Source organism: Candidatus Planktophila lacus (genome assembly GCF_002288385.1).
Classification (GTDB): domain Bacteria; phylum Actinomycetota; class Actinomycetes; order Nanopelagicales; family Nanopelagicaceae; genus Planktophila; species Planktophila lacus_D.
Genome location: NZ_CP016783.1, coordinates 913,045 through 970,715 on the forward strand (window position 1 = coordinate 913,045; position 57,671 = coordinate 970,715).

The window sequence follows — 57,671 nt, forward strand, 5'->3', positions numbered from 1 at the left end:
TATTGGCCGGTATCTCCCCCGCTTAAGGGCGTCTGGGTAGATGTCTGTGCCAAATTCGCGATCGGCAGGATGAAGAAGGTAAAGAGGAATGCAAAACCTGGCAAAAGAAGAAGGTAAGGCGTTCTGATCTTTTGCATCGAAGTTGCGACTTACTCTTCGTCTAGATCTTCGGGATTTACTTCAGAGCCAGCAGTTACATCTTCATCGCCGCGAAGTGCGAATGTGAAGACTGGCGCCCAAGAAATGTTTACTGCATCACCCTTATTAAATGGCGCGACTCCATCATCGTTTTGCTCAAAGACCATTAGCTCTTGTCCCCAAGGCATTTCGACTTGGTACTGAGTTGAAACACCGATGTAAGAAACATCTTCGATGCGTCCACCAGTTAGAACGTTTCCTGAAACAGGTGTATCTAGCAATGAAATACGGAATTTTTCAGGGCGGATACCTGCATACATTGAGTTATCGACTGCATGAGAACGGTTCTTTGGAAGTGAAATCTTCTGTCCATAAAGATCGGCGATGATTGAATCGCCATCGTTTCCGGTGATTGTTCCCTTAATTAGATTTGATTGTCCAAGGAAGTTAGCAACAAATGCGGTCTCTGGATTGTCGTAGAGATCTGCAGGAGATCCCATCTGCTCAATCTTTCCTTCATTCATAACGGCGATTGTGTCGGCCATAGTCATGGCTTCTTCTTGATCGTGAGTTACGTGAACGAAGGTAAGACCAACTTCTTTCTGAATCCATTTAAGTTCGATCTGCATTTGGCGACGCAATTTAAGGTCGAGCGCGCCAAGTGGTTCATCGAGAAGCAGAAGCGCTGGACGGTTAACGATCGCGCGAGCAAGTGCGATGCGTTGTTGTTGTCCGCCAGATAGCTGGGTTGGTTTACGACCTGCTAGATGCGGAAGTTCAACGAGGTTAAGTACCTTATTAACTTCGGCATCTACATCTTTAATACCGCGACGGCGCAGGCCGAAAGCGATATTTTCAAAGATAGTTAAATGTGGAAAGAGCGCGTAGTTCTGAAAAACGGTATTGATTGGACGCTGATAAGGCTTTGTTGTCGTGATATCTGTTTCACCTAAGTGAATGCTGCCAATCGTTGGTTCTTCAAGTCCTGCGATCATGCGCAAGGTTGTTGTCTTACCGCAACCAGAAGGTCCAAGTAGTGCAAAGAATGAACCTTTAGGGATGGTAAGTGAAAGATCATCTACCGCCTTGAAATCACCATACTCCTTAGTGATTCGAGTAAGTATTAAATCCCCTCGCGCCGAACTAGCGTCAAAAGACACTTAGTTGCCGGCGGCCTTCTGGAACGCTTCGGTCCAAGCAGTCTCTTCTGTTGGAGTTAGCGAACGGAAGACGCTGAGATTCTTCATCGTTGCTTCAGTTGGGAATATGTATTCGCTCTTAGCTAGATCTGGATCGATCTTTTCCATCTCAGCTTGAGCGCCCTTAACTGGAGTTACATAGTTAACGTAGGCAGCAACTTCTGCTGCGATCGCTGGGTCGTAGTACCAGTTGATCAACTTTTCAGCGCTTGCCTTAGCTTCTGGAGTTGCAGTTGATGGGATCAAGAGATTATCGCCTGAAATAGTTCCGCCTGACTCAGGAATTGCGAAGTCAAACTTTCCTTCATTCTCTGAAGCCAAGATAAACATATCTCCAGACCAACCGATAACAGCAGTTGCATCGCCTGAGGTGAGATCTTCTGCGTATTCGTTGCCCTTAACGCCGCGAATCCAGCCATCTGAAATCTTTCCAGCCATGAAATCAACTGCGTTCATGAACTGATCTTCAGTAACAGTTGCAGGATCTGCACCTTGCGCTAGCAAGATGATTCCAATTGTGTCGCGAAGTTCAGAGAGCACAACGATCTTGCCCTTATTTGCTGGAGCAAAGAGATCATCGAGTGTGCGAACACCCTTTGGGTTCTTTTCAGTGTTCCAACCGAAACCACCCATGATGCCTTGCCAGGTAAGAGTTGATTCGCGCTTTGGATCGTATGAAGGTGATGCAAGAGTGTCGAGAATATTTGTCTTATTTGGAATATTTGCAGCATCAAACTTCTGCGCATAACCGAGGCGAATCCAACGCGCTGCCATCCAGTCGGTTGGGCTGACAAGGTCGTAACCAATATCTTCGTTTAGCTTTAGTTGCGCTTGAACTTTTCCGTAGAACTCATCGTTATCGTTGTAATCTTCAAAGTATTTAGTTTCAATACCAGTTGCTTCAGTGAACTTATCAAGTGTTGGATAAGTCTTATTCGCTTCATCGAAATCTAAGTAAAGAGGCCAGTTGCCCCAACGAACTAATTCACCTGATGCAGCAGAGTCTCCGCCTGATCCGCATGCGGCGAGCGCACCAGCAGCGCCAACGCCACCGATACCTGCGAGAACTGCGCGACGTGAAACACGTGCGTTAATAATTGAACGTGCTTCTGGTGATAGAGGTGACTTCTTAGCCATGTTGATGGGCTCCTTTTTGATTTTCCGGAACAAGGGACGGTTGTGCAGGGCTCATTATGTAACCGATTTGCCCTGCACGCCAAACAATTTCGCTGTGATTTAGCGAAAATTTATCTGATTTTTTACCCGTTTAGGTTGGTCATGACGTGCTTGATGCGGGTGTAATCCTCAAAGCCGTAGGCCGATAGATCTTTGCCATAGCCAGAGCGCTTGAAGCCGCCGTGCGGCATCTCGGCAACGATTGGGATATGGGTATTGATCCAGACGCAGCCGAAGTCAAAGGCCTTGGCCATGCGCATCGCGGTGCCGTGATCCTTGGTCCAGACGGATGATGCCAGCCCGTACTCGACGCCATTTGAAAGGGCGATCGCTTCAGCCTCATCCTTAAATTTCTGGATAGTAATGACCGGTCCGAAGATTTCAGATTGGATGTGCTCATCCTGCTGACGCAAGTCTGCGATTACTGTTGGAGCGATGAAATAACCTGCGCGATCTAGGGCAGACCCACCTGCGACCACGCGCGCATGTGATGGCACGCGATTTAGGAAACCTTTAACGCGTTCGAATTGAGCAGCGTTATTTACCGGACCAACGATTACATCTTCATTTGGCATACCAACTGCGATCTCGTTAGTTGCTTGGTGGGCGAGAAGTTTGACCATCTCTTCATAGACGCCTTCTTGCACCAAGACGCGAGTTGCAGCGGTGCAATCTTGACCTGAGTTGAAGAAGCCTGCGATAGCGATACCTGCTGCAGCTGCTTCTAGATCTGCATCGTTAAAGACTACAACTGGAGCCTTGCCACCGAGTTCGAGGTGAACGCGCTTTAACTGCTTTGCGGCACTTCCCGCAACTTCCATACCTGCGCGCACTGAGCCAGTAATTGAAACCATCGCTGGCGTTGCATGCTCAACAACAGCTTTTCCAGTTTCGCGTTCTCCGCAAATCACATTGATCACGCCATCTGGCAAAAATTCGCCCATGATCTCGGCCATAAATACTGTTGATGCTGGAGTTGTATCACTTGGCTTTAGTACCACTGCGTTACCTGCTGCAATTGCCGGTGCCCATTTCCAAACCGCCATCATCATTGGGTAGTTCCATGGAGTTACTTGCCCGCAGACACCTACTGGCTCGCGACGAATAAATGAGGTCATTCCCTTCATATATTCACCTGCCGATTTACCTTCTAGGTTGCGAGCAGCGCCAGCGAAGAAGCGGATCTGATCAATCATTGGAGGAACTTCTTCTGAAGTTGTTAGTCCAATTGGCTTTCCGCAGTTTTCGGATTCGATGGCGATGATCTCAGCTGCGCGAGATTCAATCGCATCGGCAATTTTAAGGAGCGCGCGTTGGCGCTCTGAAGGAGTTGAATCACGCCATTCGGTGAAGGCGTTAGCAGCGGCAGACATGGCCTTATCGACATCGGCAGCGTTTGAATTCGGTGCAGTTGCGAATGCTTCTCCTGTTGCTGGGTTAATCAGCGTCGTTGTCTCCCCAGAAGATGAGTCAACTAACTTTCCATTAACAAAGTTCTGCAACTTTTTCATTTTACTTCTGCCCCTTTACCGCGCGAATTAGTTGATCACCGTGATCAACTGGATGTTTGGAATAACCTTCTAACCATTTAGCAATTGTGTAGTGACCGGATTCTGAGTGAACCCCAGACTTTTCCAGATCTGACTCTTGCAGACGCTTAACAATGTCGAGTGAACCAGCTCGTACTGCCACAAAGACAGCAATTGAGTTTTCCACTGGTGCACTTTCATAACCAAGTTGCGGCGCAGTTGCCCAAAGATTTTCATCGTAACCTTGGATTATCGATCCTTCAGGTTCTGCGACTAAACGACGCAAGCGCGCATATGACTGCGCTTCTGAATCTGCTAAGTGATGAATTATCTGACGAGCAGACCAACCTTCAGGATCTTTGATATCTAACTGATCAGCTGTTACTCCACGCGCCAAATTTAAAAAGTATTGGGTAGAAGATTCGTAAACTGCTGCCTGCTCGTTGATGCTCATGCCCTGTGTACTCATGACTTGGAGTCTATTTACTCTTTTCGGCTGCTGCCAACTGTCCGCAGGCGCCATCGATCTCACGCCCGCGGGTATCGCGCACGGTCACGGGAACGCCATAGTTCTCCAGGATACGGACAAACTCTTCCTCGTCTTCGCGGCGGGAAGCGGTCCATTTCGAACCAGGCGTTGGGTTGAGTGGGATTAAATTAACGTGGGCGTTGCGGCTTTTGAGTAAACGCCCCAATAAATCTGCGCGCCAGGATTGATCATTGATGTCGCGGATTAGCGCGTACTCGATTGAATAACGGCGACCAGTCTTCTTCTCATATGCATCGGCTGCAGCCAGAACTTCGCGAACGTTAAACCGCGAGTTAATTGGTACAAGTGAGTCGCGAAGTTCGTCATCTGGCGTATGCAGAGAAACCGCCAAGGTGCAGTTGATGCCCTCATCCATCAGCTTTTCAATTCCATTTACCAAACCAACTGTGGAAACTGTTACTGAACGAGCGGAAATTCCTAAACCATCTGGGTTTGGATCTGTGATGTTGCGAAGCGTGCGAACAACTGCGTTGTAATTTGCTAGTGGCTCACCCATTCCCATAAATACGATATTGGAAAGACGCGCTTCTCCCCCAGGGAGTTCGCCATTTGCACAAGCTCGCGCTGCAGCCACGATCTGTTCGGTGATTTCACCAGCAGTTAGATTACGAGTGAGACCAGCCTGGCCGGTCGCACAGAACGGACAGTTCATTCCGCAGCCTGCTTGAGATGAGATACAAACGGTGACGCGGTCGGTGTAACGCATTAATACGGATTCAACTAAAACACCATCGTGCAATTTCCAAAGATCTTTACGGGTCATTCCGTTATCTGTGGTGCGCGAGGTAACCAGATGAATTAACTTTGGTGTTAGCGCATCAGCGATTGATTGACGTTCAGCCGCTGGGATATCAGTCCACTCTTCTGGGTCATTAGATAGGTGAGAGAAATAGTGAGTTGCAACTTGCGAAGCACTTACTCTTTTCGGCTGCTGCCAACTGTCCGCAGGCGCCATCGATCTCACGCCCGCGGGTATCGCGCACGGTCACGGGAACGCCATAGTTCTCCAGGATACGGACAAACTCTTCCTCGTCTTCGCGGCGGGAAGCGGTCCATTTCGAACCAGGCGTTGGGTTGAGTGGGATTAAATTAACGTGGGCGTTGCGGCTTTTGAGTAAACGCCCCAATAAATCTGCGCGCCAGGATTGATCATTGATGTCGCGGATTAGCGCGTACTCGATTGAATAACGGCGACCAGTCTTCTTCTCATATGCATCGGCTGCAGCCAGAACTTCGCGAACGTTAAACCGCGAGTTAATTGGTACAAGTGAGTCGCGAAGTTCGTCATCTGGCGTATGCAGAGAAACCGCCAAGGTGCAGTTGATGCCCTCATCCATCAGCTTTTCAATTCCATTTACCAAACCAACTGTGGAAACTGTTACTGAACGAGCGGAAATTCCTAAACCATCTGGGTTTGGATCTGTGATGTTGCGAAGCGTGCGAACAACTGCGTTGTAATTTGCTAGTGGCTCACCCATTCCCATAAATACGATATTGGAAAGACGCGCTTCTCCCCCAGGGAGTTCGCCATTTGCACAAGCTCGCGCTGCAGCCACGATCTGTTCGGTGATTTCACCAGCAGTTAGATTACGAGTGAGACCAGCCTGGCCGGTCGCACAGAACGGACAGTTCATTCCGCAGCCTGCTTGAGATGAGATACAAACGGTGACGCGGTCGGTGTAACGCATTAATACGGATTCAACTAAAACACCATCGTGCAATTTCCAAAGATCTTTACGGGTCATTCCGTTATCTGTGGTGCGCGAGGTAACCAGATGAATTAACTTTGGTGTTAGCGCATCAGCGATTGATTGACGTTCAGCCGCTGGGATATCAGTCCACTCTTCTGGGTCATTAGATAGGTGAGAGAAATAGTGAGTTGCAACTTGCGAAGCACGGAAAGGTTGCAGGCCAAGTTCTTTCGCCCAGATCTTTCGATCAGCAGGTGATAGATCTGCTAAATGTTTCGGCGCCTTCTTGCGTTGCGGTGGTTCATCGAAAACTAATTTGAGTTCAGGATTTGCATCAGGTCTGGTGCTCATAAAATCCCTGAGTCTTGTGCGCGACGCACAATTTCAAGGGCAAGCCATAGCGCAGGAGCGGCAAACAAAACCGAATCCAGGCGATCCATAACTCCGCCATGGCCGGGCAAGAGATTTCCCATATCTTTTATCGCCATATCGCGCTTTAGCGCAGATTCAATTAGATCTCCTGATGTTGCGGTGAAAACAGTTAATAGTCCAGCGAGTGCACCTAACCACCACTCGGCGCCCATAATGTAATTAAATGCGATAGCGCCACCAGCGATAGTAAATACAAGTGAGCCAAGTAAGCCTTCTATGGTTTTCTTGGGGCTGATCTTGGGCGCAAGTGGGCGCTTGCCGAAAAGTACGCCAGTTAAATACGCGAAGGTGTCATTACATCCAACCAAAACCACAAAAGTCATGACGCGCTCTAGCCCATTGCTGGGGCGAGCCAACAAGATCAAGAAGCCTGCTAGAAATGGTAGATAGACAAGTGCAAGTGCGGATGCGGATGCGGTTTTAACAAAGTCAACCGTTCCTCGTGGAAGTAGTAGAACCAAGAGGCAAGGGAAGGCAATTGCAGTAGCTACGGCTAGACCAGAGATTCCGCCGAACCAGGTAGCGGCACATAGGCCAACTGCAGCCGTAGTAAGTGACCAAAGTGGAATATGAATATCAACTGCTGTAAATGCTTTATTTAGCTCGCGAATTCCGAGTACTACTGCAATCGTAACCACGAGGGCAAAAATTGCCCGCTGATAAGCAAGTGCAAACCAAACAAGTGCGATTAGCGAGAGCGATACTGCGATCGAAGGAAGAAGTTTTCTTCCAGCGCGCTTATTAATCGCCTCGTTAATCGAATGTAGATCAGACACTTTGTGGTGTTAAGAACTTCTAAACTTCTAGAAGTTCAGCCTCCTTATGCTTTAAGAGTTCATCAATCTTGGTGACGTGCTCTGAAGTAACCTTTTCAAGTTCTTTCTCGCCACGTGCTAAATCATCTTTGCCGATATCGCCATCTTTTTCGAGCTTCTCCATAAGTTCTTTGGCGGCACGGCGAATATTGCGGATTGAAACTTTTGAATCTTCCGCCTTTCCTTTGGCAACCTTGATGTAATCCTTACGGCGTTCCTCGGAAAGCTGAGGCAGGGCAACGCGAATAACCACGCCATCATTGCCAGGATTTACACCTAGATCTGATTCGCGGATCGCCTTTTCAATACTTGCCATCGCACCTTTATCGAAAGGGGAAACGATCGCCATGCGCGCCTCGGGTACTTGAATAGAAGCGAGTTGAGATAGAGGAGTGTAAGTACCGTAGTAATCGACCATGATCTTATTGAAGAGCGCAGGGTGAGCACGGCCGGTGCGGATCGTTGCAAAGTCATCCTTGGCAACTTCTACAGCCTTATCCATCTTGCTCTGCGCATCGGCTAGAGCACTTGCTACATCTGCCATTTTCTAACTCCTCTAATTTGGTAAAGCTTTGGTAAATCTCTGGGAAAACTTTTTTAAAATTAAGAAACTAAGGTTCCAATCTTTTCGCCGCGAACTGCACGTGCGATATTGCCGTTGGCCATCAAATCGAAAACAATTATCGGCAGCTTATTCTCGCGGCAGAGGCTGAAGGCGGCAGCATCTGCAACAGCCAACGATTTCGAGAGAACTTCGTTGTACGAGATCACATCAAATTTTGTGGCAGATGAATCCTTCTTTGGATCTGCGCTGTAAACGCCATCAACGCCGCTCTTAGCCAGAAGAAGCGCTTCAGATCCGATTTCGAGTGCGCGCTGTGCGGCAACTGTGTCAGTTGTAAAGAATGGCATTCCGGCACCTGCACCGAAAATTACTACGCGACCTTTTTCAAGGTGGCGAATTGCACGGCGTGGAATGTAAGGCTCAGCAACTTGACCCATAGTGATCGCAGTTTGTACGCGAGTATCGACGCCTTCTTTTTCCAGAAAATCTTGGAGCGCAAGACAGTTCATAACTGTTCCGAGCATTCCCATATAGTCAGCGCGTGCACGGTCCATACCTACTTGCTGTAGTTCTGCACCGCGGAAGTAATTACCGCCACCGACAACAACAGCCATCTGGACGCCAGTTTTTACAACATCTTTAATCTGCTTTGCGACATCGCGCATAACATCGATGTCAACGCCAATTCCCTTTTCTCCCCCGAAAACTTCTCCGGAAAGTTTAAGGAGCACCCGCCGATACGTTCCTCTTGTACCGGGCATGGGTGCTCCTTTTCTAAAACGTTGTTCTGGCTAGTTTACTGACCTACGCGGAAACGGTGGAATGCCTTGACGGCGGTTCCTGCCTCATCGAGGATCTGCTTGACGGTCTTCTTCGCATCTTTAGCGAAAGCCTGCTCAATCAAGGAGACTTCCTTGACGAAGCCGGTTACGCGACCTTCGATGATCTTAGAAAGTGAAGCCTCTGGCTTACCTTCTTCGCGAGCTGTTTCCTCAGCGATGCGTCGCTCATTTTCAATGAGATCTGCAGGAACATCTTCGCGATTTACAAACTTAGGTGCAAACGCTGCGATGTGCTGTGCAACATCCTTACCAATTTCAGCTGCTTCTTTAGCAAGTGAAACTAGAACTCCAACTTGTGGTGGAAGATCTGGTGAAGTCTTGTGTAGGTAGAGTCCAACTGGACCTTCTACTACTGCAACGTTGCGAATTTCAATCTTTTCGCCGAGGGTTGCATTGCCTTCATCGATAACTGATTGAACGCTCTTGCCGTTAGACATATTTGAGGCAAGGAACGCCTCAACAGTTGCAGTCTTTGAAGCAAGTAGGTGATCAACTAGCTCATCGCCAAGTGCGATAAAACGCTCGCCCTTTGCAACGAAGTCAGTTTCGCAGTTGAGCTCGAGCATTACGCCGAGATCGCCTGAAACCTTTGCAACAACGAGACCATTTGAAGTCAAGCGACCTTCGCGCTTGGTAACTCCCTTAAGTCCCTTTACTCGAATAATGTCGAGGGCTTTGTCGTAATCGCCATCTGCTTCATCAAGTGCCTTCTTGCAATCGAGCATTCCTGCTGCAGTTGCTTCGCGAAGACGTTTTACATCATCTGCTGAATAGTTAGCCAATTTACTTATGCCTCCGGAGTTGTTGATTCAAGAACAGCTTCTGTAGTCGCCGCTTCAGCTGGAACCGCGGACAACATTTCATCAGCTAGTTGTTCGGACACTGTTGCAGCAGGTGTTGGTGCAGCTGCTGTACGAGCCTTCATGCCCTCAACAATTGCATCAGTGATTACGCGAGTAAGTAGTCCGATTGAGCGGATCGCATCGTCGTTACCTGGAATCTTGTAATCAACTTCATCTGGATCACAGTTTGTATCAAGGATCGCAATAACTGGGATTCCAAGCTTCTTTGCCTCAGCAACTGCGAGGTGCTCTTTCTTGGTATCAACAACCCAGATTGCTGAAGGCAACTTGGTCATATGACGGATACCGTCAAGGTTCTTAAATAGCTTTTCGCGCTCACGACGAAGAACAAGGAGTTCTTTCTTTGTAAGCAAAAGGTCATTTGCATTCTCAAGAGCTTCAAGCTCCTTGAGGCGCTGAATGCGCTTGTAAACAGTTGGGAAGTTAGTGAGCATTCCACCTAACCAGCGCTCGGTGACGGTTGGCATTCCAACGCGCGCAGCCTGCTGCATGATCGGTTCGTGTGCTTGCTTCTTTGTTCCAACGAATAGAACGTGTCCGCCCTTTGCGACGGTGTCCTTTACGAATTCATATGCTTGATCGATAAGTGCAAGTGATTGCTGGATATCGATGATGTAGATGCCGTTGCGCTCTGTGAAAATAAAGCGCTTCATCTTTGGGTTCCAGCGACGTGTCTGATGTCCGAAGTGGACTCCACTGTCGAGGAGTTCTCGCATTGTTACAACTGCCATGGCAGCGTTCTCCTTTTTAGGTTTTTGCGCACAGCGCAATAAACCTGCTCGGTTTATGGCTTAACAATTTGTTAGGCCCGTCGCACCTACAACGCCGACCACAAAAATTTGTGGACCGAAGTGGCTTGTATTCCCTGCGGAGCAGTTCATACATAAGTGCTGAGATGTCACCAAAGGTTCTTTTAAAGAATGGCTCTAGTGCAGGGGAAATCTTACCTGCCGCCGAGGGGTGCTAAATCCACACCCTGATCTCTACTTATGCGCGGGGGTGGGCTTGTTTAAAGGCTTTTTGAAGTCTTTCGGTTGAGACGTGGGTATAGATCTGAGTTGTAGCAAGAGATGCATGGCCCAAGATTTCTTGTACCGTGCGAAGGTCTGCTCCACCTTCGAGTAAATGTGTTGCCGCCGAATGGCGCAGCGCGTGTGGTCCTAACTTAACTGCACCTTCTAAAGCTTCTAACGCTTGATAAACAACGGTGCGAACAGTGCGCTGATCAATTCTTTTTCCACGTGCGCCAAGAAATACAGCGCGCTCTGATTTTTCCCCAGCCAATGATGGTCGTCCCTCTTTCAACCAAGCATCGAGTGCGCGCATCGCTGGATTTCCCAATGGAATCGTGCGCTCTTTATTTCCTTTACCGATTACGCGAATAGTGTTTCGCTCGTAATCAATATCTTGTAGATCAAGACCGCAGAGTTCGGATACACGTGCCCCGCTTGCGTACAAGACTTCCACCATCGCACAATCGCGTTTGGATAGCGGACCATCTTCTTCCGCGACCCTGGTAGCAAGTGCATCCATAGCAAGGCCGGCATCAGCAACGTTTAACACATCTGGCAATGTGCGCGCACCTTTAGGTGTGGCCAACGTTGCCCCCACATCTTTTGCCAGGTATCCCTTCTTAGTTGCCCACTTAGTAAATAAGCGAATAGAAACCGCGCGACGCGAAAGTGTTGTGCGCGCTCCCCCTTTAACCTGTTGATTGGCTAGCCAGGAGCGGATGTGCGATAACTCAAGTTTAGAAAAGTCAGTTACATCTAACTTCTCAAGGTGTTCGAAGAAAGAATCCAGATCGCCTAAGTAGGCACGGATTGTGTGGGCGGAAAGGTTGCGCTCGGATTCGAGGTATTTCAGAAATGCGTCGCGAATTTCGCTAAGTGCAACGCTTCCCATGCTTTAAAGGTTACTCGGGTTTGCGACCCTGGCGCAGTAAGCCGAAGGTGACTGCATCTTCAAGTGCCATTGCAGATGCGGCGATAACGTTTTCGTGAACACCAACGGTGTTCCATTCGCCTTTGCCATCTGAAGTTTCTACAAGAACGCGGGTGATCGCACCGGTGCCGAGGCGACCTTCGAGGATACGTACTTTGTAATCAGTAAGTTCGAGAACTTCGAGTTCGGGATACAACTGCTTAAGTCCTGAGCGAAGTGCGTTATCGAATGCGTTGACTGGGCCGTTTCCAGAACCTGAGCAAGAGATCTCTTTACCTTGCGCGGTAACCGTTACTTCAGCCTTAGTGACAATGCTCTGATCTTCAGCGCGTTCTACAGTCGTTAACCAATGTTCAATAGTGAAGAATGAAGGACGCTTTCCAGATACTTCTTCAAGCATGAGAAGTTCGAATGAAGCATCTGCTGCCTCGAAGGTAAAGCCGCGAGATTCCATCTCTTTTACGCGATCAACAATGCGACCAACTAGCTCGCGATCGCCACCGAGATCTACGCCAAGTTCTTGTGATTTAAGTTCGATAGAAGCGCGACCAGCCATATCTGAAACCAGCATGCGCATATCGTTTCCGACAGATGCCGGATCTTCATGTTGATACAAGAATGGATCAACCTTGATTGCAGATGCATGCAGGCCAGCTTTATGTGCAAATGCGGAGACGCCAACGTATGGCTGGCGACCTGATGGAGAAATATTCGTTACTTCTGCAATGGCGTGTGAGATTCGGAATGATTCGCGAAGCGCGTTTGGAGGCAAGACCAGCTGCTTCTTCTTTAGTTCTAAGTTAGCGATAATTGTTACGAGATCTGCGTTACCAGTACGTTCGCCGTAACCGTTGAGAGTTCCTTGTACGTGCGTGGCACCTGCAGCAACTGCTGCCATGGAGTTTGCAACAGCGCAGCCAGTGTCGTTGTGGCAATGGATGCCGATGCGGGCAGAAGTTGCAGTTAAAACATCATGAACAACATTGGCGATTTCATCAGGCAGCATGCCGCCATTGGTATCGCAGAGCGCAGCAACGTCGGCGCCTGCTTCCATTGCAACGCGGATTACTTCAAGTGCGTAATCGCGATTAGCGCGGTAGCCATCAAAGAAATGCTCAGCATCTAGAAATACGCGCTGTCCTTCTTGGCGAAGGTGGGTTACTGAATCGCGGATCATCGCGAGGTTTTCTTCTAACGTTGTTTTAAGCGCAAGATCAACGTGGCGATCAAATGCCTTTGCAACCAAGGTAACTGCTGGTGCACCACTATCGCGTAATGCGCCAAGTAATACATCGTCTGCGGCTTTAACGTTTGGGCGACGAGTAGCGCCAAATGCCACAAAGGTGGCGTTCTTAAGCTTTAACTCTTTCTTAGCAAGGGCAAAGAATTCGGTGTCCTTTGGGTTAGCCCCTGGCCAACCGCCTTCAATAAATCCAACTCCGAGATCATCAAGGTGGCGAGCAATAGTTAACTTGTCGTGAACTGAAAGATTTAAACCCTCTTGCTGTGCGCCATCACGCAGAGTGGTGTCATAGATATGGAAAGCATCAGAGATAGTCATTAGATAACTCTTTTAACCCAGCCATGCTTATCTGCAGTTGTGCCGTGCTGAATTGCGAGTAAGTGATTGCGAATCTGCATGGTGATTGCGCCAGGTTGTCCGTCACCGGTAACCCAAGTACCCATCGCGCTCTTGGCTTGGCCAACTGGTGAAACAACTGCGGCAGTACCGCAAGCAAAGATTTCGGTGATCTCACCGGATGAAACACCTTCGCGCCAGTCATCGATAGAGAGCATGACCTCATCGGTCTTGTAACCAAGATCCTTTGCAGCAGAAAGAATTGAATCGCGAGTAATACCTGGCAATAAAGTTCCAGTTAACTTTGGCGTAATAACGGTTGCTTCGGCGCCTTTACCCTTTACGAAGTAAAGGTTCATGCCGCCCATTTCTTCAATCCACTTGCGCTCTTTGGCATCGATCCAAACAACTTGATCGCAACCTTCTTTTGCAGCTGCCTTCTGTGCGACAAGAGAAGCTGCGTAGTTTCCACCGCACTTTGCTTCGCCAGTTCCGCCTTGTGCTGCGCGGACATATTCAGTTGAGATCCAAACAGATACTGCCTTAGATGGATCAAAGTAAGCACCCGCTGGCGTTGCAATAAGAATATAAGTTGCTTTATTTGAAGGACGAACACCAAGTCCAACTTCGGTAGCGATCATAAATGGGCGGATATATAAAGATTCGCCCACTTTATTTGGAACCCATCCTGCATCTTGATTTACAAGAGTTTCAACTGTTTCGAGGAAAAGTGTTTCGGGCATTTCAGGAAGTGCAAGACGCGCTGCAGATTTTGCAAAGCGACGTGCATTTGCTTCAGGGCGAAAGAGTGCGATTCCGCCATCTGGTTGGCGATATGCCTTCATGCCTTCGAAGATTTCTTGACCGTAATGGAACACCGCAGTTGCAGGATCAAGTGAGAGTGGACCATAAGGAATTAACTCTGGTTCAGCCCAGCCGCCATCTTGCGTCCATTCGCAGATAACCATGTGGTCTGTGTAGTACTTACCAAATCCGCCTTCGGCAACCAAGGCATCGCGAGTAGCGGCATCTTTAGCGTTGGGATTTAGTGTGATCTTCATTTTAAAGTTGCGCGAGTAGCGCATCTCCGATTTCTGTAGTGCTTCGCTTCTTATCTGCGCGGGCAAGTAGATCTGCATTTACTGCAGCTTCGATCTCGCGAGCAGCATCGGCATAACCCAAGTGATCCATCATCATCGCAACTGACATAACAGTTGCTGTTGGGTCAGCTAAATTCTTACCAGCGATATCCGGCGCTGAACCATGTACTGGCTCAAACATGGATGGAAATGCACCTGTTGGATTGATATTGCCAGAGGCTGCAAGACCAATGCCACCGCAGATAGCAGCTGCGATATCAGTCAAGATATCTCCGAATAAGTTATCGGTTACGACAACATCAAAGCGTTCTGGGTTGGTAACGAAGAACATTGATGCGGCATCAACGTGTAGGTAATCAGTTGTTACACCTGGGAACTCTTTGGCAACTTCGTTGAAGGTACGAGTCCAGAGGCTTCCTGCGCGAGTTAATACATTGTTCTTGTGAACAAGCGTTAACTTCTTGCGATCGCGCTTTGCGGCGCGCGCAAAGGCATCACGAATTACTCGCTCAGCACCGCGGCGGGTATTTAAAGATTCTTCAGTGGCGATTTCGGCATCGGTTCCTTCAGCAAGAACTCCACCGGCGCCAACGTATGGGCCTTCGGTTCCTTCACGGACAACGATGAAATCGATTGGCGCCTTTGTAGCAAGCGGACCAGTTACACCAGCGCGCAAAATTGCAGGACGTAAGTTGATGTAGTGATCAAATGCAAAGCGAAGTTTTAGAAGTAATCCGCGTTCTAGAACTCCGCTAGGAACAGTTGGATCTCCTACTGCTCCGAGCAAGATGACATCTGCCTTAGCGATTTCAGCAAGAACTGAATCTGGAAGAACTTCTCCAGTGCGATGCCAATAACCTGCGCCAAGATCGTATTCAGTCTTTGCAAAAGTCACGTCGTACTTTGCGGCGACCTTATCTAGAACGCGAAGACCTTGGGCAACCACTTCTGGACCAATGCCATCGCCAGCGATAACAGCAAGATTTATCTTTTTCATATCGCGCCTATTAGTTCACTAAGGTAACTGAACGGACGAGATCGGCACCAGTTTCTTTAGCAACTGCCGAAACAATTGCATCAGAGACTGGTGAATCGACAGTGATCGACATGAGTGCATCTCCCCCAGCGCTAGCGCGGGCAACTTGCATTCCTGCAATATTGATTCCGGCTTTGCCAAGAGCATTTCCGACTGCGCCAACAACGCCTGGGCGATCGGCATAGCGCAAGAAGAGCAAGTTATCGGTTGGTGGAAGATCAAGATCGAAACCATCGATTGCGATGATCTTTTCAACTTTGCGGATACCCATCAAAGTTCCATCAACGGTGATCGACTTTCCATTGGCAAGTGCGCAATGTAAAGAAATCATGCTGCGGTATTCCGGGCTAACTGCATCAGTATCTGAAGTTGATGTCAGATTGCGAGCAGCTGCAAGTCCTGGAGCATTTACATAAGTAACGTCTTCAGCGCCAGTTGCAAGCAGTGCGCCCTTCAGCGCGCTGATTGCCAGAATTGAAGAGTCGTGCTCAGAGATATCTCCGCGCACATGCACATCAAGATTGGTTGGAAGTTCACCAGCAATTGCAGTTGCGATCTGTGCCATCTTTTCAACGAGTGGAAGTGACGGACGAATTTCCTCGTGAATTGCTCCGCCCTTTACGTTAACCGCATCAGGAACTAGCTCGCCAGCAAGTGCTTTACGAACTGATACTGCAACTGCGATTCCGGCGCGCTCTTGAGCCTCATCAGTTGATGCGCCCAAGTGCGGAGTTGCAACTACTTGATCAAGCTGGAACAAAGGTGAATCAGTACAAGGTTCGGTGACATAAACATCAAGCCCTGCACCAGCAACGCGACCTTCAACGATCGCATCGTGCAGAGCGGCCTCATCGAGAACGCCACCACGAGCTGCGTTGATGATGCGAACTGAAGGCTTAACTTTCTTAAGCGCTTCTACGCCGATCAAATTTGCAGTCTCTTTAGTCTTTGGTAAGTGAATTGTGATGAAGTCACTTCGGGTAAGAAGTGTGTCTAGATCTACTAGTTCAACGCCAAGTTGTGCAGCGCGTGCTGGCTGTAGGTATGGATCGTAGGCAACGACGTTCATACCAAATGCCTGCATGCGATGAGCAACTAACTGGCCAATGCGGCCGAAGCCAACAATGCCGAGAGTTTTTTCGAATAGTTCAGCGCCGGTGTACTTAGAGCGCGCCCACTTGCCGTTGCGAAGTGCCGCATGTGCAGGTGAGATAAAACGTGCTGAAGCAAGTAGCAATGAGATAGCAAGTTCTGCCGCAGAGACGATATTTGAAGTTGGTGCGTTAACGACCATTACACCTGCAGTTGTTGCTGCAGGAATATCAACGTTATCTAGACCAACGCCAGCGCGTGCAATAACTTTCAAACCCTTTGCCGCAGCAATTGCTTCTGCATCCATCTTGGTTGCAGAACGGATCAAGACCGCATCGACTCCTTTGCCGAGTTCGGCAAGGAGTTCGGTGCGGTTTGCGCCATCACAATTGCGTACTTCAAAATCCGGACCTAAAGCTTCTAGGGTTGCCGGACTTAACTCTTCAGCGATTAATACAACAGGTTTAGCCACGCGCAGCGCTTCCTTCTCGGTAATCATCTTTATTTGAAGTCTTGATCCAGCTAAACATCTTGCGAAGTTCGCGGCCAACACCTTCAATTGGGTGAGCTTCTCCCTTTGCGCGAAGCGCCTTGAATTCAGGTGCTCCTGCCTCTTGATCATCGATAAAGCGCTTAGCAAATGCGCCAGATTGAATGTCAGCAAGTACTGCCTTCATATTCTCTTTAACGCTTGGATCGATAACGCGTGGACCAGAGACATAATCTCCGTATTCAGCAGTATCTGATACTGACCAACGCTGCTTGGCGATTCCGCCTTCGAACATCAAGTCAACAATCAACTTAAGTTCGTGAAGGCACTCGAAGTAAGCAACCTCTGGCTGGTAACCAGCTTCAGTAAGTGTTTCGAAGCCGTACATAACTAGTTGTGATGCGCCACCGCAAAGTACTGACTGCTCACCGAATAGATCTGTTTCAGTCTCTTCAGTAAATGTTGTGAGGATTCCACCGGCGCGAAGTCCGCCGATTGCCTTGGCGTAAGAAAGTGTTAGTGGCCATGCGCTGCCTGTTGCATCTTGTTCAACAGCAACGATTACAGGAACTCCGCGACCGCCTGCATATTCGCGGCGAACTAAGTGTCCTGGACCCTTTGGCGCAACCATACAAACATCAACGTTTGTAGATGGCTTGATGTAGCCAAAGCGGATATTGAAACCGTGACCGAAGAAGAGAGCATCGCCATCTTTAAGGTTAGGCAAGATTGAATCTGTGTAGATGTGGCGCTGTACGTGATCGGGCGCCAAGATCATGATGACGGTTGCTTCCTTAACAGCTTCTGCAACTGTTACAACGCGAAGGCCTTCTGCTTCTGCCTTAGCGCGTGAAGGTGAACCTTCTTTAAGTCCAACGCGAACATCAACGCCTGAGTCACGCAGGTTTAGTGCGTGCGCATGGCCTTGTGAGCCGTAACCGATGATCGCGACCTTGCGACCCTGGATGATTGATAGATCTGCATCCTCTTCGTGATACATCGTTGCCACGGTGTTTCTCCTTTTTCTTTTTCGAGTTAGTTTCTTGCTTAGTTTTGGTAATCAGGTTGGGTGTCGTGAACTTCTTTACCTTTGCCTGTCACATCTTTGATCGATATGACGCTGACAAGTTTGTCGAGCTGAGCAATTACTTGCTCGAGAGAGTGGCCTTCTACGGCTACTCCAATAACCATCTTTGAGATTGAGGAATCTTGAGTTGGTCCAACGTTGAGAGTTTCGATGTTGAATGCACGGCGCGAAAAAAGGCCAGCTACGCGGGCTAGAACGCCTGGTTCGTTTTCAACGAGAACTTCAAGAGTGTGTTGACGGCGGCTAGTAGTCATTAGAGCTCCTGTGAATCCCAGTCGGGCGCGGTGGCGCGAGCGATCATGATTTCATCATTTGAAGTTCCGGCAGCAACCATCGGCCAAACCATCGCATCGCGATGTACGCGGAAATCGACAACAACTGGTTGGTCATTGATCGACATCGCTTTCTCGATCGTCTTATCCAAATCTTCAGGGCGTTCGCAAGAAAGACCGACGCAACCCATGCTTTCTGCGAGCATTGGGAAGTTAGGCACGCGCTTTGATTCGAGGTTGGTATTTGAATAACGACCTTCGTAGAACAAGGTCTGCCATTGGCGAACCATGCCGAGTGATTCGTTATTGATAATCGCAACCTTGATTGGAATATTGTTTAGTGCGCAGGTAACGAGTTCCTGATTTGTCATCTGGAAACATCCATCGCCATCGATCGCCCAAACAGTTGCATCTGGTGCGCCAACTTTTGCGCCCATTGCAGCAGGTACGCCGTAACCCATGGTGCCTGCACCGCCGGAGTTAAGCCAGGTGCGTGGGTGTTCGTATGAAATAAATTGTGATGCCCACATCTGGTGTTGGCCAACGCCTGCGGTAAAGATGGTGTCGGTTCCAGATATCTGCCCAAGTCGTTGGATTACATGTTGTGGTGACAATGAACCATCATCAGGTTGGTCATAACCCAATGGATATGTGGACTTCAGCGAATTCATCTGGCGCATCCATGTTGAAAGATCTGGTTGGTTCTTTGCAAGAGCGGCTTTAAGTGCAGGAATCAGTGCAGAGATGGTTTCTCTTACATCGCCAACAACTGCAACATCGGCATGACGGTTCTTTCCGATTTCAGCAGGATCAATATCTGCATGAAGAATCTTTGCATTTGGTGCAAATGTTGAAAGCTTTCCGGTAACGCGATCATCGAAACGAGCGCCTAAAGCGATTAGTAGGTCGGCCTTTTGTAGCGCTGTAACAGCGGCGACAGTTCCGTGCATTCCTGGCATACCCATATGCAGCGGATGTGAATCTGGGAAAGCACCGCGCGCCATAAGAGTTGTAACAACTGGTGCTCCTAGAAGTTCCACAAGTTGACGAAGTTCTTTATGAGCATTGGCCTTGATTACGCCGCCACCAACATAGAAGACTGGCTTTGATGATTGCGCGATAAGCGCTGCGGCATCGGTGATCGCCTGTGCATCTGGTGTGGTCTTTGGGTTGTAACCGGCAAGCTTGATTGAAGTTGGCCAATTAAATGTAGTCATCTTCTGCAAAGCATCTTTTGCAATATCTACTAGTACAGGACCTGGGCGACCAGTTGTTGCGATATGGAAAGCCTCTGCAATAACGCCAGGGATTTCATCAGGGTTGGTTACCAAGTAATTGTGTTTTGTAAATGGCATAGTGATCCCGCGAATATCGGCTTCCTGGAATGCATCGGTACCAATTGCCGCAGATGGAACTTGACCAGTGATGGCAATCAGCGGAACTGAATCCATCGCCGCATCCATCAAAGGAGTAACAAGGTTTGTCGCACCTGGACCAGATGTTGCGATACAGACACCAGCGCGGCCAGTAACTTGCGCATAACCCGTTGCTGCGTGACCTGCGCCTTGTTCGTGGCGAACCAAGATATGGCGAATAGATGAATCAAAGATCGGATCGTAAGCAGGAAGAATTGCGCCACCTGGCAGTCCGAACATCACTTCTACATCTGCTGCTTCTAGGCTTTTCACCAATGAAGTAGCTCCTGTCATTGCTGTGCCGTTGGCCGTTGGTATGTGCGCCATCTTCTTACTCCTTTCCGTACTCTCTAGGTTTTACTTTTTATTTCTACAACTTATTTCTTAAATGAAAAAACCCTCAGAGGATCTGAGGGCGCGTGCGTTAAAAAGGCACGCGCTATCGAATGACCACCACAATTACTGATGACGAGATGAGCGCGTACTTCTTTGACATGTGAGTATTCTCCATCGCAGATGGCAGTTGAGTCAAGGTTTGAGATGTAAGTCTCAAATTGTGAAACTAGCCGCAGACAGCGCCCTTGGAGGCCGAGCCAACGGTCTTGGAATACTTCGCCAAGACGCCACGGGTGAATTTATGAGGCAGTGGCTGCCAGCCAACTTTGCGAGCTTCGAGTTCTGCCGGGTCAACCAAGAGATCTAAGGTGCGCGCCTTGATATCAATGCGCACAAGATCTCCATCTTTTATAAATGCAATCGGTCCACCATCTACTGCTTCAGGTGCAACGTGCCCAACGCATAGACCAGTTGATCCACCAGAGAAGCGACCATCAGTTAAGAGCAGAGTTGATTTACCAAGACCTGCGCCTTTTATCGCACCAGTAATCATCAACATCTCGCGCATTCCTGGTCCACCCTTTGGGCCTTCGTAGCGAATAACAACTACATCGCCGGCTTGGATGGTTCCGTTTTCTAACGCTGCCATTGCTGCTTGTTCGCGTTCAAAGACGCGCGCTGGCCCTTCGAAAGATTCGATACCGATACCTGCGGTCTTGCAAACTGCGCCATCTGTTGCAAGTGATCCACCAAGAATTGTGATTCCGACATCGGTAGAAAGTGGCGTAGCAACGGCATGCAAGATATCGCCATCAACATCTGGTGGATTAATTCCAGCAAGGTTTTCGGCCATAGTTTTTCCGGTAACCGTCATGACATCACCATGCAATAGACCGGCGTCAAGAAGGGCTTTAAGAATTACAGGGACTCCCCCAACGCGGTCCATGTCAGTCATTACATAGCGACCAAATGGTTTTAAATCTCCGAGCAGTGGAACACGTGAACCTATGCGATGGAAATCATCGAGTGATAAATCAACTTCTGCTTCGTGTGCGATGGCTAATAAGTGGAGCACGGCATTGGTTGATCCGCCCACTGCCATAACCGCCGTTATAGCGTTTTCAAATGCGCGCTTAGTTAAAATATCGCGAGTCGTTAGACCCATCTTGATCATATTTACAACGGCAGCTCCAGATTGAACTGCGAATGCATCGCGACGACGGTCAACTGCAGGAGGTGCAGCAGATCCTGGAAGCGAGAGACCAATTGCTTCACCAACTGTTGCCATGGTGTTTGCCGTATACATGCCACCGCAAGCGCCTTCACCTGGACAGATAGCGCGCTCAATTTGATCAACGCGTTCCTTAGTGATCAACCCGCGAGCGCATGCACCAACTGCTTCAAAGGCATCAATGATGGTTACATCGTTTCCATCTACTTGGCCAGGAAGAGTTGATCCGGCATAGACAAATACAGATGCCACATCGATACGCGCTGCCGCCATCATCATTCCAGGCAGTGACTTATCGCACCCTGCAAAAGTGACCATGCCATCAAAGCGTTCTGCCTGCATAACAGTTTCAACTGAATCCGCGATTACTTCACGAGATACAAGTGAAAAGTGCATACCTTCATGGCCCATTGAGATTCCATCGGAAACTGAGATGGTGCCAAATTGCATTGGGAATCCACCGGCATCGATAACGCCTTGCTTAGAAGCTTTAGCTAAGCGATCTAATGAGAGATTACATGGGGTGATTTCATTCCAGGACGATGCAATTCCAATTTGTGGCTTGACCCAATCTTCATCACCCATTCCGACTGCGCGAAGCATTCCGCGGGCAGGTGCGCGCTCTAAACCATCTGTGACCAAACCCGAACGTGGCTTCATCTGCGACATGGCGGTGAGTCTAATAGACTCCACTCATTGACTTCAATATTTAACCAATTTGCTTAACGTTTCCGAGGAGATTTCTGTGTCAAAAAAGCCTGTCCAATTAGATAAAGATGGATTAGATCCAAATCGCTGGCGTACGCTCTTTGTAGTTGCCATCGCTCAATTAATGGTCGTTCTTGACTCATCTATTGTAAATATTGCGATCCCAAGCGCTAAAGCAGATCTCGGGATTACCGATGCTAATCAGCAATGGGTTATAACCGCATACACCCTTGCCTTTGGATCTTTACTTCTTATTGGTGGTCGCATTGGTGACTTTATGGGTCGCAAGCGAATATTCATTATCGGTCTCGCAGGATTTGCAGCAGCATCTGCCCTTGGTGGAGTAGCCGCAAATCAGGAATTACTCTTCGCTTCACGCGCACTTCAAGGTGTTTTCGGTGCGCTACTTGCACCTGCAGCTTTAGCAATTATTTCTGTAACTTTCACCGTTCCTGCAGAGCGCGCTAAAGCTTTCGGAGTTGTTGGAGCGATCTCAGGTGGTGGCGCAGCAATTGGCCTAATTCTTGGCGGAACACTCACCGAGTACTTCTCATGGCGCTGGTGCTTGGGCGTCAACGTTCCGATCGCAATCTTTGCTGGCTTAATGGCCTTTTTCTATGTCAGAGAATCTAAAGCTGGTGGCGAACACAGCTATGACATTCCAGGCGTTATCACCGCAACTGCCGGTCTCTTCTCGTTGACTTACGGCTTTAACGAAGCAGCGACAAAGGGTTGGTCATCACAGAGCACAATTACATTCTTAGTTGTCGCTGTACTTCTCTTGGTTTCGTTTGTTGTAATCGAAGCCAAGGTTTCAAACCCAATGATGCCGCTTCGCGTTGTAACAGAGCGCAATCGTGGTGGTTCTTACCTTGGTTCGCTCATCGTCGGAGCTGGTCTCTTCTCGATGTTCTTATTCCTAGGTCTTTACCTACAAGTCGTACTTGGTTACTCACCACTTAAATCAGGCTTTGCATTCTTGCCATTTACTGCAGGAATTATTGTCTTCGCAGGTATCGCATCTCAGTTGCTGCCGAAATTTGGTCCAAAGCCGCTGATGGTTCCTGGTCTGGTTTTCGCAGGTATTGGTCTGCTTGCGTTGACCTTGATTACCCCCGAAACTTCCTATGTAACGCATGTACTTCCATCTCTGTTGATTATGAGCTCGGGAATGGCGTTGGTCTTTATTCCACTTACTTCAACATCGCTACATGGAGTAAGTAATCAAGACACGGGCGTTGCCAGTGCGATGCTCAACACCAGCCAGCAGGTTGGTGGATCACTCGGTACCGCACTACTTAATACAGTTGCGGCAACCGCTGCTACAAATTACATCGCAGCCAATCAAAATCTTGGAGATAAGGTGCAAGCCTTTGGCATCACACATGGTTTCACGGTTGCATTTACCGTATCTGCTGGCTTGTTATTTGCTGGTGCGATCGTGCTCTTCTTCTTTATCAACGTTGGGAAAGATTCTCTCGTTGAAACAGAAGGCGTTTCAGTTCACTAATTAGTTAGAAATTTCAATGGCCGCAGGCTATGTGAAATTGAAGATCTAGTGACCTAAGTGGCCAAGTAGAAGCTCTCGTACGCGAGCAGCATCTGCTTGGCCCTTTGTCTCTTTCATAACCGCGCCAATTAGCGCGCCTGCTGCAGGAACATGTCCATTACGAACTTTATCTGCAGTCTCTGCTTGCTCAGCACAAACCTTCTCAATGGCAGCCATTAGCGCGCCATCATCGTTAACAACTTTAATACCGCGCTTTGCCACAACTTCAGAAGGCTTTCCTTCACCAGCGATTACGCCTTCTACAACTTGGCGGGCCAACTTATCGGTGAGCTCGCCTGCAGCAACTAGCGCAACGATTTCAGCAACATCGGCTGGGGTAATTGAAAGATCGGCAATCGCAGAATCTTTTTCGTTTGCGATACGTGAGATTTCACCGAGCCACCAGGTACGCGCCTTAGTTGGTTCTGCACCAAGCAGAACGGTAGCTTCCACGATATCCAAAACGTCAGCGTTGATCATCGCAGCCATCTCTTTATCTGGAACAGACCATTCCTCTTTCAAGCGCTTACGACGTAGCGATGGGCGCTCCGGTAATTGCTTGCGAAGAGTTTCGATCCAGCCTGCATCAGGTGCAACTGGAACTAGATCCGGCTCAGGGAAGTAACGGTAATCCTCAGCTTGTTCTTTTGAGCGACCAGAGCGAGTTAGCCCCGACTCTTCTTGGAAGTGACGAGTCTCTTGCTTAACTTTCTTGCCATCATTTAGAAGTTCAGCATGGCGGATCATTTCACCGCGGATAGCGCGCTCGACAGAGCGAAGTGAGTTTACGTTCTTGGTTTCAGAGCGCGTTCCAAGAACTTCAGAACCAATTATGCGAAGGGAAATGTTGGCATCACAACGAAGCGAGCCTTGCTCCATCTTTACATCAGAGACCTTGAGACCGCGCAAGATATCGCGGAGTTCGGCAACGTAAGCCTTGGCAACTTCTGGTGCGTACTTTCCAGTGCCAGGAACAATCTTGGTAACGATTTCAACAAGTGGAATTCCAGCGCGGTTGTAATCAAGGAGCGAGTATTCAGCGCCATGGATACGACCAGTTGCACCGCCAACGTGCAGCGACTTTCCGGTGTCTTCTTCCATATGTACGCGTTCGATTTCGATGCGGAACTGCTTTGGACCTTCTTCAGTTTCGATTTCTACATCTACATAACCATCGAAGCAGATTGGTTCGTCGTACTGCGAAATCTGGAAGTTCTTTGGCATATCAGGATAGAAATAGTTTTTGCGGGCAAAGCGACTGTAAGGAGCGATCTGACAGTTAAGCGCCAGACCAATCTTGATCGTGGATTCGATCGCTGTTGCATTTACAACTGGCAGTGCGCCAGGGAGTGCCAAACAGACTGGGCAAGTTTGGGTATTTGGTTCTGCGCCAAATGTGGTGCTGCAAGAGCAGAACATCTTGGATTCGGTATTTAGTTCAACGTGAACTTCTAGGCCAAGTACTGGTTCGTACTTTGAAATTACATCGTCATAGGTAAGCGCCATTATTTGGCACCTCCTAGCGCTGGAACCTGATCAATTAAATATCCGCCCCATTTGCTGACCAGCGCTGCTTCAAGTGCTCCACCGACTTCGTAAAGTCGTTGATCTTGCATCGCTGGCGCCATGATCTGGAAACCAACCGGCAGACCATCTTCATCGGCTAATCCTGCTGGCAGGCTCATTCCGCAAATACCAGCAAGGTTTACCGGAATTGTTGCTACATCTGCCAAATACATCGCGATTGGATCTTCAGATTTTTCACCGATCTTAAAGGCGGTGATTGGTGATGTTGGTGAAACCAATACATCTGCCTGAGTAAATGCCTTCTTATAATCATCAATAATCAAGGTACGGATCTTCTGCGCGCTGCCGTAGTACGCATCGTAATAACCAGATGAGAGTGCATATGTACCGAGGATGATGCGGCGCTTAACCTCGCGGCCAAATCCTGCTTCACGGGTTGCGTTCATGACTGTTTCAGCAGATGCGCCATCGACATCGCCTGTCCGTAGTCCATAACGCATAGCGTCAAAGCGGGCTAAGTTGGAAGAGCATTCAGATGGTGCGATCAAGTAGTAAGCAGCAAGTGCATATTCGAAACTTGGGCAATCAACTTCAACGATTTCAGCGCCAAGAGATGCAAGTAGCTCAAGTGATTCGTTAAAGCGGGCAAGGACTCCGTTCTGATAGCCATCGCCTTGCAACTGCTTTATTACGCCGATCTTCTTTCCTTTTAAATCGGCGCTACGTGCTGCCGCAACAACGTTTGGAACTGCCGCCTTAATGCTCGTTGCATCCTTCGGATCATGTCCAGCCATTACTTCATGCAACAACGCAGTATCTAAAACGGTGCGACCAAACGGTCCTGCTTGATCAAGACTTGAGGAGTAAGCGATAAGACCGTAACGAGAAACTGCTCCGTAAGTTGGACGAACGCCAACGATTCCAGTTAGCGCCGCAGGTTGGCGAATCGAACCGCCAGTATCAGAACCAACGGCGATCGGTGCTTCAAATGCGCTAACCGCTGCAGCTGATCCACCACTTGAACCACCTGGAGTGCGAGTTAAATCCCATGGATTAAAAGTTGGGCCATAGCCTGAGTTTTCAGTAGAAGAACCCATTGCGAATTCATCCATATTGGTTTTACCAAGAATTACAACGCCGGCCTGCTTTAACTTTGAAACGACAGTTGAGTCATACGGCGGTTTCCAACCCTGCAAGATCTTTGATCCCGCTGTTGTCGGTACGCCTTCTTGGGCTAAGACATCTTTAAGTGCAAGTGGAACACCTGCAAGTGGGTGCAACTTCTTTCCAGCAGCGCGTTCGGCATCAACTTTGGCGGCTTGAGCAAGTGCATTCTCGCCATCGACATGTAGAAATGCTTTTACCTTTGAATCGACTTCACTGATGCGATCTAAATGGCTTTGGGTAAGCGCAACCGAAGTCGTCTCCCCCGATGTCAGGGATGCTGACATTTGTGCAGCAGTTTTTTTAATCATTCTGCTTCACCAAGAATTTGTGGAACGCGAAAGCGTTGATCTTCTTGTGCAGGGGCCCCAGATAACGCTTGCTCTGGAGTAAGGCTTGGTTGCACTTGATCTTCACGGAAAATGTTTTCAATTGGCTGCGGATGAGATGTTGCCTTGACGCCTTCTAAATCCAGCTCTTGAACTCGCGCTACTGCGTCGAGGATGCTGCCAAATTGTGATGCCAGATTTACGAGTTCATCCTCGGTCATCTCAATGCGGGCAAGCGATGCCAACTTTGCGACATCATCACGGGAAAGGCTGCTCATAGTGTGTGAAGTTTAATGAGAAAGCGGGTTACGAGCGAATTTGCCCATCACCAGTGACGATCCAAGTGGTTGTGGTCATCGCTTCTAAGCCCATCGGGCCGCGGGCATGAAGTTTCTGATTTGAGATGCCGATTTCAGCGCCAAATCCCATTTGTTCGCCATCAGTAAAGCGCGTAGAAGTATTGACCATCACGGCTGCGCAATCAGCAAGTGCGATGAAACGGTCTGCGTTCTCTTTCTTCTCAGTCACGATCGCTTCTGTGTGATTAGTGCCGTACTTTGCGATGTGATCTGCTGCAGCATCAACTGAATCAACAACACCAACGTTCATTTCAAGGATTCCATATTCAGTGCACCAGTTTTGATCAGTGGCAGGAGTTGAAGCAATTCCAAACTTTTCAGCCACCTTCTGTGCAGTTGCATCAGCGTGCAAGATAACGCCAGCATCAGATAGCGCCTTGAGCGCCATCGGCAAAAATGTCGGTGCAATGGCTCGGTGAACCAAAAGAGTTTCGGCGGCGTTGCAAACACTTGGGCGATGGGTCTTGGAGTTAATCAAGATTGGAAGAGCTTTTTCAATATCTGCAAATTCGTCGACATAAACATGGCAAACACCAGCACCGGTTTCGATAGTTGGAACTGTAGATTCATCGACCACCATGCGGATTAGCGCGGCGCTGCCACGTGGAATAACTAGATCAACTTTGCCACGTGCGTTTAGCAGTGCTTTAACGGTTGCACGATCTTCGGATGGAACCAACTGAATTACCTCTGGTGAAATTTTTGTTGTGGCTAGCGCATCTCGGATAACGGTTACGAGAACCTGGTTGCTCGCCGCCGCTGTAGAAGAGCCACGCAACAACGCTGCGTTGCCGGACATTAGCAAGATAACTGCAGCATCTACCGTGACATTTGGACGGGCTTCGTAAACCATTCCGATGACGCCAAATGGAACAGATACTTGTTTAAGATCTAAACCATTTGGCAGAGTTGATTGGCGCAACACTTGTCCAAGTGGATCTGGAAGATCAGCGACCAAGCGCGCGCCATTAGCCATTCCGGCAACTCGAGATTCGGTAAGAAGTAACCGGTCTTGCATCTGAGGATGCATATCTTCAGCTTTTGCTCGCGCAATATCTTCGGCATTAGCCTTTAAAATCTCGGCGCTACGAGATTCGATTGCGGCAGCAATTGCATACAAGGCGGCCTTACGTTCGGCACCCGTTGCTGTCGAAAGAGTGCGTGCAGCGGTACGCGCTTTAAGCGCTAACCCTGAAACTATCTCGACAGCATCCATTGGAAAAGTTTATCGGTTTCTATTTATCCGAGGAGTACTAAATCATCGCGGTGAACTAACTCGCGCTCATATTCTGCGCCCAAAGTTGCCGCAAGCTCTTTAGTGGAGCGACCGAGCATCTGTGGGATTTCATGCGAATCAAATGCCACAAGTCCACGTGCAATAACTTTCTTATCTGCGCTCATTAGTTCGACGGTATCCCCGGCGATGAATTCACCTTCAACGGCAGTAACGCCGGCAGGTAGAAGTGAAACTCCTCTTTCGAGAATCGCTGTTACTGCTCCAGCATCGAGAATTAAGCGACCGCGTGGAGTTGAGGCATGTGCCAACCAGAGCAGACGCGATGTAGAACGTGTTCCGTGAGATGCAAAGAAGGTTCCGACTTCAGCGCCGGCTAGTGCATTTGCTGCATTAGTAAGCGATGTAAGCAACATTGGAGTTCCCGCGCCCGTTGAGATGCGCGCAGCTTCAATTTTGGTAACCATTCCCCCGCTACCAACGCCGGCAGAACCTGCGCCACCAATATCAAAATTCTCAATATCTGCGATGTGATCGACAAATGAGATTGCTTTTGCGCCCGCATGTGAAGGTGGGGCGTCATAGAGCGCATCAACATCTGAAACCAGCACAAGTAAATCAGCGCCGATTAGTAGCGACACAAGCGCGGCTAAGCGATCGTTATCGCCGAAGCGGATCTCTTGCGTACCGACTGAATCGTTTTCGTTGATGATTGGCACAACACCAAGTGAGAGCAACTTATTCAAAGTCTGTTGTGCGTTCTGATAGTGCGAACGACGAACCACATCTTCGGTTGTTAAAAGCACCTGAGATGAGACCAAGTTATGGCGTGAAAAGTTCTCGTTGTACTTTGCAATAAGCAAGCCTTGGCCAACTGATGCTGCCGCTTGTTGCGTCGCTAAATCCTTTGGACGGGTTGTTAAACCGAGTGGAGCAAGGCCGGCTGCGATTGCACCCGAAGAAACCAGAACAACTTCAGCACCACGTGAACGTAGTTGGGCAACTGCATCAACGATTTGTGAAACCGCTTGGCTATCGAGGGCAGAACCTGCAGAACCGGTTAGCGAAGATGAACCAATTTTAATGACAACGCGTTTCGCACTTGTAACTGCGCTGCGGCTCATTTACTTATCCTCTGCTGGTGTTGGATCCGTTAAGCGTGGAGTATGTGGGTCCTCCACGTTGTACTCCCATTGTTGCGCAATTTCATCATCACTTAGTTGATCGACAACACGTTCTTCTACAACCCATGAGCCTTCTAGGCGTGAGTCTTCGCCGCGACGATGCAAGTGACCGGCTAATTGTTCGGCGCCAGCTTCAATAGTTGGCTCCCATTCGAAGACAACTTCATTATCGCCAGATCCGATACGTACTTCACTTCCGGCAACCGCTCCCTGCTTGAACAACTCTTTTTCTACTCCGAGTTGTGCCAAGCGATCTGCCAAGTAACCGATTGCTTCAGCGTTCTTAAAGTTTGTCTGGCGAACCCAACGAACAACTTTCTGTCCGCGCACGCTAAATGAACCATCGGCATTGGCGCGAACAGTGAATCCTGAATCATCTACAGCTGTTGGACGCAAGATGATGCGAGTGCGTTCTTCGGTTGCAGCTTCGGCACGTGCTTTCTGCACTAGGCGTGCCATTGCGTAGAGAAGTTCAGTTAAACCGGCACGGCTTGCGGCAGAGACTGGGTAAACCTCATAGCCCTTATCGCGCAAAGTTTGCGCAACCATATCGGCCATTGCTTGGCCGTCAGGAAGATCAATTTTATTTAGCGCAATAATGCGCACGCGATCTTCGAGGCCGCCGTACTGTGCAAGTTCAGATTCAATGATTTCAAGATCTGTAATTGGGTTGCGATCTGTTTCTAACGTTCCGCAATCGAGTACATGTACAAGTGCCACACAACGTTCGACGTGGCGCAAGAACTCAAGACCCAAACCTTTACCTTGTGAGGCTCCTGGAATGAGACCTGGAACATCGGCAACGGTAAAGCGGGTATCGCCTGCTTGAACAACACCTAAATTTGGAACCAAAGTTGTAAATGGATAGTCAGCGATCTTTGGGCGCGCAGCGGAAATTGCGGCAATTAACGAAGATTTTCCAGCGCTTGGATATCCAACAAGTGCAATGTCGGCAACTGATTTAAGTTCTAAGTAGAGAGTGCGTTCTTCACCTGGTTCGCCAAGGAGTGCAAAACCTGGCGCGCGACGCTTTGAAGATGAGAGAGCCAAGTTGCCGAGGCCACCATGTCCACCTTGTGCCGCAAGAAATGTTGTGCCGACGCCGATTAAATCTGCGAGTTGATTTCCTTTATCGTCGAAAACCACTGTGCCATTTGGAACAGGAAGAATTAAATCTTCACCGTAAGTGCCATCTTTTCGATCGCCATAGCCTTGTGAACCAGATGTTGCTTTGCGATGAGGTGAATGGTGAAAATCAAGGAGCGTCGTAACACTGGAATCGACGATCAAGATTATGTCGCCACCGCGTCCACCGTTACCGCCATCAGGACCACCAAGTGGTTTAAATTTTTCGCGCTTAACAGAGACGCAACCATCTCCGCCTTTTCCGGCAGCGGCGTAGAGCGTTACGCGATCTACGAATGTAGCCATCTCTTAACGCTCCCTTCTGGTTTACTGCCTCTAGTTTAAATCTCTAAAAATTTTGTGAAATAAAAAGAGCGAGCCACGAACGCGGCTCGCTCTCTTTGAGAAACCTAAATTAAGCGACCGGTGCAACCACGTTCACTACACGGCGACCGCGAGCGCGACCGAATTCAACTGCGCCTGCAGCTAGTGCAAAGAGAGTGTCATCCTTACCGCGACCAACATTCTTTCCTGGGTGGAAATATGTTCCGCGTTGACGAACCAAAATTTCACCAGCGTTTACTTCTTGTCCGCCAAAGCGCTTGATACCGAGGTATTGCGGATTGGAATCGCGACCGTTACGTGTCGAGGAGACACCCTTCTTACTTGCCATTGTTCAGCCCCTTATTTCACGCCGCTGATTGCGGTGATCTTGACTCGAGTTTGCTGTGCACGGAAACCTTGACGACGACGATAACCGGTCTTGTTCATGTAACGAAGGATGTCGATCTTTGGACCCTTTACTTCGTCAATAACTTCGCCGGTAACTTTTACACCGCTAAGAACTTTTGCATCTGTTGTAACGCTGGCACCGTCTACTACAAGTAGCGCAGGAAAAGTTACGGTTGCACCAGCAGCCTGGTCGATACGATCGACAGTGATGGTTTCACCAACGGTGACTTTCTCCTGGCGTCCGCCAGCTTTAACGATTGCGTACACGATTCTTGCTCCAGTTCAGTTCACGCTCATGAGGCCCAGGTGGGCTTCTTTCGAGCAGAGGCTAAGGGTACGGATTTCGTACCCCTAGGGTCAAATTGAGGCTTTTCTAGGCGGTGATGATCCCGCTGGAAGCAGCCCTGCGACGACGTCGCCCGGCTGGCTTGGCTTCTACTTCTACATCCTCATCTACCTCGGTTTTTGAAGACATTTCGGTATCTGTTACTTCAGTATTTAGAGTTTCAGTATTTAGAGTCTCGTGGAATTCATGTTCGGTTGCTTCAGATTCATCGGCATCGTCATGTGATGCTGATTGTGAATTTACTTGTGGCATCGGCGCCTTCATCTTTACCGGTTCCATATGGATATGAATTCCGCGGCCCGCACATGAATCGCAAGTTGTTGAGAAAGCTTCGATCAAACCTTGGCCAACGCGCTTACGTGTCATTTGTACCAAGCCAAGTGAAGTCACTTCTGCAACCTGATGCTTAGTGCGATCGCGACCAAGACATTCAACTAGGCGACGAAGAACTGCATCACGGTTTGATTCAAGAACCATATCGATAAAGTCGATAACGATAATTCCGCCAAGGTCGCGCAAGCGAAGCTGGCGAGCAATTTCTTCGGCTGCTTCCAAGTTGTTCTTGGTAACAGTCTCTTCAAGGTTTCCACCCTTACCGATGAATTTACCGGTGTTAACGTCAATAACGATCATCGCTTCAGTGCGATCGATAACTAGCGAACCACCTGAAGGTAAGTAAACCTTGCGGTCAAATGCCTTAGCCAGTTGTTCTTCAACGCGGAAGTCTGCGAATAGATCGCCTTTTCCGGTGTACTTCTCAAGTTTAGTTACGAGTTCAGGAGCAATAGATCCGAGGTAAGAGCTGATCTCTTCCCAAGCCTCATTGCCTTGAATTGTAAGTTTACGGAAATCTTCATTGAAGATATCGCGGATTACGCGAACAGCAAGATCTGGCTCTGAGAGCAGAAGTGCCGGTGCGTGGAAATTTGGATTTTCAGATTTCTGATAGATATCTTCCCATTGTGCTTTTAGACGTGCGACATCGTTGGTGAGTTCTTCTTCGCTAACGCCTTCAGCAGCGGTGCGGACAATTACGCCAGCTTCTTCAGGGATTAAGTTCTTTAAGATCGCCTTGAGTCGGGTGCGCTCTGATTCAGGAAGGCGCTTTGAAATACCGCTCATTCCGCCGCCAGGAACATAGACAACATAACGGCCAGGAAGTGAGATCTGGCTAGTTAAGCGCGCACCCTTTTGACCGATTGGATCTTTGGTAACTTGTACAAGAACAGGTTGACCGGTCTTTAAAACCATTTCAATTTTACGTGGTTGAGTTTCAGAGATACCTGCAGCATCCCAGTTAACTTCACCGGCATAGAGAACTGCGTTGCGACCTTTGCCGATATCAACGAACGCCGCTTCCATAGATGGAAGAACGTTCTGTACGCGACCGAGATAAACGTTTCCGACATAAGAAACGTTGGCGTTACGGTTTACGTAGTGCTCAACCATGACTTTATCTTCGATAACTGCGATCTGAATGCGATCACCAATCTGGCGAACCACCATCTCGCGATCGACGTTTTCACGACGAGCTAAGAACTCTCCGTCAGTAATGATTGTTCCGCGGCGACGATATGGCTCGCGATAATCTCCACGACTATCACCACGATTGTCATTGCGTCCGCCACGATCGCGATCGCGACCACGGCTACGTGTTCCACGTTCGTTGCGCTCTGCGCGCGCAGGACGTTCGGTACGTTCGCGAACTTCGCGGACCTTAACAACTGTGATTACGCCATCTTCATCAACGGTCTCGCCAGGAGTTACACCCTCTCCAGTTGCACGGCGGCGACGACGGCGACGATGAGTTGTGCCTTCTGCAGAATCTTCGCTGGAATCCTCTGAACTATCTGTTCCTTCATCTGAAGCGTTAGCGTCGGCGCCATCTGCACCTGGCTTACGGCGACCGCGTCCACCACGACGGCGGCGACGATTGCGTCCACCACGGCCATCGGAATCTTCAGAGTCGTCAGAATCAGGCGCTGCTGCAGAAGTACTTACCTTCTCATCAGATCCGCTTTCGACTTCAACTTTCTTTGCGCTCTTCTTTGCTGCAGCCTTCGGTGCTTTCTCTTCTGGAGCAGCCTGAAAAATTGGGACAGGGATCGAAGGCGCTTTCTTCTTCGACTTGGTTTCAACCGCTTCTGTTTCGGGGGTTGTATCAACGGCTGCGCTTTGTTCGGCAGCTTTCTTCTTGCTAATCTTTTTCACCGCACGTTTGCGCGGTGACTTTGGCTCAATCGCCATGGCACCAAATCCTCTATGCGTTCAAATAAACGCGCTCTGGCTTGTAGATACTCAACTAGCTAACGCCCCGAACGGGATGCGCACTTGGGTCAAATCCTTCAAGCAAATCTCTGTGTGTACTTCTGTGTTAGTCCGCCGCTGGCTGTGTGCCGCGAATTGGTTCGCGAGCCGCGCTGAACTGTTGGGGTAAGTATGCCAGAAGATGGGGGTAAATCGCGAAATGAGCGGGGTTTGCGCCTGAATTAGCCGCGGTGGCGAGCGTTTACGTTTTGCAATAGACCGAAACCGATCATATTGGCGAACATGCTTGAGCCACCATAAGACAGGAATGGCAGCGGAACACCAGTCATAGGCATCATGCCTAAAGTCATACCGATGTTTTCAAATGTTTGAAATGCAAACCAAGCGATAACACCGGTGCAAACTAATTTTCCATAAGGGTCGCTAGATCTTCGGGCGATTCCAAATGCCCGCATCAAAATAATTAGATACAAGAGAATTATAAATCCGCAGCCAAGAAAACCTAACTGCTCTCCAGCAACTGTGAAGATAAAGTCAGTTTGTTGTTCAGGAACGAAACGTCCATTTGTTTGTGGGCCGTTGAATAATCCTGTGCCAAGTAATCCACCAGAGCCAACGGTGATTCGTGCCTGACGTAATTGGTAACCACTCCCCTGCGAATCTGCATTTGGATCAACAAAGGCCTGTAAGCGCTTTACCTGGTAATCATTAATAACACCGACTTGCACCGCTGCAAAACTGCCAACGATGGCAACAATGATTAATCCCGCAACCCAACGAAGTGGGGCGCCAGATACTGCAATGATTGTTACGACCGCGATACTAATAATAAAAACAGTTCCCATATCTGGTTGAGCCAGAATTAAGAGAACTGGAATTGCTGCAATAACCAGCGCCTGCATAACATCTCTGTGGGAAGGCGCATCTGAGTCGTGGCTACGCTCAGATAAAATCATCGACATACCAACGATGATTGAAATCTTTGCCAGCTCTGCCGGCTGTACTTGGAATCCACCAGGTAGACCGATCCACGCGTTTGCACCATTTACTTCTTCGCCAATGCCTGGAATCAAAACCAGGGTAAGCCCAACAACGCCGCCGATCCATAAGAACGGCGTGTACGCGCGAATCAATCGGTAATCAATGATCGTGGTTCCCCAGGCAAGTAGCGAACCGATCAAAATATTTACAACATGGCGCTTTAAGTAGTACTCGGGATCTAAACCATTTGCCGCATACCAATTTCGCGTTGCGGCATAAACCAAAAGAGTTCCGATCACCAACAACGCAGCAACGGCAATTGTGAGGATTGGATCAAAACCGGCAAAAGCTGAGGGGCGCTGAGCTTTTCGGTAGTTAATGCGCTGGGACATCAAGCTCATTTGGCACCCTTAACTTTTGTTGCTGGAGAAATCTTCGGCAATCCTACGGGCGGAATTCCACTTGGGAACAAAATCTTCGCTGAACTTACCTTCGATCCCTCAACGCCAAATAAAGTCTCGTAAATCTTGCGCGTTCCTACACCTGATACTGATGCACCAAAACCACCCTGGCTCACCATCATGACGACGGCAAATCTAGGTTTATTGGTTGGACCGTAGGATGCAAACCAAGATGTATCTGCCTTCGCGCTGCCATTTGGATTGCGACCAAAAACTTGCGCTGTTCCGGTTTTTCCACTGATAGGAATCGGAAATGAGTTAAATGCTCCAGCACCAGTTCCACTGATTACAACTTCGCGAAGTGAACCATGAAGGAATTTAATCGTCTCTTTAGTGGCAGGAATTACTCCTAATTTTTCTGGCTTAAACTCTTTGATTACGGTGCCATCAGTTTTCACAATTGCTTTGGCAATAGTTGGCTTCAAAATAGTTCCGCCATTGGCAATCGCGGCGTACATCTGCGCCAGCTTTAGTGGAGATATAACTGTGTCGCCTTGGCCAATTGAGAAGTTAACTGCATCGCCTGCGCGAATCTTGTCGCCATCTAAACAGTTTTCATATGCGAGTTGTACCAAGAACGCGGTTTGCTGACTCTTTGAGGCGCGCTCTTTGTAATTGCAATAGAAATCTTTATTCTGTTCATACCAAGATTTACGCCATTCGCGATCTGCTAATCGTCCAGATGATTCAGATGGCAGGTCAATTCCCGTCTTTACGCCAACCTGAAATCCTTTTGCCGCGCTAAAGAAGTGGTCCTTTGCATTTGATTTAGGTTTTAGGCCACCATCGCGAAGCCATTCATCAAAGGCGATGCGATACCAAATAGTGTCACAGGAAACCGCAATCGCCTTTTTCATTGAAATTCGCCCCTGCGCTTTGCTTTCGAAGTTTTGAAAGGCGCGCGTGCCTACTTCAACTTGTGAAGGACAATCGTAAGAAGCGTTTAAGTCATAACCTGCATTGGCTGCAGCAACTGCTGAGACCGCTTTAAATGTTGACGCAGGGGCAAAAAGTCCTTGCAGCGCGCGTGAGAGCGCAGGTACGCCCGCCTTCTCGCTATACAAATTCTTTGCCTCAGCAACGGTCAGCCCGCGCTCAAATGCATTTGGATCGTAAGTCGGATGCGATGCAAGAGCGATTATCTGTCCGTTGCGAACATCCATTACAACTGCAGCGGCGCCATCTGATGGATACCCCATTGATCGCGCACGTCGCACTGCATCGGCTAGCGCCGTTTCGGCAGCGGCTTGAACGCGAACATCAATACTTGTTACTAGGTGATTTCCGCCAACTGGCTTTGAATTTTGAGTCGTACTTGTTACCGCTTCTTTACGATCAACGATAACGGTCTTTATACCCGGTGATCCTCTTAAATATTCATCGTATTGAATCTCAAGTCCTGCTTTACCAATTGACTCAGATCTGAAATAACTTCTGCCGTTAGCGCCCGATAAATCTTCTTCTGTAAGCGGTCCGATGTAACCAAGTAAATGCGCAGCATTAGCGCCAGCGTTTCCTGGATAGTTTCTTATCGAAACCGGTGTTGCCGAGACTCCCGGATACTGGTCTGGACGTTCGACTATACGTAAGGCAAGTTCGGGATCGGCTTCCTTGGTTAGCGGAATCGGTTGGAAACGAGAACCTGTCCAGCATCCCGCACGTTCTCCCTTGGCCAGTTCTCCGCAAAGTCTGGTTCTTTGATAGATATCTCTATATTCAATCTTTAGCAAAGTTGAAAGACTTCGCAGAACTGCAACACCTTTATCTGACTGGCGATCCAATTTTGTGCGATCTACGGTGATAGCGACACCGACTCTGTTAAGTGCCAGTGGCACCCCCGATGAATCAACTATTAACCCACGTGTTGCAGGCGTGACAACATCGCGACTTTGAATAGATAGTGCGGCATCACGGTATTTCGGACCTGCAGCAACCTGTAGGTAGAACAAGCGGCCCATTAATCCAAAGAGCAGAGAGAAAATAAAGATTTGTACAACCAAAAGGCTAAGTCTTGCGCGCTGATTCATATCCGACTCTTAACATCAAAGAGCGCTTCATGAATTCTGGTAACAACAGGTAGCAGTAGCGGAGCAAGTGCTGCTGACCAGAAAGCAGATGAGAAGAGCGAGAGAAAAACCGACCAAGTACTTCCAGTATCGCTGCCTAGGAAGAGTCCGAGAATTAAGTAGATCAAGCGGATTACTACGACTGCTGCAGCGACTGTGAAGATCAATGAAATTGGATTACCGCGGAAATTATCGTCGCCGTATCCAAGATAAGAGACTGCGAAACCTGCCAGGATCATTATCAGAGTCCACTGTCCCATTGGTCCGGAAGCGCTTTGCGAAAGATCCATCAAAAGCCCAGCGCCGAAACCAGTTAACGCTCCCATTTCTGGAGTGCCGAGCGCAGACCAGAGAAGCGCGAATATTAAAAATAGTGAGAATCCCCCACCGAATAATTTAAATTGGGTAACAACGCTCTCTTGCAGAATATAGATAAGAGTAAATATTGGAAGTGAGATAAAGAATCTGCGGGCAAACATTTATGGGGCTGGCGATTCTGATGGTTGAGCGTAGATAGTCACAGTTGGAACTGGCGTTGGAACCGGCGCTCTTGGAACTAGCGCATCGCGTGGATCTTCCTTCGGCGCAGAGACAACAACTGCCACAGTACTAAGCGCCGAGAAATTAACGTAGAGCTTGATATCCGCAGTTTGGGTTACCGCACCCGCTGCATTATCTACTGAGGTTACTTGGCCGATAGGAACACCAGGAACAAATGGTCGATTGTTGACGCTGCCACGAGCCAGAATTACATCGCCGACTTTAAGAGTTGTTTGATTATCTAAAAGTTGGAGTACTGCTTTGGAAGTGCCTTGCCCGCTCAAAATTCCAATTTGCTGACTGCCAGCAACTCTTGCTCCGACTTTAAATGCCGGGTCGGTTGCCAACTGCACCAGCGCGCTATTTGGATAAGAAATTTTCACAACGCCAACTAAACCAAGCCCGGTAATTACCGTCATATTTTGGCGAACACCATCATTGGTTCCAGCATCGATAGTGATTGTTTGGGTAAAGGAAGAAGTAGATCCAAGTGAAATAACCTTGGCATTTACAACTTTATATTTGGCGGTGCCTGCGAGATCAAGTACTGATTTTAATTTTGCAAGTTCGGCATCGGCGTTCTTGCGATCAATTAGCTCTTTGCGCAATTTTTCATTGGTCGCCTTTAATCTCTCAATTTCTCCGCGAGTGCGACCAAGTTGGGTTACATCAGAGAAGAAATTTCCAACCGGGCGAAAGATTGTGGCGGCAACTGATTGAACTGGTGAAAGCGCAGATTGTGAACCGTTACGTAGCCCAGTTATCACTTGTACGCCGCGGAGATCTAAAGTAATTAGAAAAAGCGCAGTAACAATAAGTGAAATGAGAAGGAGACGACCGCGGTTGTCGCCGCCGCTACGCATCTTTAAAACCTATCGACGAGGCTCGGAGATCAAAACCTTTTCAAGGGCTTCGAACTCTTCAATGCACTTTCCGGAACCTTCAACAACTGCATCCAATGGACGGTCAGCGATATGAATTGGCATTCCGGTCTCTTTGCGAAGGCGCTCATCTAGACCCTTAAGAAGCGCTCCTCCACCAGTTAGAACAATTCCGCGATCCATAAGATCTGAAGAAAGTTCTGGTGGACACTTATCGAGCGTGCTCTTTACTGCATTGATGATCGCATTGACTGGCTCTTCGAGCGCTTTGCGAATTTCTGCAGCGGATACAACGATTGTCTTAGGAAGTCCGGTTGCAAGATCGCGACCGCGGATTTCTGCATCGTTTTCACCTTGAAGTGGGTAGGCAGAACCAATCGCCATCTTGATTTCTTCTGCTGTGCGCTCACCGAGAAGAAGTGAGAATTCGCGCTTAACCCAGTTAATAATTGATTGATCTAGCTCATCTCCACCAACGCGAATTGAAAGGGATGTAACGATTCCGCCGAGTGAGATAACGGCAACTTCAGTTGTTCCGCCACCTATATCTACAACCATATTTCCTGTCGGTTCGTGGATTGGAAGACCGGCACCGATTGCTGCAGCCATTGGTTCTTCAATGATGTAAACCTTGCGCGCACCTGCTGCATAACCAGCATCTTTAACTGCGCGCTGTTCTACACCTGTGATACCTGAAGGAACGCAAACGACGATGCGTGGCTTTGCCAAGTAACGACGGCGGTGAACTTTCTGGATGAAGTATCGGAGCATGCGCTCGGTTGTATCGAAGTCTGCAATAACACCATCCTTAAGTGGACGGATCGCAACAATATTTCCAGGTGTGCGACCAATCATTTTCTTTGCTTCAAGACCAACAGCAAGGATTCCGCCAGTGTCTTGGTTTACAGCAACTACTGAAGGCTCGTTTAGAACAATGCCACGACCACGTACGTAGACCAGGGTGTTTGCAGTTCCCAAGTCAACGGCCATATCTCGGCCGATAAATGACATTTTATTACTCATGTTTAACCCTTCAGTTAATCGCTTTGCTTTGAATTACTTGGAATTACTTGCCGAAGAAAATTTCGATTTCGCGTGCTGCAGATTCTGGTGAATCTGAACCATGCACGATGTTCTGAACAACTTTTGTGCCTTGATCGCGAGCTAGATCGCCGCGAATTGTTCCGGGCGCTGCAACCGTTGGATCAGTTACTCCAGCAAGGGAACGGAAACCTTCGATTACGCGATTTCCTTCGGCAACTATTGCAACGATCGGACCTGACATCATGAACTCAACTAGTGGTTCGAAAAATGGTTTGCCTTGATGTTCTGCGTAATGACGTTCTAGAAGAGCGCGATCTGCCTGCATCATCTTGAGCGCGGTTACAACATAACCTTTCTTCTCGATACGCGAAATAACTTCGCCTACCAATTGGCGGCGTACGCCATCTGGCTTTACGAGGATCAAGGTCTTTTCTGTGCTCACCTGCCTAGTCTATTAGGCATCTGGGTGTGTCCGCTCCATGGCTATTTCGCCCTACTTTTCATCGCCTTTGCGGTCGGCGGGGTTACCTTGCGCCAAAAGGGCGGCGCGGGCGGCCTCACCCTTACGGCCAACAATTATCGCCGCAATCCATAACCCCACGAACATGACATTAACAATCGCCATGGATGGAACAACAAAGCTATATGCAGCCATTGCGATCTGAAGAATTGAACCAAAGATCCAACCTGAGCGCTTCTTGAGAAGTCGAATTGCATAGATCATTAAAAACATAACTACTGCGCCATAAATTAAAGTCAGCGGCTCGCCGCTATCTTTCGCAAGCAACATTGCAAAACCCATAATCAAAAATTCCATGGAAAGTACAGCAGAACCAAGTACGCGCATTATTTGCCTTCCTCAATCGAGGACTTCGCATATTTCTTTCGCACCGCAGTGCGAGCTTCGCCAACCGTGACTACTGATCCGGTTATCAAGATAGCTAACGATTCTTCACTAAGTGGACGAACTGAATCCTTAATGGCTTTATCAATTGCATCGGTAAGCGTTGGCTGAGCAAAGACTCGGTCAGCGCCAAATATTTGGGTTGCTAAAGCCTCTAAATCGCCAACTGCCATTGATCGTGCAGCCGAGTTAGTTGTAACAATTATTTGGTTCATGATCGGCTCCAGCGCCTGCAAAATTCCTAGAGCATCCTTATCTGCCATAAGGGCAACAATTCCTGTGACATCATCAAAGGTGAATTCACTCTGAATGGTTTCTGCAATCGCCTTAGCTCCATGCGGGTTATGTGCGGCATCCAAGATAATTGTTGGATCGCGATGAATAATCTCGCAACGCCCTGGTGAGGTCACATTGGCAAACCCGGCGCGCACCGCATCTATATCCAAGTCTTGTTCTCCGAAAAATGCTTCAACAGCGATCAAGGCAGCCGCCGCATTTGATGCTTGGTGCTTGCCGTGTAGCGGCAAGAAAATATCGTCGTAATGTCCACGCAAACCTGTAATTGAGATCAACTGACCACCTACTGCAATCGCGCGAGAATCAATTGAGTATTCAAGGCCTTCACGTGCTACATCAGCACCGACTTCAGCGGCTCTGCGTAGTAGTTCTACCGCTGCTTCGGGCTCTTGTTGTGCCAAGACTACAAAACCTTGTTCCTTAATGATTCCAGCTTTAGTTGTAGCAATTTCTGCAATTGTGTTTCCAAGGTACTCCATATGATCAAGACCAATCGGCATAATTACCGATACATCGGCATCGACAACATTTGTTGCATCCCACTGTCCACCCATGCCGACTTCAATTACTCCGACATCAATCGGATGTTCTGCGAAAGCGGCAAAGGCCAGTGCGGTAATTGCTTCAAAGAATGAGATTGGGTTATCAAACTTGGTATCCATTAAATCTAGATAAGGGCTGATGTCGTTAAAGGAGAAGATCATCTCTTTAGCATCGATCGGTTGGCCATTGATGCAGATACGTTCTAGATAACTTTCTAGGTGCGGGCTGGTGAAGCGACCCGTTCGTAGACCCATCTCAAATAGAAGTGAATCGACCATACGTGATGTTGTGGTCTTGCCGTTGGTGCCACCGATATGAATCGTTGGATAAGTAAGTTGTGGCGAGCCAAGCATGTCAACGAGTGCTGAGATTCTTTCAAGAGTTGGTGCGATGCGATTTTCTGGCCAGCGCGCGAGCAAAGCTTTTTCGATTGCGTCTATGCGCGCCTGATCATCTGGATTGATGTTATTCATAATTTATATGCGATTTACTTTAGCGCAGCAAGAGCGGCAGTAATGCGTTCGATATCTGCAGTTGTCTTACCCAAGCGCTCTTTAATCTCGACAACGACATCAGCCGGTGCCTTGGCCATAAAGCCAGCGTTGCCTAATTTAACTTCAGCGGTCTGAAGATCTTTCTTGGCGGCGGCTAAATCTTTCTCTAATCGTGCGCGCTCAGCCACAACATCGATCGAACCAGTTAGATCGAGTTCGATCTTTATGCCGCCAATTTCAAGGGATGCAGATGGTGTGAAATCTTTATCTTCAAGCTTCAATAAGAAGCGCAAGGCGCTGGAGTATTCGAGCACATCGGCAGAGCCAGAGAAACGGCCCGGCACTTTCTGAGAAGGCTTAAGCCCTTGATCATTGCGGAAGCGACGAACTTCAGTAACGACTTCTTGCAGAGTTGAAATCAGTTTCTCTGACTTTTTATCAACGTGTGAACTATCTGCCTTCGGCCATTGAGCGACAACAAGGGACTCTCCCCCGGTGAGCGTGCACCAGAGTTCTTCAGTAATAAATGGCATTACTGGGTGCAGAGTGCGCAGCAGTTGATCAAGAACATGGCCAAGCACGCGTTGTGAATTTGCCTTGTTATCAGAGGCGAAAGTTTCTTTAGATAACTCTAGATACCAGTCACAGAGGTCATCCCAAGCAAAGTGGTAGAGAGTTTCACAAGCGCGAGCAAATTCGTAGCCTTCGAGAAGTGAATCAACATCGCGCAGAGTTTCGCTAAGGCGAGACAAGATCCAGCGATCAATTGCATTTAAATCAGATGTAGCCGGTAGCGATCCATTTACATTTGCACCGTTCATCATCGCAAAGCGAGTTGCATTCCAAAGCTTGGTTGCAAAGTTACGAGATCCGCCGATCCAATCTTCAGCTAGCGCTTGATCGGTGCCTGGATTAGCACCACGTGCGAGAGTGAAGCGCAGCGCATCGGCGCCGTACTTATCCATAAACTCAATTGGATCAATTACATTTCCGCGACTCTTCGACATCTTCTTGCCGAATTGATCGCGCACTAGACCGTGCAACATGATCGTTTTAAATGGAGCAACGCCATCCATTGCAAAGGTGGACATCATCATCATGCGAACTACCCAGAAGAAGAGAATGTCATAACCAGTTACAAGAACGCTTGTTGGATAGAACTTAGCAAGATCGGCTGATTTTTCTGGCCAACCGAAGGTAGAAAATGCCCACTGACCTGATGAGAACCAGGTATCTAAAACATCTGGATCCTGTGACCAACCTGCAGGTGCAGTTTGGTCAGGTCCAACAACTTCAACTTCACCATTTGGTCCATACCAAACTGGAATGCGATGGCCCCACCAAAGTTGGCGAGAGATACACCAGTCGTGCATGTTATCTACCCACTCAAAATATCTAGGTGCAAGCGCTTCTGGTTCAATCTTTACTTCACCGCTGCGCACAGCATCTGCTGATGCTTTAGCAAGAGGTGCAACCTTTACAAACCACTGCTTTGAAAGTCTTGGTTCAACAGTTGTATCGCAACGAGAACAATGGCCAACAGCGTGAATATATGGACGCTTTTCGGCGACAACGCGCCCCATCTCTTTAAGCTTTGCAACAACTGCAACGCGGGCATCGAAGCGATCCATGCCATCGAATTCGGTTCCGGTGCCAGCCATTACGCCGTGTTCGTTCATGATTACAACGAATGGGACGTTGTGACGTACTGCCATTTCAAAGTCATTTGGATCGTGCGCGGCAGTTACCTTTACCGCTCCGGTTCCAAAATCCATTTCTACAAGTTCGTCGGCGATGATCGGAATCATGCGATCAACCAGAGGAAGCAAAACTTCAGTACCGATCATGTGCTTATAGCGCGGGTCATCTGGGTGAACTGCTACAGCGCCATCGCCCAACATCGTTTCAGCACGCGTGGTTGCGACAACGATTGATTGTTCACCTTCGCCGTAACGGATCTGAACAAACTCGCCCGCATCATCTTGGTGATCAACTTCGATATCGGAAAGCGCTGTTAAACAACGCGGACACCAGTTGATGATGCGCTCTGCGCGATAGATAAGCCCCGCATCGTGCATCTTCTTAAAAATTGAGACGACGGCTTTCGACATGCCTTCATCCATTGTGAAACGCTCGCGCGACCAGTCGACGCTAACGCCGAGGCGCTTCATCTGGTCAAGAATTGCTCCACCGGATTCGGCTTTCCATTCCCAAACTTTCTTAACAAACTCTTCGCGTCCTAAGTCATGGCGTGAAAGCCCTTGTGCGCCTAATTGTTTTTCAACAACGTTCTGCGTTGCAATGCCCGCGTGATCCATTCCGGGTAACCAGAGAACTTCGTAACCCTTCATGCGCTTCATGCGCGATAAACAATCTTGCAGAGTTTGATCTAGCGCGTGACCAATATGTAGAACACCGGTCACATTTGGTGGAGGGAGAACAATTGTGAACGCCTCTTTAGAAGATGAAGCATCTGCAGTGAAGTAATCAGCTTTCAGCCATTTTGAATAAAGGCTGGACTCAATATCGGCCGGATTAAAGGTCGATGCGAGTTCTTTGCCAGATGGCGAGCTTGAAGACATAGAGCGCAGTCTAGATTATGCGCTCTTCTCCTCTGTACCTTTTTCGCGGCGTGAAGCGCGCTTTGGAATATCGCCAGTGCGTGCAACCAGCGTTGGAGCCGCATTTTCATCGATACATTCCTTATTAATGATCACTTTTGCGATATCGCTGCGACTTGGTACGTCGTACATCACAGATAACAGAACAGATTCCATGATCGCACGAAGTCCGCGAGCACCTGTGCCACGCTTTAGCGCAAGCTCTGCAATGGCATCGAGTGACTCAGAAGTGAATTCGAGTTCCACATCATCTAAGTTAAAGAGGCGCCGATACTGCTTAACGAGCGCATTCTTTGGCTCCGTCAAAATCTGCATTAGCGCCGGCTTATCTAGATTCTCGACGCTAGTAAGAACTGGCAGGCGGCCGATGAATTCAGGGATCATTCCAAACTTCAAAAGATCTTCTGGCATTACATCGGAGAAGATATCTTTGCGGTTCTTATCTGTAGCCTCTTGCAGAGTTGCATTAAATCCAACTCCAGCTTTTCCGCTACGCGCTTCAATGATTTTATCTAGACCAGCGAATGCTCCACCGACGATAAAGAGAACATTTGTTGTATCGAGTTGAATAAATTCTTGGTGTGGGTGCTTGCGTCCACCTTGAGGTGGAACTGATGCGACCGTGCCTTCAAGAATTTTAAGGAGCGCCTGCTGAACGCCTTCACCTGATACGTCGCGAGTAATTGATGGGTTTTCGGATTTACGTGCGACCTTATCGATTTCATCGATATAAATGATTCCGGTTTCGGCTTTCTTTACATCGTAATCTGCAGCCTGTAAAAGTTTGAGCAAAATGTTTTCTACATCTTCACCAACGTAACCGGCTTCAGTTAGAGCAGTTGCATCTGCAATTGCAAATGGCACATTGAGCATGCGCGCCAAAGTTTGCGCCATAAGAGTCTTGCCACAACCAGTTGGGCCAAGTAACAAAATATTTGACTTGGCTAGTTCTACGCCGTCTTCACCTTTTGCTTCACCTGATTGCACGCGCTTGTAATGGTTATAAACGGCAACTGCTAAAGATTTCTTTGCGCGATCTTGTCCAATTACATATTGATCAAGGAATTCAAAGATTGCTTGTGGTTTAGGAAGTTCAGTTAAGCCAAGCGTGCTCGCTTCGGCGAGTTCTTCAACGATGATCTCGTTACAGAGTTCGATACATTCGTCGCAGATATAAACGCCAGGACCGGCGATGAGCTTCTTGACCTGCTTCTGTGTCTTGCCACAGAAGGAACATTTGAGCAGGTCGCTAGTTTCACCGATACGAGTCATGGGTAAAGAATAGTTTTTAGCGCGGAAATATGTTGGTTAAATCAGGCTTGGGTGTGTTCGCCCATAGATGAATTACCTGAAGAGTAAGGCGGCTTGGTGGATTTCATCTCCTTAACTCCAGGTACAAATAAGACGATGCCGCAGATGAGTAAGTGAAATACCGCTACGCCGATCAAGAGTTCTTTCTCTCCAAAAACGCTAACCATTGGCCCCGCAAGCGCCATACCTAATGGCATTAAGCCAAGTGATCCCATGTAATCAATGCTAAAGACGCGCCCTTGATATTCGGCAGGAACTTCGCGTTGAACTTGAGTTGCCCAAAAAGCTTCCCAAGGTCCAACTGAAAATCCTGCTGCAAAATATGCCAGGAAGATTAATTCTTTCGAGGAAGGAAAAGCTAAGACTAGAGGTGCAAAGATAAACAATCCCCAGACGACTACTGAAACTAACCCTGGATTTTTAACTTTTGCTTTGATGCAAATAACGGCTGAAATTGCCCCACCCAAACTAAAGAGCGCAGCAGATGTTGCAAAAACCGAGGCTGTTCCAAAATCTCGTTTTGTAATCACTGGCAATAGTACGTTTTCAACTCCGATAACCATCATTAGTTGAACTGATGCCATGAGGATCATCGCTGCGATCCACTTGTAATACCAAACAACCTTTAAGCCTTCACGAATCTCAAGAAAAAATTGGTTCTCTTTCCCAGTTGGTGCAATTGCAGGACCTTCATCTATACGGAGTAGCAAGACCGCGCCGAGAAGAAAGAAAATAGAGGTTGCTATATAGGTTGCGTGCGTTCCCAATGAAACGACAATTACTCCAGCAACTCCTGGTCCAGCAATATGACTACCTTTTAACAAGATTCCGCGGATTACATTTCCAGAGGGAAGCAAGTGATCCGGAATCAGGCTTGGAATAATTGCACCAGCAGCGGGACCACCAAATGCATCGCTAACTCCCATCAGCACAACTATTCCGCCAAGAATCCACATGGAGATACTTTCCGGTCTGATGAAGATGACGATGCTTCCGATAACAGCTCTGAATCCATCAGAAAAAATCAGAATCATTTTTCTTGGCAAACGATCGACCCAGACACCGCCAACGGGAGCAAGTAACACTCCAGATAGAACTCGCGCCGCCAGGATTAATCCGAGTGTTGAAGCAGACCCGCCGGCATCGAGAACGGTTACTGCTAGTGCGATCGGAAAAGCAGACATTGCAATGACAGTGAGAACGTTTGAGATTAGAAGATTTCTATAGGCCTTATATGAAAAAAGAGCGCCGGGTTCGAAATATTTTTTCAACATTTCTAGACCGACGCCCCTTTATTGAGAGAATTAATTAAGAATTATGCGGAAGGCTTCGCCTTACGTGAAGACATAACCCTATCGATAATTCCGTATTCAACTGCTTCTGCTGCAGTAAGAATCTTGTCGCGCTCGATATCTTTCTCGATTTCTTCAATACTCTTATTTGAATGCTTTGCAAGCATAGTTTCGAGCAGCCCACGCATACGCATGATCTCGCGCGCTTGGATTTCGATATCTGAAGCCTGTCCCCCACCCTCAGATGAAGGTTGGTGGATAAGGATTCGTGAATGTTCTAGTCCGTAGCGCTTTCCTTTAGTTCCACCAGCAAGGATGATCGCTGCAGCAGATGCTGCTTGTCCAAGACAAATTGTTGTGATGTCTGGGCGAACAAATTGCATAGTGTCATAAATAGCGGTGAGAGCTGTAAATGATCCACCAGGTGAGTTGATGTAGATCGAGATATCGCGATCGGGATCCATTGATTCAAGAGTTAGCAACTGAGCCATTACATCGTTTGCAACGGTGTCATCAATTGGTTGACCCAAGAAGATGATGCGCTCTTCGAATAACTTTGTATAAGGATCAAGGCGCTTGTAACCATAAGCAGTCTTTTCTTCAATTGTTGGAAGAACGTAGCGGTTGGTAATTTCTTGGATATGTTTCATTACTTTTTGCCTCCCGCAACTTGTCCATCATTTGTAGCGATGTGATCGATAAAGCCATATGCGAGCGCATCCTTGGCGTTGAACCAGTTATCGCGATCTGAATCAGCGATGATCTTTTCTAGAGGCTGACCAGTGTGCTTGGCATTTAGCTCAGACATTGTCTGCTTGGTAATTGCCATTTGTTCTGCCTGAATACGAATATCTGTTGCCGTACCGCCGATGCCACCCAGTGGCTGGTGCATCAAGATACGCGCATTTGGGGTTGCAAAGCGTTTTCCAGGAGCACCTGCAGTCAGAATGAATTGACCCATTGATGCAGCCATTCCCATTGCAACTGTTGCTACATCGTTCTTGATGTAATGCATGGTGTCGTAGATCGCCATACCTGCTGTTACAGAACCACCAGGTGAGTTGATGTAAAGGTAGATATCTTTATCGGAATCTTCAGCGGCTAGCAAAAGCATCTGTGCGCAGATTGCATTGGCCATCTCGTCGCGGAATTCACCGGCAAGGAAGATTATGCGCTCACGGAGCAAGCGGTTGTAGATGTTTTCATCTAGCGCATTGCCGGTTGCTGCCCGAGACATTGATCCAGTCAATTGTGGGTCTTGATAATCCACGTAATCCTCCTGATTGATAACAACTTTTATATGTAGAGACCTTAACAATGCCTGAGGCGAAATGCTTCCCAAATATCGCAAAAAGGGTGCAAATCTCCCCTTGTTCGCTCAGGGCAGAGGAGATTGGTTACGAAACGGTCAGCTTGAGCAGGTAGGTCTTCTTGCCATCGGTCAGCGATACCGAAGTTTTACCTTTTTTCAGAATAGTCAGCGATGGATTGGTTTCATAGGTTGATTGCGGGCCGCCTGGAACAAATTTGGCAATTGATGAGTTAATGACTTTGCCTCGCCAGATCTCTGGATTTTCAACTCTAAATACAACTACTCGCCCATTTTTTACTTTGATCGTCTTCGCCTTAAGCGGGTTGACCATGACCGGAGGAATAACTCTTGCCTGTGGTGCAATCTCTTCGACAGTAGCTGTCTCTGACTCATCCGCTGATGAAATCGCAACCGTGTAGAGAGATGAGAAAAGCAGAACAAATAGCGTTACAAAGAACTTAAGTTGACGCATAAGACCGTCGACTTTAGCGGTGGTTATTCCTCTGAATCAATAGGTGCCGCGGGTGGTGTCTGTGGGCGAAGCGCCTCGAGATCAACCTTCTTGCCTGATTTGTCGACAACGTTTACGCGACCAAGAACTCCAGCCAAGGCCTTCGTGCGAGATACCTCAGCAACTAGTTGTGAAATCTGACCAGCATCCTGAAGTTGCTTTGCGAATTGCTCTGGAGGCATTCCGTAACGCTGTGATGTACGGATGAGATATTCAGTTAACTCGATTTCGTTCACTTGAACTTCCTCTGCCTTAACAATTGCATCGAGCAAGAAATCAGATTTGATTGATGTGCGAACCTGGCCATCTACTTCAGCGCGGTGTTCAGCATCTTCTAGTCGGCCTTCGCCTTCGAGGTGTTCATTGACTTCATCAGTAACTAACTTTTCTGGAACTGGAATATCAAGATCATCGATCATTTTCTTAAGTAGCAAGTCGCGTGCTTGTGCGCCTTGTTCCATCGCCTTAACGCGCTTCAAACGCTCAGCAAAATCAGCCTTCAATTCTGCAATGGTGTCGAACTCTGACGCTAATTTTGCAAAGGCATCATCAACTGGTGGGAGTTCGCGCTCTTTAACTGCCTTTAACTTAATTTCAACATCGCCCTTTTCGTCATCTTTCTGACCTACGAGCTGTGTTTCAAAGTTCTTAACGTCTCCGGCCTTCATGCCAAGAAGTGCAGCATCTAAGCCATCGATCATGCGATTTGACCCGACTTCGTATGAAATGTCATTTGCCTTGCCGCCATCAACTTCTGCGCCATCGATCTTCGCGGTTAAATCAACAGTTACGAAGTCGCCATCTTTTGTTTCGCGTTCAACGGTCATGAGAGTTCCGAAGCGAGCGCGGAGCTCGTCAACTTGCTCATCTATATCTTTATCTGTGACGGCGAGATCATCAACTTCGATTGTGATCTTTGAAAAGTCAGGAAGAGTTACTTCTGGACGGACATCTACTTCAACTGAGAAGACCAGCTTCTCGTTGTCGACGTATTCCTTGATATCTACTTCTGGGCGGCCAACGACTAGAACTTCATGTTCACGAGCTGCCATTCCGTAAAACTGTGGAAGTGCGTTATTGATCGCTTCATCGATTACTGATCCGCGACCTACGCGTTGATCGATCATTGCGGCTGGGACTTTGCCTTTACGGAAACCTGGGATGTTCACCTTTGATGCGACAGATTTGTAAGCATCAGTTACGTATTCGGTGAGATCTGCGTAAGGAACTTCGATATCGAGACGGACGCGAGTTGAGGAAAGTGTTTCGACCGTGCTCTTCACAAAGTGCTCCTTGAATTAGAGATACAAAGAAAAACCAAAAAATTCTGGTCGGGGCGGGGAGATTCGAACTCCCGATCTCCTGCTCCCAAAGCAGGCGCGCTAGCCACTACGCTACGCCCCGAGGCGCAAGAGGTGAGTCTAGAGTAATTTTTTACTCTCGGTTACCGAGGCAGTAGGCTTAGCCCTCACACGAAACCTTCGCAGGTTTTAGCACCTATTGCGGGTGTAGCTCAATGGTAGAGCCCCAGCCTTCCAAGCTGGCCATGCCGGTTCGATCCCGGTCACCCGCTCCATAGTTTTTATAAGGCCCCTATAGAGCCAACCAAGGTTGAATACATTCGACCGCTTAAGGACATCGGCCGAGTCGACGTTACTCCCATATCGTCAATTATCTTTATAGCTATTCCTGAATCAGCAGATACGGGCGTGAATGTTCCCGTAATGGTGAAGAAATATCTATACATCTTCGGATCAAGTTCCAGCCCATTGGAAAATCCAACTGAGTAGTTGAAATTCGCTGCCGAGTTATCTTCATGCAGAACCTCAAGAGAGAATGCCGCTGCATTCGCATCGCTGACTCCGTAAATATAGATTGTGTAGACGTAGGATTTTCCTGCAATGAATTTCGGAGTTACCGCGCTAACCGAAAACGTTCTTTTAGTGGCTGTACTTAACGTCCATGTCGGTATGGAGTTAACGTAAACATTAGATGGCCCTGTTGCGCCGGCAGTTCCCGTTTCACCTTTCAAACCCACTGCTCCAATTGCGCCATCTGCTCCCGCTGTTCCTGTCTCGCCTTTCGCACCTGTAAGACCTGTTGCGCCTGCGGAACCGGTTGCACCAGTCGCACCAGTTGCACCAGTAGGTCCGGGTGATCCTCCACCTCCACCACCAGATGGACCTTGCGGTCCTGTTGCACCTGTTGCACCAGCTGGTCCTGCAGAACCGCTTGAACCTGGTGAACCTGCTTCACCCTTCTCTCCCTTTTCGCCTTTCTCCCCTTGTAAACCTTGCGCACCTATAGGGCCCGCAACATTTGATGCGGTTGCAATTGTCTTTCCTTCACTTCCATTTTTTCCATCAACCCCATTTGCCCCAACTGGGCCTTGCAAATTCTGCGGTAGCGGCCACTTTCCACTTTTCTTTGGACCATAAATCAAAAGGCTTCGTGTGTCTATATAGAAATCACCATCAATACCGATCTTTGATAGTGGCGCACCTTTGCCATTTAATATCGTATTTGGAATCGTTGTTGAAGTTCTGCCAGCGGCTTTTGGCTTAGTTGCGGCGCTAGTTAATGGCGCCGATAGAACCGCCATTGTTGTTGTAACTGCAATTGAAAGTGTGAAAACTACAGACATCCGTTTGCGATTCATGGAACCTCCGGGCCCACTTCGACGAATTGGTTATTGAAAAGTGTGAATGCGCTTCCAAGGGGCGCGAAGAGGGCTTTCCCTGAGTTTTTCCTTAGAGCCAATAGGTGAAACCCCGTTTGTGAGCGTGGGCAGATGGCCAAATATTCGCACGGGTCTCACAGGATCTAGGGGTACTTTTCTGAGCATCAGGTAGTTATCTACGGGTAGTCGACAACGAGGGTTTCGACACAATGCTCAACGGGATGAAAGGAAGACATGCAAATGTCGTCAAAGAAAAACGTAATCGCAATCGCGATAACAACGGTTGCACTTACAGTAGCTAGCGTTGGAGTCGGTCAAGCGTCATCAAAAGTTAAATCAGTTTCAACAAAGGTAACTCGTACTTCTTCAACAGGAGTTGCAAATCCGATGTCAGTAAACGGATTAACTCGCGGCGGTGGACATGCTGCAGATCTAGCAGCAACACTTTCTGCTCTTGTTGCAAAGGGAACAATTACCCAGGCTCAAGCAGATGCAATTACTGCAGCTGCAACAGCTGCGCAAGCGGCAAAGGCTGCATCACGCGTTGCCGACCATGCAGCAATGGATGCAGAGCGCGCAGCAACTGAAGCGTTGATTTCAAAGACAATTGGAGTTGACTCAGCAACTATTCGTACTCGTTTAGCAGCAGGTGAATCTCTTGGCGCTATCGCTGGTGCAAAGAAGGCCGAATTAATTTCAGTTTTAGTTGCTGATCACACTAAGCGCATTGATGCCGCTGTAACTGCTGGAAAGTTGACTGCTGCACAAGCAACAACTCTCAAGGCTGACCTAACTACTCACGTGACTGCAGAAGTTGATCGCGTTGGTGGCAAGGGTGCATTTGGCGGTAAAGGTGGCAAGGGTGCAAAGGGTGAAAAGGGCGGACGCGGACACGGTGGTCGCGGACACGGTGGACCAGGAAAGGGCGGCATGGGGGCCGCTCCGACTATTCCAACACCAACTGCTTCACCAGCAGCTACTGCTTAACAAGTAAAAAGGCTCTGGAGTAACAACTTCATAACTCCTCCTAGGGTAAGAAAAACCCGTCGCGAATTCTCCTTCGCGGCGGGTTTTTTGATGCCCTAAAGAGTTGGTTATCCCTAATTAATTGGCTGCGTGAGAGACTTCGCATATGCGTTTACATATCGGTAGTGATCATGCAGGTCTTGAGTTAAAGAATGAACTCCTTGCTCACTTAGTAAATAACGGGCACGACGTTACCGACCACGGGCCTTACGAATATGATGCTTTAGATGACTATCCAGATTTCTGCATCCCGGCTGCTCAAGCAGTTGCGAAAGATGCAACATCTCTTGGCATTGTCATAGGCGGATCTGGCAATGGAGAACAAATCTCGGCAAATAAAGTTAAAGGCGTCCGTGCGGTGCTGGCATGGAATATTGAAACTGCGAAATTAGGGAAAGAACATAACAACGCCAATGTTGTTTCTGTAGGTGGCCGCATGCATTCAATTGAAGAGTGCAAAGCGATAATCGATGCCTTTATCGCCACACCATTTAGCAACGACGAACGCCATATCCGCCGGATAGATAAGATCGCTAAGTTCGAAAGAGAAAATCAGTAACTCTGTGATCTTTCGTTAAACCTTGTCCTTCAAAGCGCGTTAGGGGACGAGACTCTGGTCTATCAATTACTCCACCAGTAAATAGCGTTGACTCGTTGAATTGTTCGGTAATCCATTCGGCATATGGAACCCAGTCGGTTGCGATATGTAGGTATCCACCTGGCTTTAACTTTTGAGCGACTTCGCTGATAAAGCGGTGATTAACAATGCGGCGTTTAAAGTGGCGTTTCTTCGGCCAAGGATCTGGGAAGTAGAGATGAACTCCATCTAGTGCGCCATCAGAGATCATGAAGTGAAAAACTTCAAAGACATCGCGTTCGATTAACTTCACATTTGTTAATTCATATTCATTTAACTTCGCCATTAGCTTTCCAACACCTGGCATATGCACTTCAACGCCCAAGTAATTAACATCTGGATTTGCTTTGGCTATCTGCCATGTGGCCTCCCCCATGCCGTAACCAATTTCCATTACTACGGGTCGAGCTTTTGCGAAAGAGGTAGATAGATCCAATAAAGACTCTTGGAATTCGATACCAAATTTGGCCCACAAAGTATCGCGCGCTATTTGCTGGGCAGGGGTGATCCTCACGCCGCGTAAGCGATAACTTCTATTGGTAACTGGTTCCACAGCACAACTCTTTCATGATTAGACTTACGAGAGCAAAACGGTCCGTTAAGCATCTAAAGGAGTTTTACGTGTCAGGCACAAATATCACGCAGATTGAAGCAGCCCAACGTTCTGAAGTTATCAAGGTTTCGAGTTACAAAATCGATCTTGATCTAACAACTGGTGCAGAGACTTTCTTAGTCAAGACAACCGTTAACTTCGCCGGGCTAAAACCTGGTGCGACAACCTTTATCGACTGCGTTGGTAAGCGCGTAATTAGTGCAAAGCTAAATGGCGCCGACTTCGATCCAAAGTTCGATGGCGAAACCGTCTTCTTGCCCGCGTTAGCTGCAGAGAACGTCCTAGAGATTGAACATGAAGGTATCTACTCAAACTCCGGCGAAGGTTTACACCGTTTCGTAGATCCTGCTGATAATGAGGTCTATCTCTACACCCAGTTCGAAACCGGCGATGCGCGTCGCATGTATGCCTGCTTTGATCAACCTGATCAAAAGGCGACATTTACTATCAGCACAATTACCCCAAAGCATTGGGAAGTAATCTCGAACTACGGTATCGAATCGACTAAGGACGTTGATCGCGATCGTAAGCACATTCAATTTGCTACCTCACAGGTTATTTCAACATACGTCACAGCAATTGTTGCTGGTGCCTATAAATCTGTTCATGACGAATACAAGGGCGAGAAGACAATTCCGCTTGGTATCTACGCCCGCAAATCTTTCTTCCAGCACGTTGATGCTGAAAACATCTTCGAAGTTACCAAGCAAGGCTTTGCCTACTTTGAGAAGACTTTTGGCCTGGCTTACCCCTTCGGTAAGTACGACCAGATCGCCGTTGCCGAATACAACTGGGGCGCGATGGAGAACGTCGGCTGCGTAACTTTCCACGAAGATGTTTTGATCTTTCGCAGTAAGGTCACAGAACGCAGCTACATCAGCCGCGCTACAACGATCCATCACGAGATGGCGCATATGTGGTTTGGTGACTTGGTCACCATGAAGTGGTGGCAAGATTTGTGGCTTAACGAATCCTTCGCCGAATGGGCTTCATACATGTCAGTTAGCGAATCAACTCAGTACAAGCACGCTTGGACAGAATTTAACTCGGTCCGCAAGAACTGGGCATACCGCGTAGATCAAATGACTTCTACCCACCCAATCGCAGTTGAGATGGAAGATCTCGATGCAGTGCGCACCAACTTTGACGGTATTTCATATGCCAAGGGCGCTTCAGTTCTGCAGCAACTTGTGGCACACGTTGGTCGCGATCACTTCATCGCTGGCTTGCGTAAGTACTTCGCAAAGCATGCTTACAAGAACACTGAGTTAAGTGATTTGATTACTGAACTCGAAGCTGCTTGCGGAAAAGATTTAACTGCTTGGGTTAATACCTGGCTGCGCACCGCTGGTGTAAACACCCTTCGCCCAGTAATCAACCTAGATGGCGATAAATACGCATCTGTTTCAGTGAAGCAAGAAGTTCCTCCGCTACCTCTTGGCTCGAAGGAACTTCGCCCACACCGTTTATATGTTGGTCTCTTTGATGTAAAGGGCGATGCACTTGTGCGCCGCGAAAGCATTGAGGTAGATATCGCAGACGAACTAACTGAAATCAAAGAACTTGCCGGCAAGAAAGCGGCAGATCTATTGCTCATTAACGACCACGATCAGACCTACGCCAAGCTTCGCTTTGACGAGCGTTCTGTTGAGACCATGAAGAAGTATCTTGGCCAGCTAGATGACTCACTAGCTCGCGGACTTATCTGGGCATCACTTTGGGATTCAACTCGAGATGGCGAACTTCCTGCAAGTGATTACATCACCATTGCACTTAACGCGCTGAAGGGTGAATCAGATATCTCGATGATCACTGCAACATTTATGCAGATTGATACCGCTATCTGGGCATACGTTGCGCCAAAGAACCGCGAAGCAATTCGCCTTGCTGTTGCAAATGCAGCCGAATCTTTACTTGATGGCGCAAAGCCAGGAAGTGATCACCAACTTCAATATGCGCGTGCATTCGCAAACAACGCCGTTACACCTGCTCAATTCGATCGCTTAAAGGCGATGCTAGAAGGTGCGGTTAACGGTTTAACTGTTGATGCCGAACTTCGTTGGTACATCTTTATCTGTGGAGTAAAGCGTGGAGTATTTGGTCCAGCCGAAATCGCAGCAGAAGGTGATCGCGATAAGACTGCTCACGGTAAGCAATATGTTGCCTACGCTCATGCCGCGATTCCAACTCGCGAGGCAAAGGTTGCCGCATTTAAATCAATCACAACCGATGATTTAAGCAACACGATCCACTCTTATAAGTGCCGTGGCTTTAACGAGAATATCCATTGCGATCTTCTTGAAGCATTTGTTGATGATTACTTTGATGCCATCTTGAAAGTCTGGGAGACCAAGGGCTTTGAGATCGCCGAGACGACTGCAACGTTGACTTTCCCAACTTGGGCAATTAGTGAAGGAACTGTCACAAAGGCTCAGCACTGGCTAGATGTCACGGGCAAAGATGCATCACATGCTCTGCGTCGTTCAGTGACCGAAGGTCGCGATGCAATGACTCGTGCGCTTAAAGCGCGCGCTGTTGACGCTACTCGATAGAGGTTATTGCTGAAGCTGAATTCTTTGACTTCTTGCGATCGCCAGTTAGTGCGTAAGTTATAACTGCGATCAAAAGAAAGAGCGCTGTTGGCGCTGCGAAAAAGTAAGCGAAAGTTTCGACTGCGCTTAAGCCTTCGCCGGCTACGGTGCCATCTTCTTGGTTATCTAGCGCCAAGAAATTGATTGCGGATGTAAGACGAATCATCATGGGTGTAAGTCTAAGTGAATTAAGCGGTAGCCGCTGCCACGCCAAATGGCGCAAGATATGGAAGCCAACGCGTATCTGTGCGGCCTGTGCCGAGAATTCTCCAAGCGGCGCCAACTGGTTCGCGTGGAAGTGAGCGAAGTCTCCAACCTAATTCTTTAAGCGGCTTATCGGCCTTTAAGTGGTTGCACTTATGGCAAGCAGAGACAACATTTTCCCAGTTATGGCCACCGCCACGAGAACGTGGAATCACGTGATCGATCGATGTCGCAGGTGCGCTGCAGTAAACGCAGCGGCCACCATCGCGGGCAAATATTGCACGCCGTGAAAGTGGAACCGCATGGCGATAAGGAATCTTCACAAATTTATTTAAACGAATAACTGATGGGAGTTCGATCTGACCCTGCGAGAAGTGCAAGATACTGCCGGATGCTTCAACCATTGTTGCGCGAGAGTTGAGAACTAAGAGCAGCGCACGGCGTTCTGTTACAACACCTAGTGGTTCATAGGTGGCGTTTAGAACTAGTGAACGAGACATAGCTACCCCAGTTAATTCAGGCGCGTGGCTCGCGCCGATTGGTTTATCTTGCACTAATTTTGCGCGGATCGGGGTATTTGTAGGTCAATTTTAGGTAAAGAATTAGTTAGAGTTTGCGTTATGAGCGAGCAGACCCGCAATATCTTGGAATGGCTAAGCGGCGCCCCGCTTCGCGTATTTAGCGTCCTGGTGGCGGCTTGGATCGCCCAGAGCATTGGCCGGCGCGCGATTGAACGAGCAGTTAGCAAACTTGCA

At 48.3% G+C, this 57,671-nt stretch carries 53 protein-coding genes, 2 tRNA genes and 1 pseudogene (2 of these 56 only partly in view); 6 read left to right on the plus strand and 50 right to left on the minus strand.

Going from position 1 to position 57,671, the window contains the following annotated elements:
• From A1sIIB60_RS04590 to ilvD, 21 genes and pseudogenes are all read right to left on the minus strand, one after another.
• Positions 1–137, minus strand: partial view of an ABC transporter permease gene (locus tag A1sIIB60_RS04590; RefSeq protein ID WP_095689297.1) — the 5' portion only. The gene continues 712 nt to the left of window position 1, outside the view; 137 of the gene's 849 nt are visible here — the first part of the coding sequence; it begins with the start codon at positions 135–137; its stop codon lies beyond the left edge, outside the window.
• A gap of 12 nt (positions 138–149) precedes the next feature.
• A complete protein-coding gene (locus A1sIIB60_RS04595; protein ID WP_095671299.1) occupies positions 150–1,298 on the minus strand; it encodes an ABC transporter ATP-binding protein in 1,149 nt (382 codons plus the stop codon).
• Positions 1,299–2,474 carry an ABC transporter substrate-binding protein gene (locus A1sIIB60_RS04600; RefSeq protein ID WP_095689298.1) on the minus strand — a complete coding sequence of 392 codons (1,176 nt, stop codon included), beginning with the start codon at positions 2,472–2,474 and terminating at the stop codon, positions 1,299–1,301.
• 122 nt (positions 2,475–2,596) lie between these two features.
• Entirely contained in the window at positions 2,597–4,024 is a 1,428-nt protein-coding gene (locus A1sIIB60_RS04605) for a gamma-aminobutyraldehyde dehydrogenase (protein WP_095689299.1), read from the minus strand.
• 1 nt (position 4,025) lies between these two features.
• Positions 4,026–4,511: a DinB family protein gene (locus A1sIIB60_RS04610; protein WP_223298653.1), complete on the minus strand. Its 486-nt coding sequence runs from the start codon at positions 4,509–4,511 to the stop codon at positions 4,026–4,028.
• Between the two features lie 10 nt (positions 4,512–4,521).
• On the minus strand, positions 4,522–5,547 hold the full coding sequence (gene rlmN, locus A1sIIB60_RS04615; protein ID WP_095689301.1) for a dual-specificity RNA methyltransferase RlmN: 1,026 nt from the start codon (positions 5,545–5,547) through the stop codon (positions 4,522–4,524).
• Positions 5,465–6,634, minus strand: a complete 1,170-nt coding sequence (gene rlmN, locus A1sIIB60_RS04620) for a dual-specificity RNA methyltransferase RlmN (protein ID WP_095689302.1) — start codon at positions 6,632–6,634, stop codon at positions 5,465–5,467. The genes rlmN (A1sIIB60_RS04615) and rlmN (A1sIIB60_RS04620) overlap by 83 nt, the downstream gene beginning before the upstream one ends.
• Positions 6,631–7,491 (minus strand): phosphatidate cytidylyltransferase, encoded by an 861-nt coding sequence (locus A1sIIB60_RS04625; protein ID WP_095689303.1) that lies wholly within the window; start codon positions 7,489–7,491, stop codon positions 6,631–6,633. Before A1sIIB60_RS04625 ends, rlmN (A1sIIB60_RS04620) begins: the two co-directional genes overlap by 4 nt.
• A gap of 19 nt (positions 7,492–7,510) precedes the next feature.
• The gene (gene frr / locus A1sIIB60_RS04630; RefSeq protein ID WP_095689304.1) at positions 7,511–8,074 is read right to left on the minus strand and encodes a ribosome recycling factor; all 564 of its coding nucleotides are present in this window, start codon (positions 8,072–8,074) and stop codon (positions 7,511–7,513) included.
• 59 nt (positions 8,075–8,133) lie between these two features.
• The gene (gene pyrH, locus A1sIIB60_RS04635) at positions 8,134–8,856 is read right to left on the minus strand and encodes a UMP kinase (RefSeq protein ID WP_095689305.1); all 723 of its coding nucleotides are present in this window, start codon (positions 8,854–8,856) and stop codon (positions 8,134–8,136) included.
• A 35-nt stretch (positions 8,857–8,891) separates the two neighbouring features.
• Complete coding sequence (gene tsf, locus A1sIIB60_RS04640) at positions 8,892–9,719, minus strand: translation elongation factor Ts (protein WP_095689306.1); 828 nt, start codon at positions 9,717–9,719, stop codon at positions 8,892–8,894.
• A gap of 5 nt (positions 9,720–9,724) precedes the next feature.
• A complete protein-coding gene (rpsB, locus tag A1sIIB60_RS04645; RefSeq protein WP_095689307.1) occupies positions 9,725–10,531 on the minus strand; it encodes a 30S ribosomal protein S2 in 807 nt (268 codons plus the stop codon).
• Positions 10,532–10,787: 256 nt separating this feature from the next.
• On the minus strand, positions 10,788–11,705 hold the full coding sequence (locus A1sIIB60_RS04650) for a tyrosine recombinase XerC (RefSeq protein ID WP_095689308.1): 918 nt from the start codon (positions 11,703–11,705) through the stop codon (positions 10,788–10,790).
• Between the two features lie 10 nt (positions 11,706–11,715).
• Entirely contained in the window at positions 11,716–13,305 is a 1,590-nt protein-coding gene (gene cimA, locus A1sIIB60_RS04655; protein ID WP_095689309.1) for a citramalate synthase, read from the minus strand.
• Entirely contained in the window at positions 13,305–14,384 is a 1,080-nt protein-coding gene (locus tag A1sIIB60_RS04660; protein WP_095689310.1) for a branched-chain amino acid aminotransferase, read from the minus strand. The genes cimA and A1sIIB60_RS04660 overlap by 1 nt, the downstream gene beginning before the upstream one ends.
• Position 14,385: 1 nt before the next feature.
• Positions 14,386–15,420, minus strand: coding sequence for a 3-isopropylmalate dehydrogenase (locus A1sIIB60_RS04665; RefSeq protein ID WP_095689311.1), 1,035 nt, complete (start codon positions 15,418–15,420; stop codon positions 14,386–14,388).
• A 10-nt stretch (positions 15,421–15,430) separates the two neighbouring features.
• Positions 15,431–17,050, minus strand: a complete 1,620-nt coding sequence (gene serA, locus A1sIIB60_RS04670; RefSeq protein WP_190279195.1) for a phosphoglycerate dehydrogenase — start codon at positions 17,048–17,050, stop codon at positions 15,431–15,433.
• Positions 17,016–18,041, minus strand: a complete 1,026-nt coding sequence (gene ilvC, locus A1sIIB60_RS04675; RefSeq protein ID WP_190279231.1) for a ketol-acid reductoisomerase — start codon at positions 18,039–18,041, stop codon at positions 17,016–17,018. Before ilvC ends, serA begins: the two co-directional genes overlap by 35 nt.
• A gap of 98 nt (positions 18,042–18,139) precedes the next feature.
• Positions 18,140–18,382 (minus strand): annotated as a pseudogene (gene ilvN, locus A1sIIB60_RS04680) (acetolactate synthase small subunit); the annotation flags it as partial.
• Positions 18,382–20,142, minus strand: a complete 1,761-nt coding sequence (locus tag A1sIIB60_RS04685) for an acetolactate synthase large subunit (protein ID WP_095689313.1) — start codon at positions 20,140–20,142, stop codon at positions 18,382–18,384. The gene A1sIIB60_RS04685 and the pseudogene ilvN, both read right to left, overlap by 1 nt.
• Before the next feature lie 235 nt (positions 20,143–20,377).
• Complete coding sequence (gene ilvD / locus A1sIIB60_RS04690; protein WP_095689314.1) at positions 20,378–22,051, minus strand: dihydroxy-acid dehydratase; 1,674 nt, start codon at positions 22,049–22,051, stop codon at positions 20,378–20,380.
• A gap of 76 nt (positions 22,052–22,127) precedes the next feature.
• On the opposite strand from ilvD, the gene A1sIIB60_RS04695 reads away from it, so the two are divergent.
• On the plus strand, positions 22,128–23,600 hold the full coding sequence (locus A1sIIB60_RS04695; protein WP_223298654.1) for an MFS transporter: 1,473 nt from the start codon (positions 22,128–22,130) through the stop codon (positions 23,598–23,600).
• Positions 23,601–23,645: 45 nt separating this feature from the next.
• Here the strand turns inward: A1sIIB60_RS04695 and gatB are convergent, their stop codons facing one another.
• From gatB to A1sIIB60_RS04820, 25 genes are all read right to left on the minus strand, one after another.
• Entirely contained in the window at positions 23,646–25,145 is a 1,500-nt protein-coding gene (gatB, locus tag A1sIIB60_RS04700; RefSeq protein ID WP_095689315.1) for an Asp-tRNA(Asn)/Glu-tRNA(Gln) amidotransferase subunit GatB, read from the minus strand.
• Positions 25,145–26,641 (minus strand): Asp-tRNA(Asn)/Glu-tRNA(Gln) amidotransferase subunit GatA, encoded by a 1,497-nt coding sequence (gene gatA / locus A1sIIB60_RS04705; RefSeq protein WP_095689316.1) that lies wholly within the window; start codon positions 26,639–26,641, stop codon positions 25,145–25,147. Before gatA ends, gatB begins: the two co-directional genes overlap by 1 nt.
• A complete protein-coding gene (gene gatC / locus A1sIIB60_RS04710) occupies positions 26,638–26,937 on the minus strand; it encodes an Asp-tRNA(Asn)/Glu-tRNA(Gln) amidotransferase subunit GatC (RefSeq protein ID WP_095671318.1) in 300 nt (99 codons plus the stop codon). Before gatC ends, gatA begins: the two co-directional genes overlap by 4 nt.
• 28 nt (positions 26,938–26,965) lie before the next feature.
• Positions 26,966–28,234, minus strand: coding sequence for a glutamate-5-semialdehyde dehydrogenase (locus A1sIIB60_RS04715; protein ID WP_095689317.1), 1,269 nt, complete (start codon positions 28,232–28,234; stop codon positions 26,966–26,968).
• A gap of 23 nt (positions 28,235–28,257) precedes the next feature.
• On the minus strand, positions 28,258–29,376 hold the full coding sequence (gene proB, locus A1sIIB60_RS04720; RefSeq protein ID WP_095689318.1) for a glutamate 5-kinase: 1,119 nt from the start codon (positions 29,374–29,376) through the stop codon (positions 28,258–28,260).
• Positions 29,377–30,867 carry a GTPase ObgE gene (gene obgE, locus A1sIIB60_RS04725; RefSeq protein WP_095689319.1) on the minus strand — a complete coding sequence of 497 codons (1,491 nt, stop codon included), beginning with the start codon at positions 30,865–30,867 and terminating at the stop codon, positions 29,377–29,379. It abuts the gene before it with no gap.
• A gap of 109 nt (positions 30,868–30,976) precedes the next feature.
• Complete coding sequence (gene rpmA / locus A1sIIB60_RS04730) at positions 30,977–31,234, minus strand: 50S ribosomal protein L27 (RefSeq protein ID WP_095671322.1); 258 nt, start codon at positions 31,232–31,234, stop codon at positions 30,977–30,979.
• A gap of 11 nt (positions 31,235–31,245) precedes the next feature.
• A complete protein-coding gene (gene rplU, locus A1sIIB60_RS04735; RefSeq protein WP_190276919.1) occupies positions 31,246–31,563 on the minus strand; it encodes a 50S ribosomal protein L21 in 318 nt (105 codons plus the stop codon).
• A 103-nt stretch (positions 31,564–31,666) separates the two neighbouring features.
• Complete coding sequence (locus A1sIIB60_RS04740; protein WP_095689320.1) at positions 31,667–33,886, minus strand: Rne/Rng family ribonuclease; 2,220 nt, start codon at positions 33,884–33,886, stop codon at positions 31,667–31,669.
• Between the two features lie 242 nt (positions 33,887–34,128).
• Positions 34,129–35,280: a rod shape-determining protein RodA gene (gene rodA, locus A1sIIB60_RS04745; protein ID WP_095671840.1), complete on the minus strand. Its 1,152-nt coding sequence runs from the start codon at positions 35,278–35,280 to the stop codon at positions 34,129–34,131.
• Positions 35,281–35,285: 5 nt separating this feature from the next.
• Entirely contained in the window at positions 35,286–37,376 is a 2,091-nt protein-coding gene (mrdA, locus tag A1sIIB60_RS04750) for a penicillin-binding protein 2 (RefSeq protein WP_095689321.1), read from the minus strand.
• The gene (mreD, locus tag A1sIIB60_RS04755) at positions 37,373–37,894 is read right to left on the minus strand and encodes a rod shape-determining protein MreD (RefSeq protein ID WP_095689322.1); all 522 of its coding nucleotides are present in this window, start codon (positions 37,892–37,894) and stop codon (positions 37,373–37,375) included. The genes mrdA and mreD overlap by 4 nt, the downstream gene beginning before the upstream one ends.
• Positions 37,895–38,818 (minus strand): rod shape-determining protein MreC, encoded by a 924-nt coding sequence (gene mreC / locus A1sIIB60_RS04760; RefSeq protein WP_095689323.1) that lies wholly within the window; start codon positions 38,816–38,818, stop codon positions 37,895–37,897. It lies immediately after the preceding gene.
• 9 nt (positions 38,819–38,827) lie between these two features.
• Entirely contained in the window at positions 38,828–39,859 is a 1,032-nt protein-coding gene (locus A1sIIB60_RS04765) for a rod shape-determining protein (protein ID WP_095671328.1), read from the minus strand.
• Positions 39,860–39,902: 43 nt separating this feature from the next.
• Positions 39,903–40,322 (minus strand): nucleoside-diphosphate kinase, encoded by a 420-nt coding sequence (gene ndk, locus A1sIIB60_RS04770; RefSeq protein WP_095671329.1) that lies wholly within the window; start codon positions 40,320–40,322, stop codon positions 39,903–39,905.
• Positions 40,323–40,373: 51 nt separating this feature from the next.
• Positions 40,374–40,727 carry a DUF4233 domain-containing protein gene (locus tag A1sIIB60_RS04775; protein ID WP_095671330.1) on the minus strand — a complete coding sequence of 118 codons (354 nt, stop codon included), beginning with the start codon at positions 40,725–40,727 and terminating at the stop codon, positions 40,374–40,376.
• Entirely contained in the window at positions 40,727–42,097 is a 1,371-nt protein-coding gene (locus tag A1sIIB60_RS04780; protein ID WP_095677536.1) for a bifunctional folylpolyglutamate synthase/dihydrofolate synthase, read from the minus strand. Before A1sIIB60_RS04780 ends, A1sIIB60_RS04775 begins: the two co-directional genes overlap by 1 nt.
• Positions 42,098–42,111: 14 nt before the next feature.
• Positions 42,112–44,700: a valine--tRNA ligase gene (locus A1sIIB60_RS04785; RefSeq protein ID WP_095689324.1), complete on the minus strand. Its 2,589-nt coding sequence runs from the start codon at positions 44,698–44,700 to the stop codon at positions 42,112–42,114.
• A gap of 15 nt (positions 44,701–44,715) precedes the next feature.
• Complete coding sequence (gene clpX / locus A1sIIB60_RS04790) at positions 44,716–46,011, minus strand: ATP-dependent Clp protease ATP-binding subunit ClpX (RefSeq protein ID WP_095689325.1); 1,296 nt, start codon at positions 46,009–46,011, stop codon at positions 44,716–44,718.
• Positions 46,012–46,052: 41 nt separating this feature from the next.
• The gene (locus A1sIIB60_RS04795) at positions 46,053–47,324 is read right to left on the minus strand and encodes an MFS transporter (RefSeq protein WP_095689326.1); all 1,272 of its coding nucleotides are present in this window, start codon (positions 47,322–47,324) and stop codon (positions 46,053–46,055) included.
• A 41-nt stretch (positions 47,325–47,365) separates the two neighbouring features.
• Entirely contained in the window at positions 47,366–47,992 is a 627-nt protein-coding gene (locus A1sIIB60_RS04800; RefSeq protein ID WP_095671335.1) for an ATP-dependent Clp protease proteolytic subunit, read from the minus strand.
• Positions 47,992–48,579, minus strand: coding sequence for an ATP-dependent Clp protease proteolytic subunit (locus tag A1sIIB60_RS04805; protein ID WP_095689643.1), 588 nt, complete (start codon positions 48,577–48,579; stop codon positions 47,992–47,994). Before A1sIIB60_RS04805 ends, A1sIIB60_RS04800 begins: the two co-directional genes overlap by 1 nt.
• Before the next feature lie 160 nt (positions 48,580–48,739).
• The gene (locus tag A1sIIB60_RS04810; RefSeq protein WP_095689327.1) at positions 48,740–49,126 is read right to left on the minus strand and encodes a hypothetical protein; all 387 of its coding nucleotides are present in this window, start codon (positions 49,124–49,126) and stop codon (positions 48,740–48,742) included.
• 23 nt (positions 49,127–49,149) lie between these two features.
• Positions 49,150–50,448 (minus strand): trigger factor, encoded by a 1,299-nt coding sequence (gene tig / locus A1sIIB60_RS04815; protein WP_095689328.1) that lies wholly within the window; start codon positions 50,446–50,448, stop codon positions 49,150–49,152.
• A 45-nt stretch (positions 50,449–50,493) separates the two neighbouring features.
• Positions 50,494–50,569: transfer RNA gene (locus A1sIIB60_RS04820), tRNA-Pro, on the minus strand.
• Between the two features lie 98 nt (positions 50,570–50,667).
• Between A1sIIB60_RS04820 and A1sIIB60_RS04825 the strand changes: the two genes are divergently transcribed.
• Positions 50,668–50,741: transfer RNA gene (locus A1sIIB60_RS04825), tRNA-Gly, on the plus strand.
• Between the two features lie 6 nt (positions 50,742–50,747).
• On the opposite strand, the gene A1sIIB60_RS04830 is transcribed toward A1sIIB60_RS04825, so the two are convergent.
• Positions 50,748–51,824, minus strand: coding sequence for a collagen-like protein (locus A1sIIB60_RS04830; RefSeq protein ID WP_095689329.1), 1,077 nt, complete (start codon positions 51,822–51,824; stop codon positions 50,748–50,750).
• 261 nt (positions 51,825–52,085) lie between these two features.
• Between A1sIIB60_RS04830 and A1sIIB60_RS04835 the strand changes: the two genes are divergently transcribed.
• Together A1sIIB60_RS04835 and A1sIIB60_RS04840 are read left to right on the plus strand one after the other, a co-directional pair.
• A complete protein-coding gene (locus A1sIIB60_RS04835) occupies positions 52,086–52,832 on the plus strand; it encodes a hypothetical protein (protein WP_095677543.1) in 747 nt (248 codons plus the stop codon).
• A gap of 145 nt (positions 52,833–52,977) precedes the next feature.
• Entirely contained in the window at positions 52,978–53,430 is a 453-nt protein-coding gene (locus tag A1sIIB60_RS04840) for a ribose-5-phosphate isomerase (protein WP_095689330.1), read from the plus strand.
• Here A1sIIB60_RS04840 and trmB read toward each other — a convergent pair.
• Positions 53,405–54,022: a tRNA (guanosine(46)-N7)-methyltransferase TrmB gene (gene trmB / locus A1sIIB60_RS04845; protein WP_223298656.1), complete on the minus strand. Its 618-nt coding sequence runs from the start codon at positions 54,020–54,022 to the stop codon at positions 53,405–53,407. The genes A1sIIB60_RS04840 and trmB overlap by 26 nt on opposite strands.
• 107 nt (positions 54,023–54,129) lie before the next feature.
• Here trmB and pepN point away from each other — a divergent pair, with 107 nt between their 5' ends.
• Positions 54,130–56,673, plus strand: coding sequence for an aminopeptidase N (pepN, locus tag A1sIIB60_RS04850; RefSeq protein WP_095689332.1), 2,544 nt, complete (start codon positions 54,130–54,132; stop codon positions 56,671–56,673).
• Here pepN and A1sIIB60_RS04855 read toward each other — a convergent pair.
• Positions 56,663–56,881 carry a hypothetical protein gene (locus tag A1sIIB60_RS04855; RefSeq protein ID WP_223298657.1) on the minus strand — a complete coding sequence of 73 codons (219 nt, stop codon included), beginning with the start codon at positions 56,879–56,881 and terminating at the stop codon, positions 56,663–56,665. The genes pepN and A1sIIB60_RS04855 overlap by 11 nt on opposite strands.
• A 19-nt stretch (positions 56,882–56,900) precedes the next feature.
• Entirely contained in the window at positions 56,901–57,416 is a 516-nt protein-coding gene (locus A1sIIB60_RS04860) for an HNH endonuclease (protein ID WP_095689333.1), read from the minus strand.
• A gap of 120 nt (positions 57,417–57,536) precedes the next feature.
• Here A1sIIB60_RS04860 and A1sIIB60_RS04865 point away from each other — a divergent pair, with 120 nt between their 5' ends.
• Positions 57,537–57,671, plus strand: partial view of a mechanosensitive ion channel family protein gene (locus tag A1sIIB60_RS04865; RefSeq protein WP_095689334.1) — the beginning only. 411 nt of this gene lie beyond the right edge of the window; only the first 135 of its 546 coding nucleotides appear in the window; its start codon is at positions 57,537–57,539; its stop codon lies off the right edge, out of view.

What these genes read in the sequence shown, in the direction of transcription:
- A1sIIB60_RS04840 (WP_095689330.1), top strand. Translation starts at nt 52,978, where the DNA reads ATGCGTTTACATATCGGTAGTGATCATGCAGGTCTTGAGTTAAAGAAT.
- gatA (WP_095689316.1), bottom strand. Translation starts at nt 26,641, where the DNA reads ATGATTAAAAAAACTGCTGCACAAATGTCAGCATCCCTGACATCGGGG.
- mreC (WP_095689323.1), bottom strand. Translation starts at nt 38,818, where the DNA reads ATGCGTAGCGGCGGCGACAACCGCGGTCGTCTCCTTCTCATTTCACTT.
- A1sIIB60_RS04660 (WP_095689310.1), bottom strand. Translation starts at nt 14,384, where the DNA reads ATGAAGATCACACTAAATCCCAACGCTAAAGATGCCGCTACTCGCGAT.
- mrdA (WP_095689321.1), bottom strand. Translation starts at nt 37,376, where the DNA reads ATGAATCAGCGCGCAAGACTTAGCCTTTTGGTTGTACAAATCTTTATT.
- A1sIIB60_RS04795 (WP_095689326.1), bottom strand. Translation starts at nt 47,324, where the DNA reads ATGTTGAAAAAATATTTCGAACCCGGCGCTCTTTTTTCATATAAGGCC.
- A1sIIB60_RS04600 (WP_095689298.1), bottom strand. Translation starts at nt 2,474, where the DNA reads ATGGCTAAGAAGTCACCTCTATCACCAGAAGCACGTTCAATTATTAAC.
- A1sIIB60_RS04740 (WP_095689320.1), bottom strand. Translation starts at nt 33,886, where the DNA reads ATGGCGATTGAGCCAAAGTCACCGCGCAAACGTGCGGTGAAAAAGATT.
- A1sIIB60_RS04715 (WP_095689317.1), bottom strand. Translation starts at nt 28,234, where the DNA reads ATGGATGCTGTCGAGATAGTTTCAGGGTTAGCGCTTAAAGCGCGTACC.
- A1sIIB60_RS04830 (WP_095689329.1), bottom strand. Translation starts at nt 51,824, where the DNA reads ATGAATCGCAAACGGATGTCTGTAGTTTTCACACTTTCAATTGCAGTT.
- A1sIIB60_RS04775 (WP_095671330.1), bottom strand. Translation starts at nt 40,727, where the DNA reads ATGCGCGTACTTGGTTCTGCTGTACTTTCCATGGAATTTTTGATTATG.
- A1sIIB60_RS04685 (WP_095689313.1), bottom strand. Translation starts at nt 20,142, where the DNA reads ATGGCGCACATACCAACGGCCAACGGCACAGCAATGACAGGAGCTACT.
- A1sIIB60_RS04855 (WP_223298657.1), bottom strand. Translation starts at nt 56,881, where the DNA reads ATGATGATTCGTCTTACATCCGCAATCAATTTCTTGGCGCTAGATAAC.
- A1sIIB60_RS04860 (WP_095689333.1), bottom strand. Translation starts at nt 57,416, where the DNA reads ATGTCTCGTTCACTAGTTCTAAACGCCACCTATGAACCACTAGGTGTT.
- A1sIIB60_RS04605 (WP_095689299.1), bottom strand. Translation starts at nt 4,024, where the DNA reads ATGAAAAAGTTGCAGAACTTTGTTAATGGAAAGTTAGTTGACTCATCT.
- A1sIIB60_RS04805 (WP_095689643.1), bottom strand. Translation starts at nt 48,579, where the DNA reads ATGTCTCGGGCAGCAACCGGCAATGCGCTAGATGAAAACATCTACAAC.
- pyrH (WP_095689305.1), bottom strand. Translation starts at nt 8,856, where the DNA reads ATGCCCGGTACAAGAGGAACGTATCGGCGGGTGCTCCTTAAACTTTCC.
- A1sIIB60_RS04650 (WP_095689308.1), bottom strand. Translation starts at nt 11,705, where the DNA reads ATGGGAAGCGTTGCACTTAGCGAAATTCGCGACGCATTTCTGAAATAC.
- serA (WP_190279195.1), bottom strand. Translation starts at nt 17,050, where the DNA reads ATGATTACCGAGAAGGAAGCGCTGCGCGTGGCTAAACCTGTTGTATTA.
- proB (WP_095689318.1), bottom strand. Translation starts at nt 29,376, where the DNA reads ATGAGCCGCAGCGCAGTTACAAGTGCGAAACGCGTTGTCATTAAAATT.
- rpmA (WP_095671322.1), bottom strand. Translation starts at nt 31,234, where the DNA reads ATGGCAAGTAAGAAGGGTGTCTCCTCGACACGTAACGGTCGCGATTCC.
- A1sIIB60_RS04780 (WP_095677536.1), bottom strand. Translation starts at nt 42,097, where the DNA reads ATGAATAACATCAATCCAGATGATCAGGCGCGCATAGACGCAATCGAA.
- ilvD (WP_095689314.1), bottom strand. Translation starts at nt 22,051, where the DNA reads ATGTCGCAGATGAAGCCACGTTCGGGTTTGGTCACAGATGGTTTAGAG.
- obgE (WP_095689319.1), bottom strand. Translation starts at nt 30,867, where the DNA reads ATGGCTACATTCGTAGATCGCGTAACGCTCTACGCCGCTGCCGGAAAA.
- A1sIIB60_RS04785 (WP_095689324.1), bottom strand. Translation starts at nt 44,700, where the DNA reads ATGTCTTCAAGCTCGCCATCTGGCAAAGAACTCGCATCGACCTTTAAT.
- gatC (WP_095671318.1), bottom strand. Translation starts at nt 26,937, where the DNA reads ATGAGCAGCCTTTCCCGTGATGATGTCGCAAAGTTGGCATCGCTTGCC.
- rpsB (WP_095689307.1), bottom strand. Translation starts at nt 10,531, where the DNA reads ATGGCAGTTGTAACAATGCGAGAACTCCTCGACAGTGGAGTCCACTTC.
- ilvC (WP_190279231.1), bottom strand. Translation starts at nt 18,041, where the DNA reads ATGTATCACGAAGAGGATGCAGATCTATCAATCATCCAGGGTCGCAAG.
- A1sIIB60_RS04810 (WP_095689327.1), bottom strand. Translation starts at nt 49,126, where the DNA reads ATGCGTCAACTTAAGTTCTTTGTAACGCTATTTGTTCTGCTTTTCTCA.
- cimA (WP_095689309.1), bottom strand. Translation starts at nt 13,305, where the DNA reads ATGACTATCTCTGATGCTTTCCATATCTATGACACCACTCTGCGTGAT.
- rlmN (WP_095689302.1), bottom strand. Translation starts at nt 6,634, where the DNA reads ATGAGCACCAGACCTGATGCAAATCCTGAACTCAAATTAGTTTTCGAT.
- clpX (WP_095689325.1), bottom strand. Translation starts at nt 46,011, where the DNA reads ATGACTCGTATCGGTGAAACTAGCGACCTGCTCAAATGTTCCTTCTGT.
- rodA (WP_095671840.1), bottom strand. Translation starts at nt 35,280, where the DNA reads ATGTCCCAGCGCATTAACTACCGAAAAGCTCAGCGCCCCTCAGCTTTT.
- gatB (WP_095689315.1), bottom strand. Translation starts at nt 25,145, where the DNA reads ATGGCGCTTACCTATGACGATGTAATTTCAAAGTACGAACCAGTACTT.
- A1sIIB60_RS04665 (WP_095689311.1), bottom strand. Translation starts at nt 15,420, where the DNA reads ATGAAAAAGATAAATCTTGCTGTTATCGCTGGCGATGGCATTGGTCCA.
- A1sIIB60_RS04835 (WP_095677543.1), top strand. Translation starts at nt 52,086, where the DNA reads ATGTCGTCAAAGAAAAACGTAATCGCAATCGCGATAACAACGGTTGCA.
- A1sIIB60_RS04800 (WP_095671335.1), bottom strand. Translation starts at nt 47,992, where the DNA reads ATGAAACATATCCAAGAAATTACCAACCGCTACGTTCTTCCAACAATT.
- rlmN (WP_095689301.1), bottom strand. Translation starts at nt 5,547, where the DNA reads ATGGCGCCTGCGGACAGTTGGCAGCAGCCGAAAAGAGTAAGTGCTTCG.
- A1sIIB60_RS04765 (WP_095671328.1), bottom strand. Translation starts at nt 39,859, where the DNA reads ATGAGTAATAAAATGTCATTTATCGGCCGAGATATGGCCGTTGACTTG.
- mreD (WP_095689322.1), bottom strand. Translation starts at nt 37,894, where the DNA reads ATGTTTGCCCGCAGATTCTTTATCTCACTTCCAATATTTACTCTTATC.
- A1sIIB60_RS04610 (WP_223298653.1), bottom strand. Translation starts at nt 4,511, where the DNA reads ATGAGTACACAGGGCATGAGCATCAACGAGCAGGCAGCAGTTTACGAA.
- frr (WP_095689304.1), bottom strand. Translation starts at nt 8,074, where the DNA reads ATGGCAGATGTAGCAAGTGCTCTAGCCGATGCGCAGAGCAAGATGGAT.